This window comes from Planctomycetota bacterium, from assembly GCA_035384565.1.
GTDB lineage: Bacteria > Planctomycetota > PUPC01 > DSUN01 > DSUN01 > DAOOIT01.
Genome location: DAOOIT010000025.1, coordinates 1 through 56,463, shown reverse-complemented (window position 1 = coordinate 56,463; position 56,463 = coordinate 1). Strand labels below are relative to the sequence as shown.

Annotated in this window: 52 protein-coding genes (1 of these 52 only partly in view); 20 read left to right on the top strand and 32 right to left on the bottom strand. The window is 70.0% G+C overall.

The genetic code is table 11. The annotated features are described in order from the left end of the window. The 7 genes from dnaA to PLE19_11140 all read left to right on the top strand — a co-directional run. Positions 1-1,222: the 3' portion of a chromosomal replication initiator protein DnaA gene (gene dnaA, locus PLE19_11170; protein ID HPD15505.1), read on the top strand. 266 nt of this gene lie to the left of the window's left edge; the window shows 1,222 of its 1,488 coding nt (coding positions 267-1,488); the start codon falls outside the window, past its left edge; the stop codon is at positions 1,220-1,222. A gap of 364 nt (positions 1,223-1,586) precedes the next feature. Then, on the top strand, positions 1,587-2,684 hold the full coding sequence (gene dnaN / locus PLE19_11165; protein HPD15504.1) for a DNA polymerase III subunit beta: 1,098 nt from the start codon (positions 1,587-1,589) through the stop codon (positions 2,682-2,684). After that, complete coding sequence (locus PLE19_11160; protein ID HPD15503.1) at positions 2,681-2,998, top strand: DUF721 domain-containing protein; 318 nt, start codon at positions 2,681-2,683, stop codon at positions 2,996-2,998. Before dnaN ends, PLE19_11160 begins: the two co-directional genes overlap by 4 nt. A 1-nt stretch (position 2,999) precedes the next feature. Beyond that, positions 3,000-5,417 (top strand): DNA topoisomerase (ATP-hydrolyzing) subunit B, encoded by a 2,418-nt coding sequence (gyrB, locus tag PLE19_11155; protein HPD15502.1) that lies wholly within the window; start codon positions 3,000-3,002, stop codon positions 5,415-5,417. 114 nt (positions 5,418-5,531) lie between these two features. Next, positions 5,532-6,617, top strand: coding sequence for a Gfo/Idh/MocA family oxidoreductase (locus PLE19_11150; protein ID HPD15501.1), 1,086 nt, complete (start codon positions 5,532-5,534; stop codon positions 6,615-6,617). Between the two features lie 82 nt (positions 6,618-6,699). Then, entirely contained in the window at positions 6,700-7,629 is a 930-nt protein-coding gene (locus tag PLE19_11145; GenBank protein HPD15500.1) for an NAD-dependent epimerase/dehydratase family protein, read from the top strand. 81 nt (positions 7,630-7,710) lie between these two features. Then, entirely contained in the window at positions 7,711-8,769 is a 1,059-nt protein-coding gene (locus tag PLE19_11140; protein ID HPD15499.1) for a uroporphyrinogen decarboxylase family protein, read from the top strand. Positions 8,770-8,835: 66 nt separating this feature from the next. Here the strand turns inward: PLE19_11140 and xerC are convergent, their stop codons facing one another. Genes xerC through PLE19_11115 form a run of 5 tightly spaced genes read right to left on the bottom strand, consistent with a single transcriptional unit; the run spans position 8,836 to position 11,806 of the window. Beyond that, positions 8,836-9,729, bottom strand: a complete 894-nt coding sequence (gene xerC, locus PLE19_11135) for a tyrosine recombinase XerC (protein HPD15498.1) — start codon at positions 9,727-9,729, stop codon at positions 8,836-8,838. A 27-nt stretch (positions 9,730-9,756) separates the two neighbouring features. Then, positions 9,757-10,179 carry a hypothetical protein gene (locus PLE19_11130; protein HPD15497.1) on the bottom strand — a complete coding sequence of 141 codons (423 nt, stop codon included), beginning with the start codon at positions 10,177-10,179 and terminating at the stop codon, positions 9,757-9,759. Beyond that, entirely contained in the window at positions 10,176-11,129 is a 954-nt protein-coding gene (locus PLE19_11125; protein HPD15496.1) for a Gfo/Idh/MocA family oxidoreductase, read from the bottom strand. Before PLE19_11125 ends, PLE19_11130 begins: the two co-directional genes overlap by 4 nt. A gap of 30 nt (positions 11,130-11,159) precedes the next feature. Next, the gene (locus PLE19_11120) at positions 11,160-11,348 is read right to left on the bottom strand and encodes a hypothetical protein (GenBank protein HPD15495.1); all 189 of its coding nucleotides are present in this window, start codon (positions 11,346-11,348) and stop codon (positions 11,160-11,162) included. Further along, positions 11,345-11,806: a hypothetical protein gene (locus PLE19_11115; protein ID HPD15494.1), complete on the bottom strand. Its 462-nt coding sequence runs from the start codon at positions 11,804-11,806 to the stop codon at positions 11,345-11,347. The genes PLE19_11120 and PLE19_11115 overlap by 4 nt, the downstream gene beginning before the upstream one ends. Before the next feature lie 474 nt (positions 11,807-12,280). On the opposite strand from PLE19_11115, the gene PLE19_11110 reads away from it, so the two are divergent. From PLE19_11110 to PLE19_11090, 5 genes are all read left to right on the top strand, one after another. Beyond that, positions 12,281-14,233, top strand: a complete 1,953-nt coding sequence (locus PLE19_11110) for a HEAT repeat domain-containing protein (protein HPD15493.1) — start codon at positions 12,281-12,283, stop codon at positions 14,231-14,233. A gap of 233 nt (positions 14,234-14,466) precedes the next feature. Further along, the gene (locus tag PLE19_11105; protein HPD15492.1) at positions 14,467-14,904 is read left to right on the top strand and encodes a division/cell wall cluster transcriptional repressor MraZ; all 438 of its coding nucleotides are present in this window, start codon (positions 14,467-14,469) and stop codon (positions 14,902-14,904) included. 22 nt (positions 14,905-14,926) lie between these two features. Beyond that, entirely contained in the window at positions 14,927-15,259 is a 333-nt protein-coding gene (locus PLE19_11100) for a hypothetical protein (protein HPD15491.1), read from the top strand. Between the two features lie 38 nt (positions 15,260-15,297). Then, positions 15,298-16,026 (top strand): hypothetical protein, encoded by a 729-nt coding sequence (locus tag PLE19_11095; protein HPD15490.1) that lies wholly within the window; start codon positions 15,298-15,300, stop codon positions 16,024-16,026. Between the two features lie 373 nt (positions 16,027-16,399). Further along, positions 16,400-17,380, top strand: a complete 981-nt coding sequence (locus tag PLE19_11090; GenBank protein HPD15489.1) for a sugar phosphate nucleotidyltransferase — start codon at positions 16,400-16,402, stop codon at positions 17,378-17,380. 10 nt (positions 17,381-17,390) lie between these two features. On the opposite strand, the gene PLE19_11085 is transcribed toward PLE19_11090, so the two are convergent. From PLE19_11085 to PLE19_11035, 11 genes are all read right to left on the bottom strand, one after another. Beyond that, complete coding sequence (locus tag PLE19_11085; GenBank protein ID HPD15488.1) at positions 17,391-18,338, bottom strand: NADH:flavin oxidoreductase; 948 nt, start codon at positions 18,336-18,338, stop codon at positions 17,391-17,393. A 13-nt stretch (positions 18,339-18,351) separates the two neighbouring features. Next, positions 18,352-19,389, bottom strand: a complete 1,038-nt coding sequence (locus tag PLE19_11080) for a hypothetical protein (protein HPD15487.1) — start codon at positions 19,387-19,389, stop codon at positions 18,352-18,354. A gap of 12 nt (positions 19,390-19,401) precedes the next feature. Then, a complete protein-coding gene (locus tag PLE19_11075; GenBank protein ID HPD15486.1) occupies positions 19,402-22,782 on the bottom strand; it encodes an Ig domain-containing protein in 3,381 nt (1,126 codons plus the stop codon). Positions 22,783-22,828: 46 nt separating this feature from the next. Then, complete coding sequence (locus tag PLE19_11070) at positions 22,829-23,821, bottom strand: GHMP kinase (protein ID HPD15485.1); 993 nt, start codon at positions 23,819-23,821, stop codon at positions 22,829-22,831. Between the two features lie 67 nt (positions 23,822-23,888). After that, on the bottom strand, positions 23,889-25,598 hold the full coding sequence (locus PLE19_11065) for a PQQ-binding-like beta-propeller repeat protein (GenBank protein ID HPD15484.1): 1,710 nt from the start codon (positions 25,596-25,598) through the stop codon (positions 23,889-23,891). Between the two features lie 19 nt (positions 25,599-25,617). After that, positions 25,618-26,919 carry a serine hydroxymethyltransferase gene (gene glyA / locus PLE19_11060; protein HPD15483.1) on the bottom strand — a complete coding sequence of 434 codons (1,302 nt, stop codon included), beginning with the start codon at positions 26,917-26,919 and terminating at the stop codon, positions 25,618-25,620. A 16-nt stretch (positions 26,920-26,935) separates the two neighbouring features. Continuing rightward, positions 26,936-28,064 (bottom strand): peptide chain release factor 2 gene (prfB, locus tag PLE19_11055; protein ID HPD15482.1). Its coding sequence is split into 2 segments (ribosomal slippage): positions 26,936-27,994 and positions 27,996-28,064, totalling 1,128 coding nucleotides; the frame shifts between segments, so codons are not numbered across the junction. 147 nt (positions 28,065-28,211) lie between these two features. Beyond that, positions 28,212-28,835, bottom strand: coding sequence for a DUF1080 domain-containing protein (locus PLE19_11050; GenBank protein HPD15481.1), 624 nt, complete (start codon positions 28,833-28,835; stop codon positions 28,212-28,214). A gap of 157 nt (positions 28,836-28,992) precedes the next feature. After that, positions 28,993-29,349 carry a hypothetical protein gene (locus PLE19_11045; protein ID HPD15480.1) on the bottom strand — a complete coding sequence of 119 codons (357 nt, stop codon included), beginning with the start codon at positions 29,347-29,349 and terminating at the stop codon, positions 28,993-28,995. Positions 29,350-29,352: 3 nt separating this feature from the next. Next, complete coding sequence (locus tag PLE19_11040) at positions 29,353-29,682, bottom strand: hypothetical protein (protein ID HPD15479.1); 330 nt, start codon at positions 29,680-29,682, stop codon at positions 29,353-29,355. Between the two features lie 41 nt (positions 29,683-29,723). Further along, the gene (locus tag PLE19_11035; GenBank protein HPD15478.1) at positions 29,724-29,948 is read right to left on the bottom strand and encodes a hypothetical protein; all 225 of its coding nucleotides are present in this window, start codon (positions 29,946-29,948) and stop codon (positions 29,724-29,726) included. An 883-nt stretch (positions 29,949-30,831) separates the two neighbouring features. Between PLE19_11035 and PLE19_11030 the strand changes: the two genes are divergently transcribed. After that, entirely contained in the window at positions 30,832-33,318 is a 2,487-nt protein-coding gene (locus PLE19_11030) for a hypothetical protein (protein HPD15477.1), read from the top strand. 155 nt (positions 33,319-33,473) lie between these two features. On the opposite strand, the gene PLE19_11025 is transcribed toward PLE19_11030, so the two are convergent. Continuing rightward, positions 33,474-34,235, bottom strand: a complete 762-nt coding sequence (locus tag PLE19_11025) for a 3-oxoacyl-ACP reductase family protein (protein HPD15476.1) — start codon at positions 34,233-34,235, stop codon at positions 33,474-33,476. A 150-nt stretch (positions 34,236-34,385) separates the two neighbouring features. Between PLE19_11025 and PLE19_11020 the strand changes: the two genes are divergently transcribed. After that, positions 34,386-35,591 (top strand): hypothetical protein, encoded by a 1,206-nt coding sequence (locus PLE19_11020; GenBank protein HPD15475.1) that lies wholly within the window; start codon positions 34,386-34,388, stop codon positions 35,589-35,591. Between the two features lie 21 nt (positions 35,592-35,612). On the opposite strand, the gene PLE19_11015 is transcribed toward PLE19_11020, so the two are convergent. Both PLE19_11015 and PLE19_11010 read right to left on the bottom strand, forming a co-directional pair. Then, a complete protein-coding gene (locus tag PLE19_11015) occupies positions 35,613-36,764 on the bottom strand; it encodes a 50S ribosome-binding GTPase (protein ID HPD15474.1) in 1,152 nt (383 codons plus the stop codon). Beyond that, entirely contained in the window at positions 36,761-37,486 is a 726-nt protein-coding gene (locus PLE19_11010) for a type III pantothenate kinase (GenBank protein ID HPD15473.1), read from the bottom strand. The genes PLE19_11015 and PLE19_11010 overlap by 4 nt, the downstream gene beginning before the upstream one ends. Positions 37,487-37,664: 178 nt before the next feature. Between PLE19_11010 and PLE19_11005 the strand changes: the two genes are divergently transcribed. Further along, on the top strand, positions 37,665-38,447 hold the full coding sequence (locus PLE19_11005; GenBank protein HPD15472.1) for a TatD family hydrolase: 783 nt from the start codon (positions 37,665-37,667) through the stop codon (positions 38,445-38,447). Here the strand turns inward: PLE19_11005 and ispD are convergent. The 7 genes from ispD to PLE19_10970 all read right to left on the bottom strand — a co-directional run bounded on the left by ispD (position 38,436) and on the right by PLE19_10970 (position 45,484). Next, the gene (ispD, locus tag PLE19_11000; GenBank protein HPD15471.1) at positions 38,436-39,110 is read right to left on the bottom strand and encodes a 2-C-methyl-D-erythritol 4-phosphate cytidylyltransferase; all 675 of its coding nucleotides are present in this window, start codon (positions 39,108-39,110) and stop codon (positions 38,436-38,438) included. The genes PLE19_11005 and ispD overlap by 12 nt on opposite strands. Continuing rightward, positions 39,107-40,117, bottom strand: coding sequence for a PIN/TRAM domain-containing protein (locus tag PLE19_10995; GenBank protein ID HPD15470.1), 1,011 nt, complete (start codon positions 40,115-40,117; stop codon positions 39,107-39,109). The genes ispD and PLE19_10995 overlap by 4 nt, the downstream gene beginning before the upstream one ends. Before the next feature lie 3 nt (positions 40,118-40,120). Next, positions 40,121-41,482, bottom strand: a complete 1,362-nt coding sequence (locus tag PLE19_10990) for a protein kinase (protein ID HPD15469.1) — start codon at positions 41,480-41,482, stop codon at positions 40,121-40,123. 16 nt (positions 41,483-41,498) lie between these two features. Further along, the gene (locus PLE19_10985; GenBank protein ID HPD15468.1) at positions 41,499-43,385 is read right to left on the bottom strand and encodes a sigma 54-interacting transcriptional regulator; all 1,887 of its coding nucleotides are present in this window, start codon (positions 43,383-43,385) and stop codon (positions 41,499-41,501) included. A gap of 126 nt (positions 43,386-43,511) precedes the next feature. Beyond that, positions 43,512-44,663 (bottom strand): deoxyguanosinetriphosphate triphosphohydrolase, encoded by a 1,152-nt coding sequence (locus PLE19_10980; protein HPD15467.1) that lies wholly within the window; start codon positions 44,661-44,663, stop codon positions 43,512-43,514. A 54-nt stretch (positions 44,664-44,717) separates the two neighbouring features. Continuing rightward, positions 44,718-45,245, bottom strand: a complete 528-nt coding sequence (locus PLE19_10975) for an HIT domain-containing protein (GenBank protein HPD15466.1) — start codon at positions 45,243-45,245, stop codon at positions 44,718-44,720. Continuing rightward, positions 45,242-45,484 (bottom strand): zinc ribbon domain-containing protein, encoded by a 243-nt coding sequence (locus tag PLE19_10970; protein HPD15465.1) that lies wholly within the window; start codon positions 45,482-45,484, stop codon positions 45,242-45,244. Before PLE19_10970 ends, PLE19_10975 begins: the two co-directional genes overlap by 4 nt. Before the next feature lie 215 nt (positions 45,485-45,699). Here PLE19_10970 and PLE19_10965 point away from each other — a divergent pair, with 215 nt between their 5' ends. The 3 genes from PLE19_10965 to PLE19_10955 are packed head-to-tail and all read left to right on the top strand — an operon-like array spanning position 45,700 to position 48,505. Then, positions 45,700-46,038: a hypothetical protein gene (locus tag PLE19_10965; protein HPD15464.1), complete on the top strand. Its 339-nt coding sequence runs from the start codon at positions 45,700-45,702 to the stop codon at positions 46,036-46,038. A gap of 30 nt (positions 46,039-46,068) precedes the next feature. Beyond that, entirely contained in the window at positions 46,069-47,457 is a 1,389-nt protein-coding gene (locus tag PLE19_10960) for a hypothetical protein (GenBank protein ID HPD15463.1), read from the top strand. Between the two features lie 16 nt (positions 47,458-47,473). After that, positions 47,474-48,505, top strand: coding sequence for a radical SAM protein (locus PLE19_10955; GenBank protein HPD15462.1), 1,032 nt, complete (start codon positions 47,474-47,476; stop codon positions 48,503-48,505). A gap of 170 nt (positions 48,506-48,675) precedes the next feature. On the opposite strand, the gene PLE19_10950 is transcribed toward PLE19_10955, so the two are convergent. Further along, positions 48,676-49,686 carry a hypothetical protein gene (locus PLE19_10950; protein HPD15461.1) on the bottom strand — a complete coding sequence of 337 codons (1,011 nt, stop codon included), beginning with the start codon at positions 49,684-49,686 and terminating at the stop codon, positions 48,676-48,678. 68 nt (positions 49,687-49,754) lie between these two features. Between PLE19_10950 and PLE19_10945 the strand changes: the two genes are divergently transcribed. Next, positions 49,755-51,446 (top strand): glycerol-3-phosphate dehydrogenase/oxidase, encoded by a 1,692-nt coding sequence (locus tag PLE19_10945; protein ID HPD15460.1) that lies wholly within the window; start codon positions 49,755-49,757, stop codon positions 51,444-51,446. Positions 51,447-51,610: 164 nt separating this feature from the next. Here PLE19_10945 and PLE19_10940 read toward each other — a convergent pair whose 3' ends face one another. Both PLE19_10940 and PLE19_10935 read right to left on the bottom strand, forming a co-directional pair. Beyond that, positions 51,611-51,862, bottom strand: coding sequence for a DNA adenine methylase (locus tag PLE19_10940; protein HPD15459.1), 252 nt, complete (start codon positions 51,860-51,862; stop codon positions 51,611-51,613). Positions 51,863-51,910: 48 nt separating this feature from the next. Beyond that, positions 51,911-52,699 carry a DUF3800 domain-containing protein gene (locus PLE19_10935; protein ID HPD15458.1) on the bottom strand — a complete coding sequence of 263 codons (789 nt, stop codon included), beginning with the start codon at positions 52,697-52,699 and terminating at the stop codon, positions 51,911-51,913. A 158-nt stretch (positions 52,700-52,857) separates the two neighbouring features. On the opposite strand from PLE19_10935, the gene PLE19_10930 reads away from it, so the two are divergent. Further along, entirely contained in the window at positions 52,858-53,781 is a 924-nt protein-coding gene (locus PLE19_10930) for a DNA adenine methylase (protein HPD15457.1), read from the top strand. A gap of 73 nt (positions 53,782-53,854) precedes the next feature. Here PLE19_10930 and PLE19_10925 read toward each other — a convergent pair whose 3' ends face one another. The 3 genes from PLE19_10925 to PLE19_10915 form a co-directional block, all read right to left on the bottom strand. Further along, positions 53,855-54,481 carry a Dam family site-specific DNA-(adenine-N6)-methyltransferase gene (locus PLE19_10925; GenBank protein ID HPD15456.1) on the bottom strand — a complete coding sequence of 209 codons (627 nt, stop codon included), beginning with the start codon at positions 54,479-54,481 and terminating at the stop codon, positions 53,855-53,857. Between the two features lie 93 nt (positions 54,482-54,574). Next, on the bottom strand, positions 54,575-55,144 hold the full coding sequence (locus PLE19_10920; protein HPD15455.1) for a hypothetical protein: 570 nt from the start codon (positions 55,142-55,144) through the stop codon (positions 54,575-54,577). Between the two features lie 10 nt (positions 55,145-55,154). Then, positions 55,155-56,228, bottom strand: a complete 1,074-nt coding sequence (locus PLE19_10915; protein ID HPD15454.1) for a DUF362 domain-containing protein — start codon at positions 56,226-56,228, stop codon at positions 55,155-55,157. Positions 56,229-56,463: the final 235 nt, after the last annotated feature.

The following is a 56,463-nucleotide window of genomic DNA, read 5'->3' as shown; positions in this document are numbered from 1 at the left end:
GCGGCACTACACCGACACGATCCAGCGCGCGGTGCTCACGGTGACAGGCCAGCGCCCGGCGGTGGAGTTCGTCGTCCACGAGACGCCCGCCTCTGCCCAGGTGGAACCTCCGCCCGGGCCAGAGCCGCGTTCCGCGTCCCCGGTTCTCACGTCGCGCCCTGAGCCGCGCCGGTACTACCCTGTTGACTGGGCTGCGCGGCTGAACAAGCAATATGTCTTTGATACCTTTGTGGCCGGCACCTCAAACGCGGTGGCGCACGCAGCGGCTCTGGCGATTGCCGAGAATCCGGGGCAGGCCTACAATCCCTTCTTTCTTCACGGCGGCGTGGGGCTCGGTAAGACCCACCTGATCCAGGCCATCACCCACCACCTGCTCGCACACAGGCCTGAGCTGAACCTGCTGTACCTGTCGTGCGAGAACTTCATGAACCATTTCATCGCCTCCGTGCAGAACAACGAGCGCGAGAAATTCCGGGAGATCTACCGCAACAAGGACGTCCTGCTGATTGACGATATCCACTTCCTGTGCAAGGGCGCGCGCGAGGTGACGCAGGAGGAGTTCTTCCACACGTTCAATGCCCTTTATAACTCAGGCAAGCAGATCGTGCTCTCGAGCGACTGTCCCCCGCAGGAGTTGACGAAACTCGAAGAACGGCTGGTTTCGCGGTTCAAATGGGGCCTCGTCGCCCGTATTGATGCGCCCTCCTATGAGATGCGTCTCGCCATCCTGCGCACGAAGGCCCAGCATCGCGGCCGCGCCCTGCCGGACGACGTCCTCCACTTCATCGCCGAGAATATCGACTCGAGCGTACGCGATCTCGAAGGCGCCGTCACCAAAGTGCTCGCCTTCTCCTCGTTGATGAACAAGCCCATTGATGTCCAGCTTGCCCGCGACGCGCTCCGCGACTCCGTGGACCACATTGCAGCGGCCATCACCATGGACGATGTCATCAAGGCGGTCACCGTACACTTCCAGGTCAAGCTTTCGGAACTCCAGTCGAAGAAACGAACGCAGTCTGTCGCTCAGCCGCGTCAGATCGCCATGTATCTCGCTCGGACCCTCACGCGCCACTCACTCGAGGAGATCGGCGGCTACTTTGGGGGCAGGGACCACACCACTGTCATGCACGCCTGTGACCGGGTGCGCGAACTCATTGAGACGCGGCCATCTGTGGCCGGTTCCATTGAGCATCTGACCACCCAACTCCGCTCCAAACGGTGATGACCACCCGTCCTGAGCAGTGGATAGGTAGGGGGTAGTTTCTGTGTCTTTGGTGAGCCATTTCCTTCCTCTATCCACAAGTCCAGTCGGTTTGTACTTGGCCGTGTGCGCAACCTCACCAGACACAACGACCCACTCGCTACCAGTCAGCCATCTACCCACAGCTATCAACACTGATGCACTTAACATAAGTGTCAGTGCATCAAGCCCTTATAACGCTGCTTCAACGATCTGTTCACATGCTCACAGCCTCATTTAACATTTGCTTTTCTTTGTCAAATGACTACATTAAGAGGAAGAACCTGCCCTCCGCAGCTACCCTGATGCGAGGGAAACCCCAGCCTTAGCAGGAGGCTCAGACCCGATGAAGATCAAGTGCCAGACGGCGCCGCTTCACACGGCATTTCAACTGGTCGGCAGCGTGGTGCAACAGCGGCCTACGAGGCCCATTCTGGCTGATGTATTGCTCTGCGCCAAGGAAGGCCAGATTGAGCTTCAGGCGACAGATCTCGAGATCGGCATTCGCCTTCAGATTCAGGGCGGCGAGGTGATCGAGGAGGGAACCATCGCGGTGCCGCAGGCCCGAGTGGCCTCGATTCTGCGTGAGACCGCAGAGGAGGCTCTTGAGATCAAGAGCGAGGATGGACACTGCCTGATCACGACGACGGACAGCGAATTCCGTCTGCCGACCGAGGTTGTCGAGGAGTTCCCCGAGCTGCCTACCTTTGATGAAGGGAAGGCCTATGAGTTCGACCGTAAGGAATTCGTCGAAATGGTGACCAAGACCTCCTTCTCGGCGCACAAGGGCAAGCACCGCTATGCACTCAATGGCGTGCTCCTGGTGATCAAGCCGAGCAAAGTGGAAATGGTGGCCACTGATGGCCGGCGCCTGGCCCACATCGAAAAGAAGGCCAAGAACCCCGCCGGGACGAATGAGTCGTTGATTGTCCCCACGAAGGCGCTGGACCAGATCATCAAGGTGCTGAACGATGGCGATGAGAAGGTTCGGATCAATGTGAGTGAGACCCAGGTCGTGGCGCGCACCCAGCAGGCGGTTGTCTCCTCGCGTCTCGTCGAGGGCCACTTCCCGCCTTATGAGAGCGTGATCCCAAAGGATCACGACAAGAAGGTGGACCTCGATCGCGAACGACTCCACTCGGCCGTGCGACGCGCGGCGCTGGTTACGAGCCCCGACTCCAGCACCGTGCAACTGTGTTTCTCCAAGAATACCCTTGAGGTCCGCTCTTCCGCGCCGGAGGCTGGCGAGGCGCGCATCAGCCTGCCCATCGAGTATAAAGACGAGAAGGTGGACATCAGCTTCAACCCGGAGTTCCTCACCGAGTTCCTGCGGGTGTTGGAGGAGGAGAGTGTGCGACTCGAGTTCCGGGACGCCGGGAGCGCCGGGCTGTTCCGCGCGGGGAAGGATTTCCTCTACGTGGTCATGCCGGTCAGCCGCGAATGAAGAAGCCAGCGGGACCACAACGGCTGGGGGAGATTCTGAACAGCTTCCTGGAGTGCAAGGGCCTCACCAACCGATTGAAGCACCTTGAACTCTACGGAGCCTGGGAGGAAATCGTCGGCCCGGGTATTCTCCCGCACACGCGGGTGGCAGGGTTCGCCCACCACAAGCTGTACGTGGACGTCGACTCCGCCGCCCACCTGCACGAGTTGCAGACGTTCCACAAGACGGAACTGCTGAGGGAGTTGCGTTCGAGGGTGCCGGGCACACGGGTTCTCGACATCGTGTTTCGCCCCTCGGCGATGCCCAGGAGGTAGTATGACGGACACGCAGGACTCGACCTATGATGCGAGCAAGATCAAGGTGCTTCCCGGAATCGAAGGGGTTCGACGCCGGCCGGCCATGTACATCGGCGACACGGGCATGCGAGGTCTCCACCACCTCATCGAGGAGGTGGTCGCCAACTCGATTGACGAGGCCATGGCCGGCTTCTGCACCGAGATCAACGTCCAGATCAACGCCGATGGCAGTGTGACGATCGCCGACAACGGCCGCGGCATCCCCGTGGACCTGCATCCGACGGAGAAGAAGCCCGCCGTCGAGGTCATCATGACCATGCTCCACGCCGGCGGCAAGTTCGACCACCACACCTACAAGGTCTCGGGCGGCCTCCACGGGGTAGGCGTTACTGTGGTGAACGCCCTGAGCGAGTGGCTCGCCGTCGAGGTGCGGCGCGGCGGCGAAGTCCACCACCAGCGCTACGAGCGCGGCAAGACGGTGACCGAACTCAAGGTGATCGGCAAGAGCAAGAGCAGCGGCACCGCGATCACGTTCAAGCCGGACAGGGAGATCTTCGCCGACACCACCTTCCACTTCGACACGATTGCCAACCGAATGCGCGAACTGGCCTTCCTCAACCGCGGCATCCGCATCACCCTCCGCGACGAGCGCAGCGATAAGCAGCGCGACTATCAGTACGAGGGCGGCATCGCCGCCTTCGTCCAGCACCTCAACGAGGGCAAGGACGCCATCCACAAGGACGTCGTCTTCTTCGAGAAAGAAGAGAGCGGGATCATCGTTGAAGTCGCCATGCAATACAACGACGGCTACAACGAGAACGTCTTCTCCTTCGTGAACAACATCAACACGATCGAAGGCGGCACCCACCTCTACGGCTTCCGCTCGGCCCTCACGCGCACCATCAACGCCTATGCCAAGGCCCACAACCTGCTCAAGGGCGACAACGCGCCCCAGGGCGAGGACGTGCGCGAGGGCCTCACCGCCGTGATCAACGTCAAGGTCCCCGACCCGCAGTTCGAGGGCCAGACCAAGACCAAGCTCGGCAACCGCGAGGTCCAGGGCATTGTCGAGGCGGTCGTCAACGCCAATCTCGGCACCTACTTCGAGGAGAACCCCAAGACCGCGCGGGCCATCGTGGACAAGGCGGTGGTCGCCGCCGAGGCCCGCGAGAGCGCCCGAAAGGCCCGCGACCTCACGCGCCGCAAGAGCGCCCTCTCCAGCGGCAGCCTGCCCACCAAGCTCGCCGACTGCTCGAGCCGCGACGTCGAGACCACCGAGCTCTTCATCGTCGAGGGCCAAAGCGCCGGCGGCAACGCCAAGCAGTGCCGCGACGCCATGTTCCAGGCCATCCTGCCCCTTCAGGGCAAGATCCTCAACGTCGAGAAGGCCCGCATCGCCAAGATGCTCAGCCACGCCGAAATCCAGACCCTCATCCTCGCCCTCGGCACCGGCATCGGAGCCGACGAGTTCGACGTCGCCAAGCGCCGCTACGGCAAGGTCATCATCATGACCGATGCCGACGTGGATGGCGCCCACATCCGCACCCTGCTGCTCACCTTCTTCTTCCGCCACATGCAGGAGCTGATCCGCGACGGCTACGTCTACCTCGCCCAGCCGCCCCTCTACCGGGTGCGCCGCAAGAACCGCGAGCAGTACTACCTCACCGACGAGGACTTCCGCGCCGCGCTGATCGAGCTCGGTCTCGACGGCACCACCCTCACCGCCGTCAGCGACGGCGCCACCTTCAGCGGCAGCGCCCTGCGCGAGCTGGTCGGCCTGCTCCTCGAGATGGAAGACCACGAGCGCACACTCCGCAAGCACGGCATCACCCTCGAGACCCTCCTCGCCAACCGCCGCGAGCAGGACGGCAAGCTCCCCATCTTCCGCGTCCACGTCGCCGGCGAGCACCACTTCGCCCACTCCGAGGAAGAGGCCCGGCTCATCGCCGGCCGCCTCGCCGCCGAGCGCGACGACGAAGAGGTCGAGGATGGCGAAGCCGTCCTCAACGGCTCGCTCACCATCACCGAGCTTCACGAGAGCCGCGATATCGAGAAGACCCTCTCGAGCCTGGAACGCCGCGGCTTCCCCGTGGCCGATTACTTTCCCGACCCCGACCCCGACGCGCCGCCCAAGTACCGCCTCAGCTACGAGAACGACGCCCTCGAGCTCAAGAGCATCAGCGAGATCGCGCCCGGCATCCGCACCGTGGGCGAAAAAGGCATCCAGATTCAGCGCTACAAGGGCCTGGGCGAAATGAACCCCGACCAGCTCGGCGTCACCACCATGAGCCCCGAGAGCCGCACCCTGCTCCGCGTGCGCCTCGAGGACGCCGTGGAGGCCGACCGCCTCTTCAGCCTGCTCATGGGCAACGCCGTCCAGCCCCGCCGCGAATTCATCGAGCACCACGCCCTCGAGGCGACCAATCTGGATGTGTGACCCGGTTCTGGTCCAGGTGGACATGGTGAACGCTGCGGACGTGGCGGACGGCCCGGCGCTACCCTGTCCACGGTGTCCGTTGCGTCCATACTGCCCATACGGAAGGCGCCACCCATGACCCCCGTCGGCGTCGGCCTAGTCGGCTCGCAGTTCGTCTCGACGATCCACGCGGAGGCGCTCAAGCGCGTGCCGCGGGCCCGGCTGGCCGCCGTGGCCTCGCCCACGCCCGGCCACGCCGTCGCCTTCGCCAGAGCCCACGGCATCCCGCACGCATTCACCGATTACCGCCGGATGCTCGAAATGCCCGAGGTGGACCTGGTGGTGATCGGCGCCCCCAACGATGTGCATTGCCAGATCACCTGCCACGCCGCTGCCGCCGGCAAGCACGTGGTGTGCGAGAAGCCCCTGTGTCTGAACCTGGCCGAAGCCGACCGCATGATCGCCGCCTGCCGCAAGGCGGGCGTCAAGCTCATGTACGCCGAGGAGCTCTGCTTCGCACCCAAGTACGTCCGCCTCAAGAAGCTCGCGGACGACGGGGCGCTGGGCAAGCTCACGCTCCTCAAGCAGAGCGAGAAGCACGACGGGCCGCACGCGCCGCACTTCTGGGACGTCGAGCGCTCCGGCGGCGGTGTGGCGATGGACATGGGCTGCCACGCCATCGAGTTCTTCCGCTGGATGCTCGGCAAGCCGCGCGTCCTCGACGTCTATGCCGAGATGGGCACCTACGTGCACGGCAAGAGGACCCGCGGGGACGACAACGCCCTGCTGGTCCTGAACTTCGAGGGCGGCGTCACCTGCGTGGCCGAGGAGAGCTGGACCAAGCCCGGCGGCATGGACGACCGGGCCGAGGTCTACGGCTCGGCTGGCGTGGCCTACGCCAACCTGCTCCAGGGCAACGCCATTCTCACCTACTCGGCCGGCGGCTACGATTACGCCGTCGAGAAGGCCGGGGCCACGAAGGGCTGGTCCTTCACCATCTACGAGGAGGCCTGGAACTACGGCTTTCCGCAGGAGATGGAGCATTTCGTGAACTGCGTGGCCGACGACCTGGAGCCGCTGGAGACGGGCGAGGACGGGCGCGCCGTGCTCGAGGTTCTCTTCGCCGCCTATCGCTCGGCGGCCGCGGGCCGCAAGGTCAAGCTCCCCTTCCGCACCCGCGCCGCCAAGCCCTACGACCTGTGGCGAGGCGGGCGCCCATGACACTTGTTTGTAGTGCGGCCTTCAGGCCGCATCTGCAAGAACGGGCTGAAGCCCGCACTACGAACGATCGGGGGATCCGATGATGACCGGCAAACGCGTGATGGTCGTGGGCGGCACCGGCAAGATCGGCAAACACCTGGTGCCCAAGCTCGTGGGCCTGGGCAACGAGGTGCACGCCCTCGCCCGCTTCGGCAAACCGGGCCAGCGCGAGCGGCTCGAGGCCCTGGGCGTGCGCTGCTTCACCACCGACGTCACCTGCCCCGCCGCCTTCCACGGCATTCCGAACGACTACGACGCGGTGTTCCACGAGGCGGCGCTGAAGTTCGGCTCCGAGGCCGACGCCGAAGCCACCGTCGAGATCAACGTCCGCGCCGTCGGCCGCGCGATGGAGCACTTCGCCGGCACGCGGGCCTTCCTCTTCGCCTCCAGCGGCAACGTCTACGCCGACGCGGCCGAGCCGGCCTCCGAGGCCACGCCGCCCCGCCCGCCCAGCCTCTATGCCATGACCCGCCTCGGCGGCGAGTGGATGGTGGACTACTTCAGCCGCCGCAACCAGACGCCGGCCGTGCTCCAGCGCATCTTCTACGGCTACCACGAGGAGTTCGGCGTGCCCACCGACATCGCCCGCCAGATACGCGACGGCGAGCCGGTGGACCTCACGACCGAACGCGTGAACTGCATCTGGCTCGACGACCTGATGGACGCGATGATCGCCTCGTGGCAGGTGGCCAGCGTGCCGCCGAAGGTGCTGAACCTCACCAGCCCCGAGACCTATGCGGTGCGCGACATCGCCGAGCGCCTCGGCGAGCTCATGGGCCGAAAGCCGACGTTCAAGGGCACCCCGAAGGGGACCAGCCTGCTCGGCGACGCGAGCGAGATGGCCCGCCTCCTCGGCCCGCCCAAGACCAGCCTCGACGAGGGCCTCCGCCGCATCGCACGCTCCGTGCTGGCCCGCGAACACCCCCTCGACCACCCCACCCAATGGGAGAAGCGCGACGGGTTTGGAAAATGAGCGGGAGCGGGAGGGGAACTCTCTCGCAGAGAGTTCCCCTCCCAGCCTCCCCTCAGAGACTCTTGCGACAGGAGACCGGCCTTGACCTCGCGCGAACGAATGCTGTGTGCGATTCGCGGCGGGCGGCCGGACCGCGTGCCCGTGTCGCCCTGGGGCTTCGGCCGCATCGCGCCCGACAGCGCCCTGGGGCGCGAACTGGTGGCGGCCTGCGACCTGTGGATCGAGGCCTGGGGCGGCGGCTTCTCGTTCTGCGGCGCGCGCCTCGTCTCCGAAACGGCCACCGAGACGACCGCCGACGGCACGCTCACCACCACGATCTACCACACGCCGGCCGGCGACCTCCGCTCGCGCCACCAGCGCACGGCCGTCACCTCGGCCACCATCGAGTTCCCCTGCAAATCGGCCGCCGACGTCGAGAAGCTGCTCTCGGTGCCCTACGAGCCGCTGAAGGCCGATTTCGCGGCGTTCCACGCCACAAGGGCCCAGTACGGCGACGAGGCCCTCGTGTGCTCCGGCGTGTGCAACGCCGTCTGCTGGCCGGCCACCGTGCTGTCGCCCGAGGACTTCTGCCTGCTGTGGGCCGACGCGCCCGACCTCTTCGTCGAGATGTGCCGCGTGGCCTCCGCGCGGCTCGACGCCTTCGTGGAGGCCGCCTGCGGAGCGGGCGTGGACGCCTTCCGCATCATCGGCGGCGAGTACGTCACCGTGCAACTCGGGCCGGCGGCCGTCCCCAGGCTCCTCGCCCCTTTCGACACGCAGCAGATCGAGATCATGCACCGCCACGGGGCCGTGGTGCACTACCACAACCACGGGCCGATCATGCGCTTCCTCGAGCCGCTGGCGGACCTGGGGATCGACTCGATGGACCCTTTCGAGGCGCCTCCCTGGGGCGACTGCGACCTGGCCGAGGCCAAACGCCGCCTGGACGGCCGCACCTGCATCGTGGGCAACCTCGACGACATGGAGGTGCTCGACAAGCTGCCCGAGCGCGAGGTGTGCGGCCTCGCCGAGGCGCGGCTCGAGCAGGCCGGGCCCGACGGCTTCATGCTCGGCGGCACCTCGTCCGGCACCTACGGCGAACACGCCGCGCGCAACTTCATGGCGATGGTGCGGGTGGCCGACGCCTATGCCAAGAGATGAAGAGCGGGGGAACCTTCTTGGGGAAGAAGGTTCCCCCGATCCCCCTCCAAGAACTCTCAAGATGGCCTACGCGCGGGGATGGGCCTTGCCGTAGACGCTCTTGAGCTTCTCGGTGGTGACGTGGGTGTAGACCTGGGTGCTGGCGAGGCTGGCGTGGCCGAGCAGCTCCTGCACGGCCCGCAGGTCGGCCCCCCGGTTGAGCATGTGCGTGGCGAAGCTGTGGCGGAGCGTGTGCGGCGTCACCGTGGCGGGCAGGCCGGCGGCGCGCGCGTGCTTCTCGAAGAGGCGGCGAATCCCGCGGTCGGACAGCCGGGTGCCGCCCTTGTTGAGCCAGAGAGCGCGCGCGCTGACGCGACGGCCGCCGGCGAGCGAGGGCCGGACGGCCAGGTAGTCGCGCAGCGCCTGAAGCGCCGGGCCGCCGAGCGGCACCAGACGCTCTTTCTTGCCCTTGCCCCGCGCCTTGAGGACCTCGCCCAGGAGGTCCAGATCCTCGAAGCTGACCGCCGCCAGCTCGCTGATGCGCATCCCGGTGCTGTAGAGGACCTCGAGGATCGCGCGGTCGCGACAGCCGGCCGGATCGGCGGGGTCGGGCGTGGCGAGGAGGCGGGCGACCTCAGCCTCGTCGAGGAACACCGGCAGGCGCTTCTCGCGGCGCGGCAGGCGCAGATCGCTGGCGGGGTTGTGGTTGACGATGCCCTCGCGCAGCAGGTATCTGTAGAAGGAGCGCAGCGAGGCGATCTTCCGCGCGGTGGTGCTGCGCGCCGCCCCCTGGTTCCGCAGGCGGGCCAGGTAGCCGCGGAGCTGCACCGTGGTGACCGCGGCGGGGTCGAAGTCGTCCGCCCCGCGGGCCGCGAAGTCGGCGAAGCCGGCCAGGTCGGCGGCGTAGGCGCGGAGCGTCTGGGGCGAGTAGCCGCGCTCGCCCTCGAGGTAGCCGAGAAACCTGTCCACGAAGAGCGACACGTCGGCCTCCCGGCCGCCCGGGGCGGGTCAGTCCTCGGGCTCTTTGGCGAAGAGGAAGCACTGGCGCGAGCAGCGGATCTCGTTGATGCGCACCTCGGTGAGAATGCTCTCGATGAGGGGCATTTCGCTCAGATGGGTGCGGGCGGCCCAGAAGACGACATCGGTGTTCTCGGCGCCGCGGCGCACCAGGGTGGCGATCTCCTCGAGCAGGGCCTCGTGGCCCGCAAACAGGGTGCGCAGGCGGCCGAAGCGCCAGACCTCCAGTTCCTCCCAGCAGCGCTGGCCGAGCAGGTGTTCGAGCCACCGGTGCCGCAGCCAGAGGGTCCAGTAGCGGCGGTGCCAGTCGTCCACCGCGTCGTGGCCGAGGTCGTAGCCCCGCTTCTCGCTCTCGAGGTACTTGTGGCGGTCCACCTCGGCCTGGGCTTCGCGGAAGAGGCTCTCGGGCTTCACCGCCGGGCCTCCCCGAGGATGCCGAGAAGCATCTCGAGATTGCGCAGGGCGGCCCGGGCGTCCACCAGGGGCGGGCCCTCGCCCCGCGCGGCGCGGCAGAAGCGGGCGAGCGAGGTCCGCATGAAATCGTCGCACACGCGTTCGCGGCCGCCCAGGCTCACCATGCCGCGGTAGACGCCCTGCTCGTCGGCGCGGGTGCCCACCTCGGCGATCTGGTCGTTGAGGCCGAAGCGGCGCGGGAAGGGGGCCTCGGGCAGCTTGGCCACGCGCACCGTGGCGGCCACGGTGCGGCCCGCCGCCGCCACCTGGAACCGGGCCGTCGTGCTCTCGGCCTCGATGGCCGCCCGCACCGAGCCGGGCCGCAGCTCGGCCTCGGGCAGCAGCGCGAGCAGCACGCTCAGCGGATGGGGCAGGAGGTCCACCACGATGTCGCGGCCGCGGGGGCCGTCGGGCTTGAGCTTCGAGGCCATCTCGCCGAAGAAGCGCTCGGGCGCCGCCACGGCGTCGGGCGCGAGCTGGCGGTACTCCTCCGCCGCGGCCGCGTACTGGGTGTTCACCGCCAGCACGAGCCGCTGGCGCTCGGCCACCCGCACCAGCCGCGCCGCCTCGGCCGCCAGCGTGGCGCCGGGCGCGCCCGGCCGCCACACGAACGGCTTCTCGCACAGCACCGCGCAGCCGGCCTCGAGCGCTGCCAGCGCGTGCTCGCCGTGCAGCGGCGGCGGCGTGCACACGCTCACCGCGTCGGGCCGGGCGCTGGCCAGCAACGCGTCGAGCGACGTGTAGCCGCGCCCCTCGAACCCGATCGCCTGGCGCAGGGCCTGCGCCGTGGCCTCCACGCTCCGCGGCGACGAGCCCAGGAAGGCCACCACCTCGCAGCCCAGCTCGGCGTACCACTTGGCATGGTGCCGCCCGAACCCCGACGCGCCCAGCACCGCGACCCGAAGCGACATGGCCCCGAGGACTCCTGGCCCCCAAGGAGACTACTTCAGCGCGCACAGCCCCCACACCACCGCGGCCACCGCGGCCACCACGCCCAGCATGCAGCCGAACACGACCACGCTGTCGCGCGCGATGGCGCGCAGCCCCTGCTTGCGCGTGGCGCTGTAGGCCACCGCGATCACCGCGCACAGCACCAGTCCCGCCACGTAGCGCAACGCCGACTCGCTCACGAGGAGGCCTCCGCCGTCGGTTCCGCGGGCCGGTCGGCCAGATAGTAGGCGTCGGCCAGCACCAGCACGTTGAACGCCGCCGACACCAGCGTGAACGTCATCCCCAGGTCGGCCACGGGCGATGGCCCGGGCGACACCAGGTTTCTCAGCCACGCCGCCGCGCCGGCGCCGGCGAGCGCCTGCCGCGCCGCGTAGTGCCCCACCGCGGCCGCCATCGCCAGCGGCCCGTTGAACATCTGGAGAAGGAACGCCCACTTGTGCCCGTACACCGACGCGGTCACCAGCCCGCCCATTGCGAGGCCCGCCAGGAACAGCCCGATCACCGACGCGCCGTAGAGCAGCGCGCGGCCACGCAGCCCGGCAAACCAGTGCCCGGCCCCCGGCAACAGCCACGCCAACAGCAGCGTCTGGCCCGGGTCCCGACCCGTCGCCACCGCCTCAGGAGTGATCGCCGACATTGCGCTCCCTTCCAATCACACGCAGAATGTACACCAAACCCGCCCGCAAATCAACCGACGCGCGGCGCCCCCGCGGCCCCCGAAGAGGCCCGAACGCCCCACCATCATACTTGCTCACTTCAGGAGGGAGGAGATTGAGCAAGTATGGCCGGAAAGGCCGCCGCGCCGCCCGGATCGCCCAAACGCCATACTTGCTCATCCCAGGGGGGGAGGAAATTGAGCAAGTATGGGTGGAGAGGCCGTAGAGCCGCCCGGATCGCCAAAGCGCCATACCTGCTCATCTCTCGGCGGCAGAAGAGCTGAGCAGGTATGGCGGCGCCGTGTCTGGTTTCCAAGACACGGCAGGCGAACGCGGGCGCCAGGATTGGGGCGATGCCCGTTCCCGGACGCGCGGTTGACTCGCCGCGCGGGGACGTGCTATACTCCGCCTCGCGCCGCAGGACGCACTCACCACTCCGCGCGGAGGCGGTTGCCATGAGACGACGACGGACCCTGCCCCTCCTCGCCCTCGCGCCGCTGGGCCTGCTGCTGGCGGGCTGCTCGGGCGGCGGGGCGCACGACGTGGACAAGCTGCTGGCCGACCTCTCGAACGCGGCGACCCGCTCGCGCGCCGAGCGCACGCTGGCCGAACACGGCCGCTCGGTGATCAAGCCGCTGAGCAACCTCCTGACGCTCAAAGACATCGAGAAGACGGTGAACGACTACGGCATCCGCCGCGACCCGCAGACCCTGCGAGCGGCGGCGGCGGAGGCCCTGGGCGTGATCGCCGCCAGGGCCTCGCTGGCGAAGGCCGAGGCCGAAACGGCGGCCGCGCCGCTGCTCGAGGTGCTGAAGGGCAGCGACCACGCCCTGCGGATCGCCGCCGCGAAGGCTCTGGGCCACTTCACCCAGCTCTCCGCGCCCGCCAACGACCTGGTCCTCGCCTTCCGCGGCGACGACGCCGAGCTGATCGCCGCGGCCACCGAGGCGCTCGCCCGCAACGCGCTGCGCTCGATCCACACCCTCGCCCCGCCCCAGGAGCCGCCGGCCGCCGCCGCCGAGAAGGACTGGGGCCGCCTGCTCGAACGCATCGCGAGCACCGACGACGACATCCGCCTCGACACGGTGCGCGAGCTGGCCGCCTCGCGCGACCCGCGCGCCGCCGACCTGTTGCTTCAGCGCGCGGCCGAGGACAAGGCCCGCGACGTGCGCTATGCCGCCCTGTGCCACTGCCTGGAGATCGCCAAGACGGGCCAGCCCGCGGGCTTTCCCGAGAAGCTCCAGGCCCTGCTCCCCGCCATGTTCGCCAAGGACGACGACAGCCGCGTGGCGCTGCTGGCCGCGCGGCAGCTCCAGCCACACGCGCCCGACCTCGTCGCCGCCTTCCTCGACCGCATCGCCACCGCCACCGCCCGGTGCCGCGACAAGCTGTTTACCGACGCCCTCGACCGCCGGCTCGACGCCGGCGCCCGCGCCGATGCCATCGAAGCCCTGGTGCTCCTGCCCAGCGGCGAGCGCGACGCGAAGCTCGCCGGCCTGCTCGACCCGGCCGCCGGCGAGCGCGCCCGGATCAAGCGGGCCGCCGCCGGCGTGCTCGCCACCTCCGAATCCGACGCCGCGCTCAGCGCGCTCCGCCAGGCGATGGGCGACGACGACAGCATCGTGAAACTGGTCGCCGCCCAGGCCCTCGGCCGCAAAGGCGACCTCGAGGCCGTGAAGTACCTGGTGGACCTCCTCGGCGACGAGGAGGTGAAGATTCGCGCCGACGCTTCCGACGCCCTCGGCACCCTGGGACCCAAGGCCGTGCCCGTGTTGCTCGAGCATCTTCGCGGCGCGCTCGACCGCATCCAGAAGAAAGCAGAGGGCCGCGCAGCGAAGTACACGGCCTGGGGCATCGTGGCGGGGCTCGGGCGCATTGCCGAACAGATCGGCGCCGAGGCCGCCGCCGCGGCCCTCGACCCCATCACGCTCGCGGCCGAGTGCAGCGACCCCGACGTGCGTCGCGTGGCCGCCGTGGCCCTCGCCCAGTTCAAGGACCCCAAGGCCATCGCGGCCCTCGCCCAGCGTCTCAAGGATACCGACGAGAGCGTGCAGTGGCACGCCGCGACGGCACTCGAGGCACAAGGGCCTGCGGCGCAGGACACCTTTGTGGCCGCCCTGCAGGACGACGCGCTCGTGGCGCTGGCCGCCGGCGCGCTGGGGCGCGTGGGCGACGCCGAGGCCCTCAAGCCGCTGCTCGACCGCCTCGGCACCGCGGCCGACGACGCCAAGGCCGAGGTTGTGTGGGGCGTCGGCGAACTCCTGCGTCGCCACCCCGCCTCCCCGCACGCCGCGGCGGCCCGGAAGGCCCTCGAGGCCGCCAGCAGGGCAGACGACGACTCCGAGGCCGCTCGCGCGGCCAGCTACGCCTTGCAGAAGCTCGCTCAGAGCTCCCCGAAACCGCACTGACACCGCGCCGCAACTCCCCGCGCGCTCGCACCGTAGCGTTGGCCCATGCCTGTTCCCTTCGCGGCGCCGGGCATACAACCCTTAGTGTCTCCTGGCTCTCGATCCCCCATTCTGTAGTCTTCTCCCCGAAAAAGCGTGCCAAATCGCCAAAAGGCCCTTGACAAGCGCGGGGCAGGCGATAGACTGTTAGGGGCAAAGTGGGGGAAAGCGGGGAATATTGGAGCACAGCGGCAGTGTTCCTCGGCGAGTTCACCCACAGCCTTGACAAGGAGTTCCGCATCGCCCTTCCCGCCCGACTCCGCGAGGCGGCAGGCGAGGCACTCGCCCAGGGCCTCTGCCTGACATGCGGGGCGGAGCCGTGCATCGTGGCCTACACCCAGGAGCGGCTGGCGAAGCTGCTGGCTGACCTGGAGGCCGATGCCTCGCTCGGGAAGACCGCCGTGCGCGACTTCAAGCGCGCCCTTGGCAGCATCACCACCACCGTGGTGCCCGACAGCCAGGGGCGCATTCGGTTGCCGGACTTCCTGCGCGCCCACGCCGCAATCGAGAAGGACGTGACGATTGTGGGCGTGGTGGATGCGATAGAGTTCTGGGGCGCCGCCGTCTACGAAAGCCGCGAGACGGCTCGGCGCGCGGCGTACCAGCGGCTGGCTCCCCGCGTGTTCGGCTGATCCCCGCCAGGAGACTGGCCCTGTGGCGCGCCTCGTCGCATTCCTTGTCGTCGTGGCCCTCGCGGTCGCCGGCGCCCTCTTCCTCATCTCGGAGCGCGCCGCCGTGACCCACGCCGGCTACCGCGTGGCGCGACTCGAGGGCGAGCACCGCAGGCTGGTCGAGGCCAACCGCAAGCTCGAAGCCCAGGTGGCGCAGCTCAGGACGCCGGCCGCGCTCGCCGGGAAAGTCAGAGACCTCCAGCTCGAGCTCCTCCCTCCCGACCAACTGGTGGACCAGCAGCTTGCGAAGGCCAAGGAGGAGGAGAAGGCGAGAGACAAGGCGCCCACCGTGGCCCGTGCGAAGAAGGGGCACTAGCGCCCGCGCCGCGCGGGCGGGGAGCGAACAGGTGACGCATGACACTGCGTGAAGCCATCCTCATCGGGTGTCTGGCCGCGCTGGGTGTGGTGAGCTTCCGCGAGCAGAGCGCCGCGAACCAGGCGCATCTCGCCGCGCTGCTCTGCCGCGAGCGCCGCGAGACCGCCGCGCTGGCCGCCTTGCGCGAGCGCGGCCGCGCGCTGCGCCGCGAAGCCGAGGCGCTGACGGCGGACCGCTACTACATCGCGCGCTTGGCCCGCGCCGATCTTGGCTGGCGGCCGGCTCCGGCCAGCGACCCCGGCCTGCCGCCCCTGGACGTGCCCGCGATGCCGCCCTCGGCCCTGGTGCAGAGTCTGCCCAGCGTGCCGCCCACGCTGCCGGCAGTGGCTCCGCCCCCGGCGCCCCGGCCTCCTGCTCCGCCCGCGGCGTCGCCGGCGCCGAGCGGGCCGGCGCGGCCGGCCCCCGACCGCTCGGGCGCGCAACGCACCCTCGCCGCGCTCGGCTACAGCTCGGTCGAGCATTTCCAGGCGAAGATGATGGGCACCCGCTCCGACGGCGTGCTCGACGAGACCACCGTCACCCGCGCGCAGCAGCTCTCCGAGCTGCTCCGCCGTCTCGGCTATGACTCGGTGAAGACGTTCCAGCAACGCAACCGGCTCCCGGCCGACGGCGTCATGGGCCGCCGCACCGAGCAGCGCGCGCTGGAGCTTCTGCGGCGCAACACGCCCGCACGGTCGCGCAGCTACGTGGCCGTCAATGGCCGTTGAGCGGCCGGCCGGCGGGCGGCAGGGGCCCTCGCCAGCTTTCTGGTTGGTGAGGGGGGAACAGCTCCGGGCGCCTGACAGGACAGGCGTCCCGGAGCCCCAACACTGCTCTCAGGAAAACGCAGGTTCCCCCCTCACCAACTCTTTCTTGTTGACGGGTCAATGGAAGCCAGGGAGAAGGAGAGGGAGACCTTCTTGAGAGAAGGTCCTCTCCTCGCCCCACCCTTCCAAGAACCTCTACATTGGGCGGCGGCTTCGCCTGGCCTCCCAGGCCAGGCGAAGCCGGCATCCAGCGTGAGAGTTTCTGAAGAGGGGTGCGGGCAGGAACTTCTTGTCAAGAAGCGCCTCCCCGCTCTGCATCTCTTGAGGTTCTCCTATGAAAGCGGTTCTTCTGGCGGCGGGCAAGGGCACGCGGATGCAGGGCTTGTGCGACGTGTTGCCCAAGCCGCTGCTGCCCGTGGCCAATCGCCCGGCACTCGTGCACACCATCGGGCAGTTCGAGGCCGCCGGCGTGCGCGAACTGCTCCTCGTCATCGGCCACCAGGCCGAGCAGGTGCGCGCCGCGCTCGGCGGGCGCTGCGGCGGGGTGCGGCTCTCCTACATCGTCCAACGCGACCCCAAGGGCACCGGCCAGGCCACGGCGCTGGCCGAGGATTTCGCCGCCGGCGAGCCATTCCTGATGATGTTCGGCGACATCGTGACCTCGCGCCGGCACGCGGCCGATATCGTGCGCCTGCATGCCGAGGAGAAGCCCGACGCAGTACTGGCCGTGCGCTACTTCCGCGACCCGGCCTCGGGGGGCGCGGTGTACGTCGAGGGCGGCCGCGTCACCCGCATCGTCGAGCGCCCGAAGCCGGGCGACACCACGACCCATTATATCAATGCCGGCCTCTTCGTCTTCCCGCCGCTCATTTTCGACCGCCTGCGCCGCGTGGGCCTTTCGCCCCGGGGCGAGTACGAGCTCACCGACGCCATCCGCATGCTCCTCGACGAGGGGCTGCACGTGCGCGCCTACGATCTGCCGGGCTTCTGGGTGAATCTCACCGACCCCGCGACGTATCTCGAGGCCCAGCGCGAGCTGTTCGGCGAGCTGGGCCTCGACCCCCCCGTGGCGATCGGCCCAGGCAGCTCGATCGGCCGCTGCCGCCTCGGCCCGCACGCGAGCATCGGCCGCGGATGCACGGTGGGCGACGGCGCGCACATCCGCGACGCCGTGGTGATGGACGGAGCGGCCGTCGGGGCGGAAGCGGTGGTGGATTGCGCCGTCGTCGGCCTCCACGCGGCGGTTCCCCCCGGCGCATGCCTCGTCGGCACGCCGGCCCAGCCCGCGGTGCTCCCCCACGTGCTCCCCAGGTAGACCCCGCCCGCTACGCCCACTGGGTGCAGGCGATGGGGATGCCTTTGCGCAGGTTGCCGAAGCACATCTCGTCGCAGTAGGTGCAGCGGACGATCTCGGCGAGGCGCCCCTCCCTGACCTTGATCGGCCAGTCGGGGTCGGCGATCAGGCCGCGGCCGACGGCCACCAGGTCCGCCCTCCCCTGCTCGAGGGCCTCGACGGCGCGCTCCACGCGGTCCAGCCCATTCACCGTGATGACAGGCACGCCGAACCGGCGGAAGGGCGCGGCCCGGTCGCCCGGCGCCTCGATGCTCGACGGCGAAATGTCCAGAATGTCCACCCCCGCCTTCACAAGCTGCTCGGCCAGAGCCACGCTCTCCTCGATGCCGTAGCCGTCGCCGACGGGCGTGTGGCGGTAGAGGAGCAGGCGGTCGGGTCCGATGCCCTCGCGCGCGGCACGCGAGATTTCCAGGGCCAACCGCATCCGGTTCTCGAGAGAGCCGCCGAACTCATCCTTGCGGATGTTGCGTTCGGGGCTGAAGAAGAGGTTGAGCAGGTAGCCGTGCGCGCCGTGGGGCTCGACGCCATCGAAGCCGGCCTGGGCGCAGATGCCCGCCGCGGCGCGGTAGGCGGCAATGATGGCGTGAATCTCCTCGCGCTTGAGGCGAGCCGGGTGCACCGGCTTGCCGAACGTGACGGGGAAGAGCTGGATGGCGGCGAGCGCGCCGCCCGCGTGAATGGCGTCCACGAGCGGCCGGAGGGTCTCGGGCGTCAGCTCGGTGCCGAAGCGGTTGACCGAGGTGGCCTCGACGATGACGAGGGCCACGCCGCCCCGCGCGTGGCGGCCGTACCATTCGACGCCGTCGGCGCCCGTAAGGCTTCGCAGGACGACCATCGGCGGCATGACGAGGCGGTTGCGGAGCGTCTTGCCCTTGACGGTCAGGGGCTGGAACAGCGCGTGGGTGTCAACAGCGGCCATGTCGTCCTCCTGTTCACTTCTTCGGCGGTGCGATCACGTCGCCCGGCGGCGCCTGGCCGAGGGCGAGGCGCATCGTGGCCTCGGACCACATCTGCCGGGTGACGTGGTCCTCCATGATGTGCTGGTAGAAGCGGATCCAGGTGGTCTCGGAGCGCTTGCGGCCGTACTCGGGGTCGCCGCCGGGGCGGTTCTCGTCCTCGAAGCGGCCCGCGTCGCTCGTCGGCACCAGCTCCTCGGGGTAGTGCAGCACGTGGCGGAACATCCAGTCAATCTGGTGGAGCCACTCGTGCAGCTCCATCTCGCCGTCGGTCTCGCCCCGGAAGGGGTAGTTGGTGTGCCAGGGCACCATGACGAAGCCCGCGCCGCCGACATCCTGGATGCTCGCGAACGTGGCGGCCACGAACGGGGCGGGCACGTTCGGCCCCTCGTCCCTGTCGTACTTCACGTAGGCGAAGACGGTGTCGTACTGCTTGCCTTTGACGAGCGGGTCGGTGAATGGGCGGAGGAGGTGGGGCGCAGGCGAGAACGGCCCCTTGCCCTTGCCGTGGAGCGTCGTGAGCGGCTCGTCCACCACCACGATATCGGGGTCAATGCGCAACCTGCCGCTGGAGAACTGGAAGACGTGCTTCGCGAAGCACTCGAAGCTCGCGCGGATCTTCTTTTCGTCGGCGGGGCTGATGGTCTTGTGCACCTCGATGGTCTTGTCGCCGTCCTTCCAGGCGAACTTCAGGTGGCGGAAGATCACCACCAGCACCCTCCAGGGGTTGGCCTTCGTGGGGTCGGTGTTGCGCGGGACCTTCGGGCGCAGGGTCTTGATGTGCGCGCGGGCCTCGGTGCGCTGCTCCTCCGTCGTGATGCAGCGGTCGAGCACCCGCTCCCAGGCGTCGAGCGCGGCGGCCCATTTCTCGGCTCTCTCCGCCTCGAGCGCCGCCGCGCGGCAGACCGCGGGGTCCTGCGGTTTCGGCGCCTCGGCGCCAACCGCCATGAACGCCACAAGGGCGCTCCAAAGACACACGGCCCAGGGGGCACACAGCCGGTCACGCTTCGTCACAGCGGCCTCCGGTCACTTGGCGCCTTCGATCACGTAAAGGAAGATCGAGCCCGGCGGCATGCCGCCCTGGCCGCCGCCAGTCTCGGCGTTGATCGCCAGGACCCCTTCCTTGAGGGCGGTTGCCGGCACCTCCTGCGACTGCGGGGCGATGTTGAGCTTCTGGCGGTTGTTGGCCCGCGGGTCGCCGGTGAGCTTGTGGACCGTGATCTTCGCTGCCTTGGCGAAGGGCAGCCGCAGCGTCACGGGCGTGTAGCCGTCGCCGAAATCCGCCCCGTCGTGCGCGCCGTCGAGCTTGCGCGAGACGACGAAGACGCTCCAGCGGCCGCCGTCGCGCATCGCGTAGGCGCCGAGCAGGGGATATGTGGCCGTTGCCCGGCCTGTGCGGCGTTCGAGGGCGGGCACGGCGCGCGTCTCGACGGCCACCAGGTCGCCCGAGGCATGGCGGTTCCGCATCGCGAGCAGTTGCCAGCCGGGGCAAGGGCGGAAGCCGTTGGTGAACCAGGTGTGGCTGTTCCAGTAGTTGCCCTGGCCGTAGCCGAGGAAGCACTGGTCGGTCCAGCCGAGCTCATAGCTGCCGAGCCACGCATCGGCGCAGGCGACGGCCATGGCCAGGCTCTTGCCGTAGTTCTCGTTGGCCTCGCGCTGGGCGGCGTTGTCGCGGCCGGGCAGCGCGTAGCCGCTGGGGCCGCCCTCGTAGGCGGCGATGTCGTAGGGGTGATGGGTCCGGGCGAGCTGCTCGCGGGCGTCGCGCATCCGCTCCTGGCCCGCCCGCACGCCGGTGAGGAAGCCCAGGAGGGTCTCCTGTACGCCGTGGTCGTCGAAGACGCCGGAGGACTTGTCGCCGGTCTCCCACTTCGGCCCCACGTAGTTGGCGTGGCCCAGGATGTCGGCGTGGGGACAGGTCTGCATCGCCTCCTCGCCATAGCCGCGCACCTGGCCGTCCTTGTCAATCCGCCCGTCGTAGTTGGCGCCGAGGCAGAAGCGGATTTTCTTGTCGAGGCCCTGCGGCTTCCAGTGCGGGCTCTTCTTCATGTTCTCGATGAGGTAGCGGCAGAAGAGGCCGTATTCGGGGCCGCCGGCGTGCACCCAGTTGCGGGTGCGGAAGCCGAGCCAGTCGTCGAAGACGCCGTTGTGCCAGGTCTCGTTGCCGAACTCGACGATGATCTCGGCGAACTCATCGGTCCAGGGCGTGCCGAGGCCGCGCTGCTGGAAGCGGCGGAAGGCCCAGGGCTTGGCCTCGGGGGTGTCGGCCTTCGGGTCGTAGGGCGCCGCGAGGTACTCGACGAGGGCCAGCCAGTCGGCCTCGTCGTGGCAGAGGTGCTGGAGGACGAGCCAGGGGCGCATGCGCGAGGCGGCGTCGGGGCCGGTGCAGCGGTCGAACTCGAGCGCCATGGGCAGCGTCATGGCCATCGTGCCGCTGACGGCGGTGCGCCAGTCGGGCCGCACTTGCGAGGTGGCGTGCCACGAGAGGATCGAGGCCATCGTGGCGTCGCGGTCGAGGAACCAGATGCGATGGGCGCCCTTGCGTCCCGCCGCGGGCTGCGAGGCGAGCAGCTCGTCGAGCACCACGGGATGCGGCACGTAGGGCTTCTCGAGCGCCCCGGGGATGTCGGTGCGGAAGATGCGGCAGTTGTCCAGCCACAGCGTGCCCGGGCCGCTGAAGGTGAACGTGTGGCCGAAGTGCCAGAGCTTGGCCGGCCGCTCGGGTCCGACGAAGTCGAAGGTGAACAGCTTCCACTCGTCGCCCACCGCGAAGGCGTGTTTGATCTCGGGGTAGCCCTTGCCATAGGAGAAGGCCACGGCGCCGCCGTTGGCGAGGCCCTGCTGGCGGAGCCAGACCTCGAGGCGGTACTTGCACCCCGGCTCGAGCTGGCCGTACCACACCGACTCGCCGCCCATGTCGGTGCCGATGAACACGGTCTGGCTGATCGAGTGCTCGCCCTCGGGCGCCCGGACCTGGAGGCAGGCCTCCCCTGCGTCGCGCATCGCGGCCGGCACAGGCTTCGGGTGCGGCACGAGCGAAAGCGACACCCTTGAGAGGTCGGCGTTCCAGTGCCACGCGGGCGAGTGTGCGGGGTTGCCGATGCCCCGCACGCGCGGGTGGACGGCCCGCATGTCGAAGGGGTCGAACTTCTTCTCGACGACCACGTAGTCGAGCGGCTCGAGCGCGGGCGCGCCCTCGGCGAGGTACACGCGCTTCTCCTGCTTCGCGAGGGGCGCCGTGGCGCGCTTGAGGCGATAGGCTACGACGCCGGGCGCGGGGCTGGGCTTCCAGGTGATCGTCACAAAGCCGTCGCCGGCGGTCGCCTTGACGTCCGTGGGCGGCTCGGGCTTCTCCGCGGCGTTGCCCTTCTTCGCCGGGGGCCTCGCCTTGCTCTTCGGGGCCGGGGCCTCGTCCCAACCCTTGGGGTTGAGCACGTAGGCCCGCGTGTCGTGACGGCCCCGGGCGTCGGTGACCCGGAGCCAGAGCCGCACGTTCTCCAGCACGCCCGCTGGTGTGCCCGTGAGGCGGCCTGTCGTGGGGTCGAGCTTCAGGCCGTCGGGCAGGGGGGCCGGCTTGCCCTGGGCATCCACGGCCTGCCAGGCGAAGGGCGGCTGGCCGCCGAAGACGGCGGGCGGGGCGAAGTCGAACGCCTTGCCGGGCAGGAGGAGCGGCACTTTGTCCTCGTTGGCGATGACGATGCGGGGCGGGGTGCCGAGGCCGGCCTGCGGCGTGGCGCTGGCCTCGCTCGCCACGTCGGATTCCTGGTTGTCCTTGTCCACCGCCACGACGGTGTACCAGTAGGTTCTGCCGTTTTCGACGGCGGAGAAGTCGGTAACAGAGGTGTTGCCGTGGCGGATCCAGGCGTTGGGGAACACGTCGCCGTAGGCCGAGACGACCCAGCCGCCATCGGGGAACCCGGGGCTGCCGGCGGGGATGACCTTGGCCCTGCCAAGGAACTTCACATGGTCGGCGAGGCTCAGGTCCAGGTAGCCGTCCTTGGGCGGCAGGCCCTTGCCCTCCTTGTCCGCGAGGCGGTAGATGCGCACGTCGGCGCCGCTGAGGAAGCCGCTGGCCCACAGGTCGTACCACGAGACCCCGCCGCCGTCAATCTCGAACCAGTTGGGGCCGACCCTGATGGCGCGGTGGAGGTTCTGCCAGTGGATCGGCTCATTGCCGGGGTTATGGACGAAGTTGTTGGCGGCCCACTCGATGGCGCCGCAGCGGCCCCAGCCGTTGGCGCCCAGGGGCGGCACCTGGGCGGCCGAGCGCAGCACCCGGTCCGTGACGGCGAACTCGGCGGGCGCTCGCGGGTCGGGCTTCAAGGGCGGCGTGGCCTCCCCGGCGACGGCCAGGCAGGAGGCGGCCAGAACCAAGGAGGGTAGCAGGCGGCGGGCGTGTTCCAGGGGCATGAGGCTCTCCCGAAAGAGGGGGTCGCGTCGTCCTCGGGACACGGCATCACGTCTTGGGCTTGAGGATGCGGCAGCCGAGCGCGCGATAGGTGTCGCGGAGGGCGGCATATTGCTTCTCGGAGGAGTAGAGCCCGACGACGGCGCCGCCCGAGCCGGCGAACTTGCAGGGGGCGCCCAGCTTGCGCGCGGCCTCGACCATCGCGATCTGGCCCGGCTTGAGGGTCATGATGCTGCGGCGGAGGTCGAAGTTGGCGTTCATCAGCTCGCCGAGCCGCGCAGTGTCGCCGGCGACGATGGCGTCGCGGCCCTGCTCCGCGAAGCTTGCGAACTTCTTCATGGCCGCCACGACGACGCGATCGCCGCGGTCGAAGCGGCTGCGCAGGTCGCTGTGGGTCACCTCGGTGCCCTCGGCGTGCTCCTCGCTGTAGGCCACAAAGAGGTTGGGCAGGCAGTCCTTCGGCAGGGGCTCGTAGGCGCCGTAGCCCTGCGTCTCGAGGAGGTGGCGGGCGAAGTCCATGTAGACCACGCCCTCGTAGGTCTGGATCACGCGGTCCTGGAGGCCGGCGGGGATCTTGAGCTCCTCGGTCTCGGCGTGCAGGGCGAGCGTGGGGAGAATGGTCTTGGGGATCTCGAGGTCGTAGAAGCGCATCAGGGCGCGCATCACGGCGACCACGATGGCGCTGGAGCCGCCCAGGCCGACGAGGCGCGGGATGGTGCTGTGATAGCGCAGGGTGAAGTTGCGGTGCGGGAGCACGATGTTGCGGGCGGCGAAGTGCTCGGCGAACTTCTTGATGGCGGCCTTGATGAGCCGCACGCCGCCGTAGTAGCCGTAGAGGCGGGTCTGGTGCACCAGGTCGTCGAGGCTGCGGAAGCGCGAGCGGTCCTCGTCGCTGTCGAGGATCTCCAGCTCGGGGCTCTCCCAGAGGGTGACCTCGGCGGTGAAGTTGCGGATGATGAAGGCGATGGTCTTGCCGTAGTAGCCGTCGGACGGGTTGCCGAGGAGCGCCGCGCGTGCGTGGGCTTGGGTGCGAATGATCACGGGGTGCTCTCTCGCGCGGACGTTTCCGAGGTGCCGTTGCTTCGCCGCCGGGCGCGGCCGGGCCGCGCTACTCTTTCTTCTTCTTCGCGGCCTCCTCTTCTTCTTCGAGCTCGGCGGGGGTCTTCTCGCCCGCGGGCGTGTTGGCTTTCGCGCGGGGCGCCTCCTTGGCCGCGGGCGGCTCTTCCTCGGCCTTCGGTTCCGCCTTGGGTTCCTCGGCGGCCGGCGGCTCGGCCTTCTTGGCGGGCGGCCCGAGGCGCTTCGGCGCCGGCGTCTTGGGCTTGGGCGCGGCGTGTTCGGTGTCTTCCTTGGCGCCCGGCTCGTGCGGCTCGACGCCGCCGGGGGCCTCGTGCTCTTTGCCCTTCTCGAGCGCGGGCGGGGCCTTCTTCTCGAGGTGGTCGCCCCGGAGATAGAAGGCGTAGATCTGGCCGTCATCGGTGCCGAGGAAGATGTGGTCGCTCACGGTGTTTCGGACGAAGTAGGTGAAGGGCTCGGCGGAGACGGCCCACTTCTTCTCGCCCGTCTTGCGGTCGATGCACCAGATCTCCTTGCCGGCGCCCTGGATATAGAGGTTCTCCTGCCCGACGGCGACGGGCCAGCCGCCCTTGGGCACGCGCCAGATCAGCTTGCCTTCCTTGGGCTCCACCGCGTAGAAGGCGTCGCCGTCGGCGGCGAAGTAGACGGCGCGTTCCTCCAGCCAGACGGGCTGGGTGACCAGGCCCTGGACGGGGTACTTCCAGTGGGCGAGGCCGCTGAAGCGGTTGACGCAGTGGACGAAGAAGTCGTCGGCCGGGAGGATCATGTTGGTGAGGCCGAGGACGGGGGTGACGCGGAAGGCGTCGTGCGCCTTGTAGGTCCAACGGGCCTGCCGCCCATTGGTGGAGTAGGCGAAGAGGTTGCCGGCGAGGTCGGGCACGTAGACCAGCTCGTTCTGGGCCTTGACGGCGGCGACGACGTTGTCGTCGGGCACGAAGGCCCATTCGCGGACCCGCGTCTCGCGGTTCAGGGCGATGACGCGGCGCTCCCAGGAGTTGATGATCACCTCGTTGCCATGCACGGACGGGGGATTGGAGGCGGGGAACGTGAGGGCGAAGCGGCGACGCGGCCGGCCCACCATCCGGTCGATCTCGTAGTAGATATCCTTCGCGATGAGGAAGATCGCGTCCTCGTCGCTGTCGTAGGCGCCGTTGCTGGGGCCGGGCAGGCTGTAGAGCCAGTGGAGGACGCCGGTCCTGGGCTCGAACGAGAAGAGGTCGAGGCCCTCGGTCTCAAGGATCAGGCGGTCGCTGAGGACGGCGCTGCGGCGGAAGGGGTGGTCGCCCGTGTCGAGGTGCCAGGCGAGGATGATGTCGTTGCCGCGAAGGAAGTGGGGAGCGAGCATGGGGGAGTCAACCAGGCGGTCGGTTGCGACCGGGGTCTTCGCCTTGGGCTGGCTGGCCACGCCGGGCACGAGCGTGCGGCCGGCGCTCAGAAAGGTGTCGTGGGTGTCGCGGAAGGCGCGCGCGGTGGTGGCCGAGACGGCGCGGCTGGCGTGCTCGAGGCCGCGGCGGCCCTCGGTCGTGACGCTGGCCAGCCCCTGCGTCACGTCGTTCTTGAGCCCGGTGGCGTTGCTGCGCACGGCGACGACGGCCGCGTCGAGCTCCCGGCCCAGGCTCCGCAGGGTGCTCAGGGTGTGGAAGCGGACGTGCTCGATCCACGTCTTGGGGCGTTCCTCGGCCGCGAAGGCGGCTGCTGCGATGAGGAGCAGAGCGGACGGGAAAGCCAGCGTTCTGTTCTGCATGGTCGGGCGTCCTTCTCACTCAAGCGCCGACGCGTTCGGCAATCTCCGGCAGAAAGGTGCCGGACAACCCTGTGTAGATGGGGAACTGGAGGCAGAGCTCTTCGACCTGGGCCCGGAGGCGCGCGCGCAGGGCCTCGTCGTCGGGGCGCCGCAGCACCTGGTCAATCCAGTCGGCGATGAGGGCCATCTCCGGCTCCTTCATGCCGCGGGTGGTGACGGCGGGGGTGCCGATGCGGATGCCGCTGGTCTCGCGCGCGCTGCGGGGGTCGAAGGGGATGAGGTTCTGGTTGAGCGTGATGCCGGCCTCGTCGAGGAGCTGGCAGGCGAGGCGGCCGGTCATGCCCACGTTGCGCAGGTCCACGAGGAACAGGTGGTTGTCGCTGCCGCCGGTGACGATGCGGTAGCCGCGCTCCTGGAGCGCGCGCAGCATGGCCTGGCAGTTGGCGAGGATCTGGGCCTGGTAGTCCTTGAAGTCGGGGCTCAGGGCCTCTTTGAGGGCGACGGCCTTGCCGGCGACCGTGTGCATCATGGGGCCGCCCTGGATGCCGGGGAAGACCTGGGCGTCAATTTTCGCGGCGTGCTGGTGCTTGCACAGGATGATGCCGCCGCGCGGGCCGCGCATGGTCTTGTGGGTCGTGGCGGTCACGAAGTCGGCGTAGGGCACGGGCGAGGGGTGCAGCCCCGCCGCCACCAGGCCCGCGGGGTGCGCGATGTCGGCCATGAGCAGCGCGCCCACTTCCTGGGCGATGGCGTGGAACTGGTCGAAGTAGATGAAGCGCGGGTACGAGCTGGCGCCGGTGACGATGAGCCGGGGGCGGTGCTTGAGGGCCAGGTCGCGCACCTGGTCGAGGTCGATCATCTCGGTCTCGCGGCTGACGCTGTAGGGCACCACGTGGTAGAGGGCGCCGCAGAAGCTCTTGGGCGCGCCGTGCGAGAGGTGGCCGCCGTGCGCCAGGTCCATCGCGAGAATCGTGTCGCCCGGTTTCAGGAAGGCGAAGTAGACGGCCATGTTGGCCTGGGTGCCGCAGTGGGGCTGCACGTTGGCGTGCTCGGCGCCGAAGATCTGCTTCGCGCGCTCGATGGCGAGGCGCTCGGCGACATCAATCCACTCGCATCCGGCATAGTAGCGGGCGCCGGGATAGCCTTCGGCGTACTTGTTGGTCATGACCGAGCCGGTGGCCATGAGCACCGCCGCGCTCGTGTAGTTTTCGGCGGCGATCAGGTCAATCCGGGTGAGCTGGCGGTGCAGGTCGCGGCACACGGCCTCGTGGATTTCGGGGTCCACCAGGTGCAGCGGGTTGTCCATCGCTTCGGCGCCCATCAGGTCCTGATTCCTCTCATGTGCCGGCGGCCTGCAAGGCCCCTTCGCTGAGCTTCTTCTTGAGGTACGCCTCCATGAACTGGTCCAGGTCGCCGTCGAGCACGCCGTCCACGTCGCTGGTCTCCACGTCGGCGACGAGGTCCTTGGCCAGCTTGTAGGGCTGGAGGACGTAGTTGCGCCGCTGGCTGCCGAAGGCGATCTCCATCTTGGTGCCGCTCAGGGCGGCGAGCTCGGCGGCGCGCTCCTCTTGGCGGCGGGCATAGAGGCGCGCCTTGAGGATGCGCATCGCCACCGCGCGGTTCTGGTGCTGCGAGCGCTCGGTCTGCGCGGCCACCACGATGCCCGTGGGCAGGTGGGTGATCCGCACGGCCGTCTCCACCTTGTTCACGTTCTGGCCGCCCGGGCCGCCCGAGCGGAAGCGGTCAATCTTCAGGTCCTTCTCGTCAATCTCGATGTCCACCTCGGCCTCGTCGAGCTGCGGCGCCACGTCCACCGACGCGAACGACGTGTGCCGTCGGGCCTGCGCATCGAAGGGCGAAATCCGCACGAGGCGATGCACGCCCACCTCGGTGCGCAGGTAGCCGTAGGCGAAGGGGCCGCGGACGTCGAGTGTCACGCTCCGCAGCCCGGCGGCATCGCCCTCCATCGAGTCGACGATCGTCGCGTCGTAGCCCTTGCGCTCGATCCAGCGGCTGTACATGCGGAGCAGCATGCTCACCCAGTCGCAGGCCTCGGTGCCGCCGGCGCCGGCCTGAATGGTCAGGAAGGCGTCCTGGCTGTCGTAGCGGCCGCTGAGCATGGCCTTGAGCTGGAAGCGCCCGAGCTCGTTCTCGAAGGCCGCGAGGTCCCGCTCCACGTCGGCCAGGGCCGCCTGGTCCCCTTCGTCGGCGGCCAGGGTGAGGAACTCGTCGAGGTCCTTCGCACGCTTCTGGAATCCGCGCAGGGGGTCAACGATGGCCCGCAGGCGTTTGAGCTCCTTCACGGTGCGCTGGGCGGCCTCCTGGTCGGCCCAGAAGTTGGGCTGGCCCATGCGGGCCTCGACCTTGGCCAGCTCGGCCTCTTTCGACGCGATGTCAAAGAGACACCAGGAGTTCTTCCAGGGGCCGCCGGGCTTCGGCCAGGCGCTCCCGCAAGTCGGTTTCCATGCACACCCTCGCTGCCCGCACTGGGCGCAATTCGACACAGGGGCTATATTGTACGGGTAAATGCAGCGCTGTCAAGGCTTTTTGCCCAGCGAAGCCCGGGCAGGATGCCCCGCCCGCAGCGGCTCGGACGGCCCGCGGACGCGCGCTCTACGGCAGTTCCTTGAGTTCGATGTCCTTGAACCACACCTTCATCTTCGCCCCCACGTGGAGCTGGAGGGCGATGATCCCCTCTGCCGCGCCCTTCGCCGGGTCCTTCTCGGTGTAATCCACCGTCGTCGTGCCGTTCAGCTCGATCTTGATCCGGGGGCCGTCGCAGGTGATGACGTAGTCGTTCCAGTCGCCCTTCTTGACGACCTTGGCCACCTCGTCGGGCTTGACGTCGGCCAGGATGCCGCGGCCCCCCTCCTCGTAGAGAATGCCTGTGTAGCGGGATTCGGCGATGTCGGGCTGGTAGCCGCGCACCACATAGTCGGGGAACTGCTTGCTGCGCACCTGCACGCCTGAGTTGCCGTTGCGCAGCTTGAACTTGAGGCGCAGGACGAAGTTCTTGTAGCTCTTCGTTGTCGCGAGGAAGGTGTTGTGCTTGATCGGCTTCTCGTCGGTCGAGCCGGCGATGGCCCCGTCCTCGACCTTCCACAGCTCGGGGTCGCCGCTCCAGCCCTCGAGCGTCTTGCCGTCGAAGAGCGGCTTGAAGCCTTCGTCGGCCGCCCGCGCCGCCAGGCCGCCCAGCGCCAACGCCGCCAACGCCACACAGCCCACGTTGCGTACCATCTCTCGCTCCGATGTCCAGGGTGGCTGCTGCCTCGACACTCGCACACGCGGGCCACATTCTAGCCCTGCCCCCTCCTGAGTGTCAAATGGGGAAGTTCTTGAAGAGGGGTGCGGGGGGAAACCTCTTCCCAAGAAGGTTCCCCCCGCGTTTTTGGGTCTATGTCTCTCCCTCTCGGTGCCGCGCTTGGACGGCATCGAGGAGGCGTGGCAGCAGACGGCTGGCGGCGGCGCCGGCGAGGCCCAGCACGGCGCCCTTGAGGCCACCTCGTGCTTCGGAGGCGGGGGCGGGCGCGGCCTTGCGGCGAACCGCCCGCGCGAGCAGCAGCCCAGCGGTCGCGGCCGCCGCCGCCGTCGCCAGCGGGTGCTTGCGGGCCACCTGGGCGGGCGCATAGTGCTCGCGCACGTGGGCCCACGCGCCCTTCAACTCGGCGAACAGGGCCTCCGTGTGCGCTCGGGCCAACCGCCGGAGCTCCTCTGGCGACACGCGCGAGAGATCGGCTGGTTCATCGCTCATCCGTCACTTCTTTCCGCCGCGGAACGCCATCAGCGCGGCCACGAACACGGCCGCCAGGATGAGGCCGCCGAGGACGACATGGCCCACCCCGGCCCCCAGCCACGCATCCAGCACCCTGGCCACGCCCACCAGCAGGAAGGACGCACCGATCAGGCCCACCACAGCCAGCACCACGAGCAGCACGGCCCGCCGCAGGGCGTTCTGGACGCGCCGCTCCACATCGCCCACGAGCAGCGACACGTAGCAGCGCATCACGCCCGCGGCGTGCTCCGTCGCCCGCCTCAGGTGGCCCAGCAGGCCATCGCTCTCGCCGTTCGGGTCCGGCTCAGCCAATCGAGAGCCCCTTCCCTCTCGCGCCGCATCGCGGCTGCCGCTCAGCCCCTGTTGCGGCCGACGAGCAGGCCCACAAGGAAGCCGATGGCGCCGGCCAGCGCGGCCACCACGCCCACCGCCGCCACGGGATGCTCCTTGGCCCATTCCTTCGTGCCCGTGACGGCCCGATCCTTCAGCTCCTTGGTCACCTCGGCCAGGTCTCTCTTCAGCGCACCGAACTTGTCCCGCAGCTCCTGCGCCTCAGCCTTCGTTACGGTTTCTTCCATCGTGTACTCCTCCTCTACAGTGGTCGTTGCGAATCCGCGAACTCCCCCGACGGTCCAACCACAACACATGGACTATACCACAGGCAGTCGCGCAGTGCAATGGGCAGATCGAAATTGCGGGGCGGTTGCGATGTCTGAGGGTGTTGAACGCGGGTCGCGTGCGCCAGGAATGGCGGGCGCTGGGGGCCTTACCAACCTCCCGCGGGTTGCGAACCCGCGGGAGGTCCCTGACTCCCATGCTGTATCAACCCTGTGAGGGGGAGAGTGATACAGCATGGGTAGATGGGCGAGAATGGGCGATTCTCGCGGCTCCGGCCATACTCGCTCATCGGCGGGATGAGCAAGGATGGGAACGGGAATGGCCGGAGGGTGTAAAGCATTGGGGCATAGATCGTTATGGAATGGCCCTCACTGGCGCCCCGGCACCCGTCCCACGCTCCCCAACGGCGGCCACGTCAGGATCGCCAGACCCAGGTGAGCCGAAACTGCCTGCGGCCTCTCGCTCTGGCGCGCCAGGGGCGGGCCACCCTCCCGAAGGCTCCAATACCTTCGGGAGGGTAAGATGAGGCCTCCAACCTCCCGCGGGTTCGCAACCCGCGGGAGGAAGAAGAGGCCGCGGAGCGGCCAAGAAGCCGTCCCCACGCAGAGCGTAGGGACGAGGAATAAGGAGCCGAGCGTGGGGACGAGGGAAACGTATTGGAAACGTCGGGGGAGCTTGCTGGTCGGTTGCAGGCGCAGTGAGTGTTCCTGGCGAAGGCCAGAGTTCATATCGCAACCGCCCCACGCGATCGTCATGGGCTTTGATCTCCCGCCCGGGGCGCGCTATAATCCCGCCGCGCCCACGCGGAGCCGCTCCCCTGCCTCCTGCGCCAGGAGTTGCGCCATGCGCTGCCCTGCGAGCCAGTGCCTCATCCTGCCCCGTCGGTTCGCGGCCTGCGTTGCAGCCTTATGGCTGGCCGCCACAAGCGTCGTGGCCGCCGAGGCGGAGGCGCCCCCCAAGCCGCCGGCCGAGGCCGCAGCCAAGGCCGAGCTGCCGCTGCCGCCGGTGCCGCCCCTGGCGCCCCCCGGCCCGCCGCCCGCGGACCCCGAGCCCTCGCTCTATGGGGCTCCCGCGGCGATGGCCCACGGCGCCCTGCTCGTGATGGTGGCCGAGCCGCAGGCCCCCGCGCTCAAGAGCGGCAACCTCACCACCCTGAAGGCCCGGCCCCACGACATCGTGCAGGGGCCCGCCGACCCCAAGCCGCTCGAGGGCACGATCACCGACGAGCGCGACGGGATGATCTGGTTCCGCGACACCCGCGGCATCGCCCACCCCAGGAACCCGCTCCGCATCGCCGACCTCGTGACTTTCCAGCGCCAGGCCAACACCGTGCAGCTCGTGGTCCGCGAGCGGTCGCAGCAGGCGGGCGCCAGCGCCGAGGCCCACCTGGCGCTCGCGCAGGATTGCCTGGACGGCGACCTGTTGCCCGAGGCCGAAGCCGAGCTGAAGCGCGCCCTCGAACTCGACCCGCGCCATCTCGCCGCCCGCCTGAAGCTGGCCGATCTCTATCTCGCGCAGGGCCAGCGCGATGCCGAGGCGGCGCTGCTGCTGGCCGCCGCGGCGGGCGGCGCCGACACGCCCGAGGTGCGCGAGCGACTCGGCCAGCGCTGCCTCGAGATGGGCCTGTTCTATCAGGCCGCCGACCACTTCACCCGCGGCTTCCTGCTCGCGGTCAAGGCGGCCCCGGACGCCGCCCCCGAACGGGTCCCCGTGCCGGCCGCCGCCGCGGCGCGGCGGCTCCTGCGCCTGGCGGCCGAGGCCCGCCTGCTTGGCGGGCGCGCCGCCGAGGCCGAGGCCCTGCTCCAGCGTCTGCTCGAGGCCGCCCCCGACGACCCCGCGGCCCGCAATGCCCAGGCCCTCGCCGACCTTCTCGCCGGCCGCTCCGAGGCGGCCCTGGCCGCGCTCCGCAAGGTCGTCGAGAGTCCCGCGCCGCCGGCCAGCGCCCGCAACAACCTCGGCGCACTCCTCTTCAACGCCGGCGAGCACGAGGCGGCGCTGGCGCAGTTCGAGGCCTGCCGCGCCGCGGCCCCGCACCATACGATTGCCGCGGCCAACGCGGCTCTCGCCTGCGCCGCCCTCGGCCGCGGCGACGAGGCGCGCAAGCTCCTCGACGCCATTGCGCCGCCGCCGGAGCGCTCGGTGGGTTACTGGCTGGCCGCAGGCTACGTCCGCGAGCGCCTGGGCGAGGCCCAGGCCGCCGTCGCCGCCTATCGTCGGGCGCGCGCCCTCGACCCCGCCTGCCGCTACGCGGCCGGCGGCCTGGGGCGCGGCCTGCTCGCGGCGGGCAACGCGCAGGGCGCCGCCGAGGCCTTCGGCGACGCCCGCCTGCTCGCGCCCGGCGACCCGCAGCCGCTTCGCGGCCTTGCGGCCTGCCACGCGGCCGCCGGCAGGCTGCCGGCCGCCGCCGCGACCTTCCGCGAGCTGGCCCGCCTGCCCCGCCCCGACCCCCTCGACCTCGTGTGCCTGGCCGTGCTGCTGATGCGGGCGCCCGAGGGCCTCCGGGAGGCCGGCGGGCTGCTCGACAGGGCCGTTGCCGCCGGAGGCGCGCCCAGCGCCTACGCGCTCGCCGCCTCCGCCTACGTGGCCCACGCGGAGGGCGACGCGACGCTGGCCGAGGAGCGCCTGCGCCGCGCCGAGCGCGCGACCGACGCGCCCGATGCCGCGCGGTACGCCGCCGCCGCCCTCGAGCGGCTGGCCGCCGCGCGCGGCGAGGCCGTCACCCGCGTGGCCCTGGGCGCGGCCGGCGCGGCCCGGCTGCCCGAAGGCTGGACCGCCACGGGCCAGGGCAGCCCGGCGCCCGAGGTCCGCGCGGGCGAGTTGCGCTTCGAGGGCGCCGCCGCGGCCGCCAACGAGCGGGCCGTCGTGTGCACCGTGCCGCTCGCCGCGCCGGCCAACGAGGGGCCGGCCCGCCACTTCGCGCGCCTCGAGATCGGCGCCGTGGCGCCGCTGACCAACGACGCCGCCGTGGGCCTTCAGCTCGGCGTCGGGCAGAGCATCCTCCAGGTGGCGCTCCGCACCACGCGGCAGCCGCAGGTGACCCGCGGCCTGGCCTACCGCATCCTCCGGGGCGGCCAGCCGCCCACGCCCTGGGCCGACCTGCCCGGCACCGTGGCCGTCGAGCGGCTGCGGCTGGGCCTGGGCCTGAGCGCCCGCGCGCCAGATGCCCTCGACGTGTTCCTCAATGGCCGAGCCGTGGGCCAGCCGATCCCCTTCGACGCCCTCAACCCGGCGCCGCAGGAGGTGGTCCTGGGCATCTTCGCCGCCGCCGAGCCGCAGCAGCAGTGCCTCTTCATCGTCCACGAAATCGAGCTGGTGTGGCGAAAGCCTTAGGAGCCTGTCCGAGAATCCCCGTGGGCTGCGTTGCCGGCGCCAGCGGGGCGGATGCAAGGCGCGGCTCCGCAGGCGATGCTACGGAGCGCATCGCTGAGGAGACGCAACGCGGCAGGCGCTCCGCTGCCGCCGCAACCCGAAGGGACGCCGCCCCGTCAGTCCATCAGCATGCCGCCGTTGACCTCGATCATCTCGCCCGTGACGAAGCTGGCCTCGGGCGACACGAGGAAGAGGGCCGCGCCCACGCAGTCCTCGGCCACGCCGTTGTGCCCCAGCGGCGTGTTGGCGGCGAAACGCTGCATCAGCTCGGGCGTGGAGTACTTCTCGTGGAACGGCGTAGCCAGGACGCCGGGCGCGATGCCGTTGGCCGTGATGCCGCGCGGGGCCAGCTCCTTGGCCAGGTTCTTGGTGAAGCAGCTCACGGCGGCCTTGCTGGCGGCGTAGACGCTCGCCCCCGGCCCGCCCCCGTTGCGCGCGGCCACGCTCGAAATGTTGATCACGCGTCCCGTGCCGTCCGCCAGCCGCGGCATGGCCGCCTGCGAGCACAGGAACACGCTCTTGAAGTTCACCGCGACCACGCGGTCGAACGTCTCTTCCCTCATCACCGCGATCAACTCGCGGCTGATGAGGCCGCCGGCGTTGTTGATCAGAATATCGAGCTTGGGGCCGAAGGCGGCCTCGACCTCGGCGAAAAGACGCGCCACCTCGGCCCTCGACGCCACGTCGGCCTGGATGACGGGGCACCGGCGCCCCAGGGCGCGGATCTCGCGGCCCGCCTCCTCGGCCGCCGCGCGGCTCGAGCAGTAGTTCACCGCCACGTCGGCCCCGTTGCGCGCGAGGGCCACGGCAATCGCCCGCCCGATGCCCGTGCTCGCGCCCGTCACCAGCGCCTTCTTCCCCGCAAGATCCACCGTCAGCATGGCCGAAACCCCCGAGCAGGAAACCATGGGCCTCCCGCTCCCACCTTAGGGTTTTCGAGGGGGCGAGTCAAGGACGTTGACAAGCCGCCGCGCGGCGCTAGAATGGGGCGCGTTCGGGGGAGACCGAAGCTGAGGAGGCACGGACGCATGGACGCATCGGGCAAGCCCTCGGCGCCGCGCCCGCGGCGCATCGAGATCGAGCGCGAAACCTACTCGGCCGGCGCCAAGCTCGCCATCTGGCTCTCCATTCTCGCCGTCGTCGGGATGTTCGCGCTCGTGTACCTGCTTGTCGCCCGCAGCGCGCGCCACGCCGTGCGGCCGCCCACCAGGTTCAGCACCGCCGCCCCCGTGCGGCCCAAGGCGGCCGCCAAGCCCACCTCGGCCGTGCTCAGCGAGGCCGAGATCGAGCAGATCCGCAAAGAGTACGAGCGGCCCGACACCCCCGACACGCCCAGCCGCGGCACGCTGCGCGAGCGCATAGACAAGGAGTACGAGGCCGCGAAACGCCGCGTGGAGCTCTACCTCGGCCAGAACCGCTGGGGCGACGCCATCGGCGCCCTCGAGCACGTGCTCGACCGCTACGACGACGAGGAGCTGCGCCTGCGGGCCGACCCCGAGCTGGTCGAGCTGCGCCGCCGCGCCAACCGCGCCTTCAAGGCCAAGATGGCCGAAGCCAGCGACCACGCCGCCGCCGGCCGCTTCCCCGAGGCCCGCAAAGCCCTCGAGAGCATCATCGCCAGCTTCGGCCGCGACGAGTTCACCGCGCCCGCGAAGGAGGAGCTCAAGCTTCTGGCCGAGCGTGAAGACGCCGAGGCCGCGGCCCACTACGCCCGCTCGATCGCCGCGGTGAACGCGATCCTGCCGAGCTGGCGCTTCGACGACGCGCTGGCCGAGGCCCGGAAGCTGAAGTTCGACCGCGCCCAGTACCAGGAGGCGCTCGCGCGGCGGATCGAGCGCATCCAGGCCCTGCTCGCCCTGAAAAAGAAGATCATCGAGCGGATCATCAACGCCTCGCCGCGCCTGAGCAAACGCTCGATGGGCGTGCCCGGCCTGCCCGGCGAGCTCACCATCGCCGACCAGGAGAACCTCCACGCCATCACCGACAAGGGCGAGGAGAAGATCCCCTGGGAACGTCTCGGCCCCACCGGCGCCGCCCGCCTGGCCCTCGCCGCCGGCAGCAAGGACGACGCGAAGCACCGCCTGGCCGTGGCGCGGCTGCTCATGGAAGTCGGCCACTTCGAGGCGGCGAAAGAGCAACTGGAAGCCGCGAAGGCGCTCGGCGCCCAGGTGGCCGCCGACGAGGCCGAACTCACCGCCTGCCAGCAAACGCCGCCCGAGCCGAAGAAAGAGTAGCCGCGGCCCGCGGCGGGGCACCTACCCCCTGGAGCACACCCGCTCGGCCGCGCGCCGTGCAGCATCCATCTCGCCCGCCTCGGCCCGGGCCAGGGCCTCGCCCAGCAGACGGCCCTGGCGCCCGGTGAACACGACGGCCCGGCCCGGCTCATGGGCCGCCTCGCCAACCAGCGTTCCCACGATACGGCCGGCCAACGCATCGAGTCCATCCCCTCTCATCGCCGAGACGGCCAGAGCGTCGGGCAGCGCCCTGGTCCAGGGCGCGAGGCCCAGGTCGCACTTGTTGAGCGCCACCAGACCCGCCGCATCCACCAGCGGGCGCGGCGGCTCCTGCGCCGCGGAGCCGTCGAGCACGAGCACCGCGAGGTCGGCCTCGGCCGCGGCGGCGCGGGCGCGGGCGATCGCCTCGCGCTCGATGGCGCAGGCCGGCTCGCGCTCGCCCGCCGTGTCGGTGAGCCGCACGGGCAGCCCGCCGACGGCGACCAGGGCGCTCACGGCGTCGCGAGTAGTGCCCGGCGTGGGCGACACGATCATCCGGTCCTCGCGGGCCAGCGCATTGAAGAGCGAGGACTTGCCGGCGTTGACCGGGCCCACGAGAGCCACGCCGAGCGGCTGCCAGAGCGCGCGCCCGAGGCGCTCGGTGGCCAGGAGCGCGCGGAGGGCCGCCGCCGCGTCGGCCGGCCGCTCCCAGGGCAGCGCGCGCACGGCGCGCTCCAGTGCCCCGCCGAGCTGGTCGAGCAGCACCTCGACGCCCAGCGGCGTGGCCGCCTGCTCGAGCGCCTCGGCCGCCTCGGCCTCGAGGGGGCCGCGCGCGGTCCGCCGCACAAGGGCCTGCGGCTCCACGGCCCGGGCCCCGCGCCGTGTGAAGCACTCGAGCACCCGCTGCACGGCCACCAGGCCGCCGTGACAGTTCACCTCCACGCGGTCCTCGCCGGCCGCAGCCCCGGGCACCAGCCGCACGAGCACCTCGTCCACCACCTCGCCGTCGTCCACCACATGGCCGTAGAACAGCCGGCGGGCGTCGGGAGCCGCGGCCCCGCCGCTCTTCGGGCGGAAAAGGGCGGCAGCCAGCTCGAAGGCCCGCGGCCCGGCGACGTGGAGAATCGCGATGCCGCCCTGGCCGAGCGGCGTGAGAATGGCGGCGACGGTGGGCGTAGGGCGTGGGGCGCTCATCGGGGTCGCTGAAGGTAGGCGTGGCGCAGACCCTCGAGGGTCAGGTGCGGCGCAAGGGCGTGCACGCGGCGGCAAAGGGGCACCAGGGCCGGCGCATCGCCGCCCGTGGCGAGCACCGGGCAGTCGGGCCACCGCTCGCCCAGGCGCTCGATCAGGCGGTCCGCCATTCCCGCCAGGCCCCAGAGCAGGCCGGCGGCGATGGCGTCCTCGGTGCGGCAGCTCAGCGACGGCGCGGCGGCGGAAGGGTCCACCAGCGGCAGGAGCGCCGTGTCGCCGTGGAGCGCGCGGGCCGACATGGCGAGGCCGGGCGCAATCGCGCCGCCCACGAACTCCCCGTCGGGCGACACCACGGCCAGGTTCAGCGCCGTGCCGAAGTCCACCGCGATGCCGCCGCGGCCCGTGCGGCGGTGCAGCGCGAGGGCATTCGCCACGCGGTCGGCCCCGATGTGGCTCGGGTCCGCGCACGCGAAGCGCATCGGCACGGGCAGCTCGGCTCGGAGCTCGAGGACAGGGCAGCCGAGGCGCTCGCGCGCCCACTCGCGCAGCCGGGCCGCCGCCGCGGGGTTCACCGAGCCGATCACCAGCGCCTCCGCGGGGCCGTCGAGCGGGCCGAGGCGGTCCGGGCGGTCCGCCGGCGCCACGCGCACGAGGCCCGGCTCGTCGCCGGCCTCGAACACGCCGAGGCGGAGGTTGGTGTTTCCCACGCTGGCCACGAGCAGCACGGGCCATCTCCTGAGAGGCACGGAGTTCGCCCTCATTCTAGCGCCTTGCCCGCGCCCTGTCACGCGCGGATGGCGCCGTCAACCTCCCGCGGGTTTGGAGCCCGCGGGAGGTCCGGCGGCCCCCGCGGTTGACGGCGGCGGGCAAACGTGATACGGGAGAAGCGTGAGAGGGAAGCCAATGACCGACACACCCATGCTGATTGACTCCCACGCCCACCTCGACGCGTGGCAGACGCGCGGCGAGGCCGAGGCGGTGCTGGCCCGCGCCTGCGAGGCGGGAGTGGCAGCCGTGGTGGACGTGGGCGCCGATGAGGCGACGAGCCGCCTCGCCATCGAGCTGGCGGGGCGGCACCCGAGGGTCTTCGCCACAGTGGGCGGCCACCCGCACGACGCGGCGGCCTACACCGAGGCCACATGGGCCGAGTGGCGGCGCCTGGCCGCCAGCCCCCGCGTCGTGGCCGTCGGCGAGTGCGGGCTCGACTACTTCCGCGACCTGAGCCCGCGCGACGTGCAGCGCCGCGTGTTCGCCCGCCATCTCGCGCTGGCGAAGGAGCTGGCCCTGCCCGTGGTCATCCACTGCCGCGACGCCTATGCCAACTGCCTCGACATCGTGTCGGCCGAGCTGGGCGCGCCGGCCCGAGGCGTGATGCACTGCTTTCTGGGCGACGCGGCGACGGCCCGGCGGGCCCTCGACCTGGGGCTGCACCTGGGCCTCGGCGGCAGCCTCACGTTTCCCCGCGAGGAGGCCCTCCGGCAGGTCGTGGCCGGGCTGCCGCTCGACCGGCTGGTCGTGGAGACCGACTCGCCCTACCTCACGCCCCGCCCGCTGCGGGGCCGCAACGAGCCGGCCCACGTGCGTCTCGTGGCGGAGCGCCTCGCAGCGGTGCTCGGGAGGCCGCTGGACGCAGTGGCGGCGGCCACGACGGCCAACGCCCGCGCCCTCTTCGCCCTACCCGGGTAACAGCCCGCGCGCGAGAATCGCCTCGGCCAGCGCGAGGTCCTCGGGCGTGGTGATCTTCAGGTTGAGGTCGGAGCCGGGCACGACGGCCACGGGATGGCCGAGACGCTCGACGAGCTGCGCGTCGTCGGTGACCTCGGCGCCCTCGCGCTGCGCGGCGGCGCACGCCTCGAGGAGAAGCGGGCGGCGGAAGACCTGCGGCGTCTGCGCGCACCACAAGCCGTGGCGGTCCACCGTCGCGGCGATGAGGCCCTCCGCCACGCGTTTGACGGTGGGCTTCATGGGTGTGGCGACGATGGCCGCTCCGACCCTCTCGGCGGCCTCGAGGGCGGCGGCAATGGCGGCAGAGGCGACGAAGGGGCGTACAGCGTCGTGGATCGCCACCAGGTCGGCCTCGGGCGCCACGCGGGCGAGGCCCGCGGCCACCGAATCCTGCCGCCGGGCGCCGCCGGCCACCACGCAGGCGCCGGGGCACTCCCGCTCGATGGCCGAGAGGTCGGCGGGATGGGCCACGACGATCGTCTGGCAGATCTGCCCGCGGAAGGGCGCGAAGCGCTCGAGCGTGTGGCGCAGGATCGGCCGGCCGGCCAGGGCGAGCAGCGTCTTGCGGCCGCCCATCCGCGCGCCGAGACCTGCCGCGGGAAGAAGCAGGGCGAAGCGGGTCACGACACGAGCCTTCCGAAGATGATACGGCCCGAGCTGCGCTGGAGGTAGCGCACGACCTCGATGGTCACCTCGCGGCCGATCCGGTCCGCCGCGTCCTCCACGACGATCATGGTGCCGTCGTCGAGGAAGCCGACGGCCTGTTTCGGCTCCTCGCCGCGGCGCACGAGCGGCACCGAGAGCACCTCGCCGCGCGTGACCGAGGGGCGCAACGCCGTGGCCAGCTCGTGGAGGTTGAGCACCTTGACGCCCTGGGCCCGGGCCACGCGGCTCAGGTTGGCGTCGGTGGTGCAGATCTGCGCGTCCAGCTCGCGCGCGAGCTGGATGAGGCGGCTGTCCACCGGCTCGTCCGAGCCGTCGGGCGTCTCGTAGATCGAGATGTCGGCCTCGCGGGCGCGTTGGAGCTGGTTCACGAGGTTGAGGCCCCGCTGGCCGCGCGCGCGCTTGAGGCGGTCGCCCGAGTCGGCCACCTTCTGGAGCTCCTCGAGCACGAAGCCGGGAATGTAGAGCGGGCTCTCGAAAACGCCGGTGCGCGAGAGCTCGATCACCCGCCCGTCAATGAGGGTGCTCGTGTCGAGCAGCAGGGCGCGCGGGCCCTTGCGCTGCATCTTGAACTCGACGTAGGGGATGACGAAGCGGAAGCGGTCGCGGGTGCGGAAGATGATCATGGTGCACAGGTAGCAGAGCATGGCGGTGAGGATGATGCGGATGGCGGCGGTCTTCTGCGCGGCCTGCGGGTCGTCGGCCACCTGGGGCGGCAGCATGAGCGTGGTGATATTAATAGCCAGGATGGCGAGCAGGATGCCCACGGTGATGCCGAACACCACGGCCAGCAGGTCGGCCAGCGCCTCCTTGCCGGTGAAGAGGGCCTCGAGCACCAGGATGATGATGAACATGGTGACGCCGAGCAGGATGCCCCAGTAGGTGTCGAACTCGGCCAGGCGGGCCGCCTGCCAACCCGCCCCGGCGCACACGAGCAGGAAGAACGCGCGGAGAGCCCAGAAGGCCATCGGCTATCTCCCGACCAGGGGTTCGAGCTTCAACACGTCGCGGTAGGGGATCTCGACCACGCCCTCGGCGGTCTTCACCGCCACGAGGCCCGCCTCGCCCTCGACCCTCAGCAGGCGGCCGGTCACGGGCGCGCGCCCGCGCGCGGTGACGAGGAACACGGTCTGTGAGGCCCGGGGCGCGGGCGGCCCGCCGGCCCGGTGATAGAGACGCAGCGCGAGCATCGCGAGGGCCGCGCCCAGCAGCACGCCGGCGCCCACAGCGGCCAGCCGCTGCCAGGCCCGCGGGCGGCGCACCCGCAGGGTGGCATCGGTCGGCGGCTCCGAGGCGTCGCTCGCCACGGTGGCGGTCGAGGGCGCGTCGCTCGCGACGGCGGCCGCCGAGGGTGCCGTCTCCGGCAGAGGCACCGTGGGGGCGCCGGGCAGCAGATGCGCGGCGACCGTGGGCGTCGTGGGCGAGGCCAGGGCGGCCGTGGCGCCCGGCGGTGCGGTGGCGGCGCCCCCGCGCGCGCGGCCGGCGAGCTCGGCCAGCTCGTAGGTGGCCACGGTGCCCACCAGGTCGGCGGCGAAGGCGCGCACGTGCGGGTAGCGCGCCTCGGGCCGCTTGGCCATGGCGCGGGCGATGGCGGCGTTGAGCGCCGGCGGCAGCCCGGGCACAAGCTCGGCGGCGGACGGCGTGGGCCTCTCGACGTGCTGGCGCAGCGTGGCGATGGCCGAGGGGCCGCGATAGGGCACACGGCCCGTGACCAGCTCGAAGAGGATCACGCCCAGGGCGTAGACGTCGGTCCGGAAGTCGGCCTCGGCCCCTTCGGCCAGCTCGGGGGCCATGTACTCGGGGGTGCCGAGCAGGGTGTTGCCCGTGGTCACCGTGTGGTCGTGGCGCGACTTGGCCAGGCCGAAGTCGGTGAGGATCGCGCGCTGATCCTCGTCCACGATGATGTTGGCGGGCTTGAGGTCGCGGTGCACGATGCCGGCGGCGTGCACCTTGTCGAGGGCCGCGAGCACCTGGCCCAGGAGGCGCACGGCTTCGGGCGGCGCGAGGGGGCCGCGCTGGCGCACGAGGTCGGCCACGGTGAGGCCCCGGAGGTACTCCATGGCGATGAAGTGGCGTCCCGCGTCGTGGCCCACGGCGTAGATGTGCACGAGGTTGGGGTGGCGGATGCGCGCGAGCGAGGTGGCCTCGCGGTGGAAGCGGGCGACGAACTCGGGGTCGGCGGCCAGCTCGGGGGCGAGCACCTTGAGGGCCACGGGGCGCTGGAGCGTGGGGTCCAGGGCCAGGTACACGGTGCCCATGCCGCCACGCCCGAGCAGGCGCTGCACGAGGTAGATGCCGAGCTGGTGCGGTTGCGGGGCGGCCTGGGGTTCCATGTCCGTGCCGTTGCGCCTAGAGGTTGAGGTCGTAGGCCTTGAGCTTGGCGTAGAGGGTCGAGCGGTCTATGTTGAGGATGCGCGCAGCCTCCTTCTTGTTGCCGCCGGTGTGGCGGAGCACGCGCTCGATGTGCTCGCGCTCGACCTGTTCGAGAGAGGCCCGCGGGTCGGGCGCGGCGGGCGCGGCGGGGGGGACGGCCGGCCCGAGGAGCAGGTCGGCGGCGTCCACCACCGGCTTGTCGCAGAGGGCGACGACGCGCTCGAGGACGTTGCGCAGCTCGCGCACGTTGCCGGGCCAGGGATGCGCGCGCAGGGCCTGGCGTGCCGCGTCGGTGAACTCGGGCCGCCGGCGGCCGCACTTGCGGCAGAACTGGTCGAGAAAGTGCGCGCACAGGGCGTCCAGGTCCTCGCGTCGCTCGCGCAGCGGCGGCAGCGCGCAGGTGAGGACGTTGAGGCGGTAGAAGAGGTCCTGGCGGAACCGCCCCTCGGCCACGCGGCGCTCGAGGTCCTGGTTGGTGGCGGCGATCACTCGGGCGTTGGAGGCGCGGTCGCGCACGTCGCCCACGCGGCGGAACTCGCCGGCCTCGAGCACCCGCAGGAGCTTGGCCTGGCTGGCGGGGGGCAGCTCGGCGACTTCGTCGAGGAAGAGCGTGCCGTCGCGGGCCAGCTCGAAGCGCCCGGGGCGCTCCTCGAGGGCGCCGGTGAAGGCGCCCTTCACGTGGCCGAACAGCTCGCTCTCGAGCAGCGTGTCGGGGAGGGCGGCGCAATTGACGGCCTCGAAGGGCCCCTTGGCGCGGGGGCCGGAGTAGTGGATGGCGCGGGCCACCAGTTCCTTGCCCGTGCCGCTCTCGCCGAGGAGCAGCACGCCGGAGTCGAGCGGCGCCGCCTTCTCGATGAAGTCGAGGACCCCGCGCACGCCCGGGCTGTCGCCGATGATCTGGCACTCGGCGCGCGCCGCGCGCTCGAGGGCCTGGCACTCGCGGCGCAGGGCCTCGGCGCTGCGGAGGTTCTGGAGGGCCACCACCGTGGGCAGGGCCAGGGCCGTGAGCAGCTCGAGGTCGGTGCGGGTGAACGGTGCGGCGTCGCCGAGGCGGTCGGCATAGACGGCCCCGAGCAGGTCGTCGCCGCTGCGCAGCGGCACGCACATGGCTGTGGCGATGCGGTTGAGCTGGATGCTGGGGCTGTGGCGGAAGCGCTCGTCGTCGGCCGGCGCGTGGCTGAGGACCGAAAGGCGCTCTCGGAAGGCGAATTCGATGATCGAGCGGCTCACGGGCACCTCGGCGAGGCGGCGGTCGAAGGCCGACGCCTTGCGCAGCCACGGGCGCCGCTCGCCGCTGGCCGGGTCCGCCAGGATCGGCACGACGCGGTCGGGTGCGAGGGCCTCCTGCGCGGCGTCCACCAGGGCGTTGAGGAGCTGCGCGACGGCCTGCGCCTGCGCGGCGGCGGTCGAGTAGCGGAAGAGCGTGATCAGCCCGTCGTTGACGCGCGCCAGCTCGTCCCGCGCGTGGGCCACCTGGCCGCGCGTGAGGAGCTTCAGGCGGTCGCCCAGCACCGTGTCGGCGATGGTGGGGCGGACCCACGAGGGGTCCTCGGGCGGCAGCTCGGCGCGGCCCTCGTCGTCGGCCACGAAGAGCAGCGCGGTGTCGCCCACCCGGACCTCGTCGAGCGGCATCAGGGTGCGCGTGTCCACCCTCGCGCCGTTCACCAGCGTGCCGTTGCGGCTGCCCAGGTCGGCCAGGGTCCAGTGGTCGCCCTCGCGGGCGAGGCGCGCGTGGCGGCGCGAGACCTTTTCGTCGGGCACCTGGATGTCGCAGGCGAGGTCGCGCCCGAGGGTCATCGGCTCGCTGCCCAGCTCGTAGACGGCGCCGCGGTGGGGCCCCGACTGGACGATCAGCTTGGCCATGCTCGGACCTCAGAGCGGATGCCTGGATGAGTGGATGGGTGGATGGATGGCAGAGCAGAGCAGGGCATCCCCATTCGTTCTGTCATCCATCCATTCATCCAAGTCTCCGTTCATCCCCGCTTGCTCTCACACCCGCTCGTAGGGGTGGAAGAGCTTCTTGTATTCGTCCTGCGCGTAGCGGTCGGTCATGCCGGCGATGTAGTCGCAGATGGCGCGGTGCAGGCCCTCGGCCTCGGCGGTGGCGCGGAACTCGTCGGGGAGCTGGCGCTCGTCGGCCAGGAAGGCCTGGAAGAGCTCGCGCACGAAGCGCTTGGCCTTGGTGGTCATGCGCACCACGCGGTAGTGGCGGTAGAGCCGCTCGTTGAGGAAGGCCTCGAGGGCGGCCTTGCGGCGCTCGACGGCGGGGCTGAAGGCGAAGAGGCGCCCGCCGGCGCGCCGCACGTCGTCGGCGCTGGCGATGCCCAGGCCCGCGATGCGCGCGAGGGTGGTCTCCACGAGGTCGGTGACCTGGGTGTTGATGAGGCGGATGATGGTCTGGCGGTCGCGGATACGCTCGGGCAGGCCGGGCAGGCGGCGCTCGACCTCTTCGGCGGCCAGCGCCCAGGCTTCCACCTCGGCCAGCTCGCTGCGGCGGAGGAGGTGGGCGGTGAGGCCGTCGTCTATGTCGTGGTTGTTGTAGGCGATCTCGTCGGCCACCTCCACCGCCTGGGCCTCGAGCACGGGCTGGAGCCCGTCGTCGAACTCGGCCACGCCGGGGCGGTCGTGGCGCGTGGTGTGCTTGGCCATGGCCTCGCGCACCTCCCACGAGAGGTTGAGGCCGGGGAAGGCGGGGTAGCGGCGCTCGAGGGTGTCTACCACGCGCAGGCCGTGGCGGTTGTGCTCGAAGCCGCCGTGGGCGCGCATCTGCTCGCGCAGCTCCTCCTCGCCCGAGTGGCCGAAGGGGGTGTGGCCCAGGTCGTGGGCCAGCGCGATGGCCTCGGCCAGGTCCTCGTTGAGGCCCAGGATGCGCGCGATCGTGCGCGCGATCTGCGCCACCTCCAGCGTGTGGGTGAGGCGGGTGCGGTAGTAGTCGCCCTCGTGGTTCACGAAGACCTGGGTCTTGTACTCCAGGCGGCGGAAGGCGGTGGAGTGGATGATGCGGTCGCGGTCGCGCTGGTAGACGGTGCGCAGCGGGTGCTCGGGCTCAGGATGGCGGCGGCCGCGGCTCTGGCGGCTGCGGGCCGCGTAGGGCGCCAGCAGGGCCTCCTCGCGCGCCTCGATCGCCTCGCGGCTCACCAGGCCCTCGGGAGCGGCGGCCGGCGTCGGGTTGAGGCTGCCCGGCGGGCTCACGGCCTAGCCTCCTGCCTGCGCGGCCAACTGCTCGCGCAGCACCCGATAGAGGGCCTCGAGCGACTGCACGATCACCTTGGTGCCCCCGAGCACGGGCATGAAGTTTGTGTCGCCGTTCCAGCGCGGCACGACGTGCACGTGCAGGTGGCCGGGCAGGCCGGCCCCCGCGCAGGCGCCGAGGTTGACCCCGATGTTGAAGCCGTGCGGCGCCATCGCGCGGGCCAGGAGCTGCTGCGTGTCGCGCGTCAGGCGCACCACGTCCACCAGCTCCTCGTCGCTCAGCGCCGCCAGGTCGCCCTTGTGGGCCGTGGGCGCCACCAGCAGGTGCCCGTTGTTGTAGGGGTAGCGGTTGAAGATCGAAAAGCAGCGCGCGCGGCGCTCGAGCACCAGGTCGCGTTCGTCCTCGCCCGAGGCCGCCGCCGCGCACAGGAAGCAGCCATCGGTCCGCGGCCCCAGAATATAGTCCATCCGCCACGGCGCCCAGATGAGGTCGAAGGGCGGACGCGACGGCTGGCCGCTGGCGTGGCTCATCGGCGGCACCCCGCGCAAGAGCTGCGGACGCACGACGAGCAGCCCGAGCGCCCGCTCGGGCGGGCCTCGGGGGCCGACTCGCGGCGGCCGCCGGTGGACATCCCGAAGAGCGACAGCTTGCGATGCGTCCTCGAGCCCCCGCAGCTCGGGCACGTGGCCCGCGGCGCCGACTCCATCGAGCGGAAGAGCTGCTCGAACTCCGCATCGCACCGGTCGCAATGGAACTCGTAGATCGGCATGGGTCTCACCTGGGCGCAATACCCCCTCGCCGTGTTGCGTAACGCGACACGCCGGGATTATAGCAGCCCCCACCCGCACTGTCAACGCCGCCGGCAGGGCCTCGGTCAGGCGCCTCTTTCATTGCCGAAGGGGCTGTGGTAGAATCGAAGCCGACGCAAGAGGGCCAACGGGGCGCCTCTCGCCGCGGGGGTCGGACCAATCAGGAGGCACGACGATGCGCAAGACGCGGTGGATGGGGCTGGCAGCGCTGGCCCTGCTGGCGCCAGGCGTGGCATTCGGCGAGGGCAAGGAGGAGCAGATCCCCGTCAAGGACCTTCCCAAGGTCATTGTTACCATCCTCAACGCCATGTTCCCCGACGGCCAGATTGTCGAGGCCGAGCGAGAGACCGAAACCAAGGGCGGCAAGACCGTGGTCGAGATCGAAGTCACCGTGAAGCCTAAGGAGGGCAAGGCGGTTGAGGTCGAATTCACCCTGGACGAGAAGGGCCAGATCAAGAACATCACCGTCGAGGATGACGATGACGATGAGGACGACGACAAGGACGACAAGTAGGCCGCGCAGGCGGCCTCAGGAGGCGGGTGGATGAAGCCGCCCTGCCTCCTGGTGGGTCCGGTCATTCTGCTGCTGAGCGCAGCGGCCGGCGGCGCGGAAGTGGCGCCGTCGGCCGCTCCACTTCGCATCCGGGCCTGGCGCGGCCAGGGCCAGGCCGCCGAGTACGACACCCGCACCCTGCGCCACCTGGCCGGCTTCGCGCCGGCGGAGCCCATACCGCTGGGCAGGTTCGGCGGCTGGCTCGGCGAACGCCACCAGGCCACCGGCTTCTTCCGCGTCGAGAAACTCGGCGAGCGCTGGTGGCTCATTGACCCCGAGGGCTACCGCTACCTCCACATCGCCGTCAACGCCGTGCGGCCGGGCAAGTCGCCCAAGAACCTCCGCACGCTGCCCGAGAAGTTCGGCTCGGCCGAGAAGTGGCGCGACGCCACGGTCGCGCTGCTGCACGACCTGGGCTTCAACGGCACGGGCTCGTGGTCCGACGACGCGCTGCTCCGCGGCGCTGCCCAGCCCCTGGCCTACACGCCCAACTGGAACTTCATGAGCAGCTACGGCAAGAAGCGCGGCGGCACCTACCAGCTCCCCGGCCACACCGGCTACCCGAACAATTGCATCTTCGCCTTCGACCCCGAATTCGAGTCCTTCGCCGACGAGCATGCGAAGCAACTCGCCGCCACCAGGGACGACCCCTGGCTCCTCGGCCACTTCTCTGACAACGAGATGCCTTTCCCCAAGGACAGCCTGGACCGCTACCTCGCGCTCAAGCCCGACGACCCCGGCCGCCGCGCCGCCGAGGCCTGGCTCGCCGAGCGGGGGCTCGACCGCGCAAAGCTCACGGCGAAGGACCGCGACGAGTGGCTCGGCCACCTGGCCGACCGCTACTTCTCCGTCGTCGCCCGGGCCATCCGCAAGCACGACCCCAACCACCTCTACCTCGGCTCGCGCTTCTACGGCTCCGAGAAGGGCTGCCAGCCCGTCTTCGCCGCCGCAGGGCGACACCTGGACGCCGTCGCGGTCAACGTCTACGGCGTGTGGACCCCGCCCCTCGACCTGCTCCGCCGCTGGGCCGCCTGGGCCGGCAAGCCTGCCCTCATCACCGAATGGTACGCCAAGGGCGCCGACAGCGGCATGCCCAACCTCACCGGCGCCGGCTGGACCGTGCCCACCCAGCAGGACCGCGGCTGGTTCTACCAGAACTTCACCCTCGCGCTCCTCGAATCGCGGGCCTGCGTGGGCTGGCATTGGTTCAAGTACATGGATAACGACCCCGAGGACACGACGACCGACCCGTCGAACCGCGACTCGAACAAGGGCCTCGTCACGGCGGCCTACGAGCCGCACGTGCCGCTGATGGACGCCATGCGCGAGCTGAACCGCGCCGCCTACCCGCTCACCGAGTACTTCGACCGGCGGCGATAGCGCCCAGGGACACGAAATGCCGAATGCTCGCGAGGCGGTGGATCGCCTCATCGCGGAAGTCGGCGTGGCCGCCGCCGGCAGCCAGCTCGGCGTGGCCGCGCTGCTCTACACCTATCGTTGCACCATCGCCTGCCGCCACTGCTGCTTCGCCTGCGCCGGCGAACGGCCCCCCGTGCACATGACCACGGAGCAAGCGGTCTATCATCTGCGCCAGCTCCACGAGCTGGGCCGCGTGATCCACATCGCCGGCGGCGAGGCGATGCTGTTCTGGGACGACCTGCTCGCCGCGCTCGAAGCCGCCTTTGCCGAGGGCGTGCAGCCCCACTTCATCGAATCCAACGCCTCGTTCGCCACCGACGATGCACTGGTCCGCGAGCGCTACGCAGCGCTCCAGGCCAATGGCGTGGCGGGCGTGCTCCTGAGCGCCGACCCCTATCACCAGGCCTTCGTGCCGCCCGAGCGATTCCTGCGCGCCCGCCGCATCGCCCGCGAAGTGTTCGGGCCGCAGAACGTGTGGACGACCGAGGCGCCCGACGATAGGGTGACGGACTTCGCCGCCATCGCGCGCGACGAGAGCCGGCTGCGGAACCACGTGCGCGCGCACCCGCCCGTGCTCGTGGGCACGGCCCATCGCAGCCTCCGCCCTTTCCTCGACCCCGTGCCGCTCGGCCAGCTCCCGCCCGGCCGCGCCTGGCGCGTGCCTCACGCCGACCCCGGCTGCCTCGCCGAGTTCGCCCGCGAGACCATCTGGGAACTGCACATTGACCCCTACGACAACATCCAGACCAACTGCGGGGTGGTCCTGGGCAATGCGCGCGAGACCCGCCCGTTCGAGCTGCTCGAGCGCGGGCCGGAGAACGCCAACTTCATCGCCAGGCTGCTGTGCGACGCCGGGCCAATCGGCCTCGCCGACTTCGCCCGCCGCGAGCACGGCTTCGCGCCGCCCGACCACGCCGTGACCAAGTGCGATCTGTGCACCACCACCCGCCGCTTCCTCCGCCCCCACTACCCCCACATCCTCGGCCCCGCCGAAGTGTATGGAGAGTGAGGGAACCTTCTTCGCAAGAAGGTTCCCCCACGCCCCCTCCAAGAACTCTCACGCCGGGCAGAGGCATTCGAGCCTCGCTCGAATGCCCCTGCCCACTGTGGAAGTTCCCGGGAAGGAGGAGACGTGGGAGGGAACCTCTCTTTCAAGAGGGGATCCCTCCCCCGAGCCGCTCAGTACTCATACTTGTAGGTGGGGTGGCCCATGCGGGCGGCGTAGCAGGCTTTGCCCAGGGGGTCCCAGGCCACGTTGAGGAACCAGCCGCGGGGGTTGAACTCCTTGAGGGGCGGGAACGGGGCGATCTGGGTCCAGGTCTTGCCGCCGTCGGTAGTCTCGTGGAAGCCCGCCTGGTCCACCACCACGAAGTGGGTCTCGTCCTTGCCGAAGTAGGGGCCCCACACGGCGCCCGTGCGGTCGCCCACCTGTTCCCAGGTCTTGCCCTGGTCGGTGCTCTTGAGGAGGCCCTTGTCGGAGAGCCAGTAGCCCACGCCTTTGAAGACGGTCATCACGCCGATGGGCGAGGCCTTGCTCACCTGCTCCCAGTCGTGCCCTCCGTTGGTGGAGCGGTGGATGCCGGCCCAGGCGGGCTCCTTGCCGCGGCTGGCCACGAGGATATCGGCCGAGAAGACGCCCACGGCGCCGAAGCCCTGGTCGAGGCCGCGCCACGACGCGCCGCCGTCCTGGCTCACCACGCCGATGTCGCGGTTCTCGTGCAGGCGCTCGAAGAGGGTCTTGGGCTCGGGGTCGGCCCAGTGCACGGCGCCCCAGTCGGGGCCGCGGCCCATGTTCTTGATGGGGCGCCACGTCTTCCCGCCGTCGAGGGTCATGGCCGACTTGCCGTCGAGCATGAAGCAGGCCAGGCGTTTGCCGGCGGGGTCGAGGTGCAGCGAGTAGCCGGTCTCGCAGCGTCCGCCCACGGCGCCGCCGTCCACGCGGGCGAAGGTGGCGCCCTTGTCGGCGCTGCGCCACACGCCCAGGCCGGGCACCACCACAAACACCTCGCCCGTCGTGCGGTCCACCGCCACCCCCGTCGTCTTGCCCGGCCAGGCGGGCTGGAGGCCCTCCTTCTCGATCTGCGCGAGCAGCCCGTCCGAGATGCACACCCACTGGCCGGCGGACGCCGTCGCCGAAGCGCCCAGAGCGAGGCCGAGCCAAGCGGCCAACCGCAGAATGACCCTTCGCATGCCTTGTCCCCCTTGGTGCCGATTGCCCCTTGATCCCACCGCAGGATTCTAGCACAATAGCCCCCGAGATGAACAGCCTCAACCGTCGGGCCGCCCTCGAACAGATCAGGCAAGACCCTGCCGTGCCGGTCCTTATCCTCGGCGGCGGGGTGAACGGCGCTGGCCTCTTCCGCGAGCTGGCGCTTCAGGGGGTGGACTGCCTGCTGGTGGACAAGGCGGACTTCGTCTCGGGGGCCAGCTCGAAGTCGTCGCGGATGATCCACGGGGGGCTGCGCTACCTCGAGAACCGCGAGTTCCGCCTCGTGCGCGAGTCGCTCCTCGAGCGCAACCGCCTGCTCGACAACGCCCCGCACTACGTCACGCCGCTGAAGACCACGATTCCGCTCTTCTCGCGGTTCGGCGGCCTGCTGCGCTCGGCGCTCATCTTCCTGGGGTTCGATGTGCGGCCCGGCGACCGCGGGGCGCTCCTCGTCAAGCTGGGCCTGACGTTCTACGACTTCGTGACCCGCAAGCACCGGCGCACGCCGCGCCACTTCTTCACCTCGCGGGCCGCCACGCTGCGCGAGCTGCCCGGCCTCATCCCCAGCCTGGTGTGCGCGGCCCACTACTGGGACGCGCAAGTCTCGGAGGCCGAGCGCCTGTGCATCGAGCTGCTCCGCGACGCGGGGGCCGCCCACCCGCGCTGCCACGCGCTCAACTACGTGCGGCCCGAGCGGGCCGAAGGCGGCGCCGTGGTGCTCCGCGACGAGGTGGGCGGCGGCACGTTCGCCGTGCGCCCACAAGTCGTCGTCAACGCCACGGGCGCGTGGGTGGACCTCACCAACGCGGCCCTCGGCGCGCCCACGCGCTTCATGGGCGGCACCAAGGGCTCGCACCTGGTCGTCGCCAACCGCCCGCTCTACGACGCCCTGGGCGACCGCATGGTCTACTACGAGCACACCGACGGCCGCGTGTGCATCGTCTTCCGCTTCCTGGACAAGGTGCTGATGGGCTCGACGGACATTCGGGTGGACGACCCCGACGCGGCCCGCTGCGAGGAGGGCGAGATCGCCTACATGCTCGGCACGCTGCGGCGCGTGTTCCCCGGCATCGAGATCCGCCGCGACGAGATCGCCTACGTCTTCTGCGGCGTGCGGCCGCTGCCGGCCAGCGGCAAGGGCGTCACCGCCATCATCTCGCGCGGCCACAGCCTCCGGGTGCTGGAGCCCGATGCCGCGCGGCCCTTCCCTCTCTACTGCCTCATCGGCGGCAAGTGGACAACGTTCCGCGCCTTCGCCGAGCAGGTGGCCGACCGCCTGCTCGCCCACCTCGGCCGTCCGCGCCAATGCGCCACCGACCGCACGCCCATCGGCGGCGGCCGAGGCTTCCCCGCCACCGACGCCGAGCGCGAGGCGTGGGTCCGCCGTGTCTCAGCGGAACGGAGCGTGTGCCCCGCCCGCGTGGCGATGCTGCTCCACCGCTACGGCACCGACGCCGAGGCCTATCTCGCGGGGGCCGACGCCCGCGCCGAAACTCCGCTGGAGACGCTGCCCGACTACTCGGTGGGCGAGATCGAGCGCATCGCGCGCGACGAGGCGGTGGTGCACCTCACCGACCTCGTGGTGCGCCGCAGCACCATCGCCCTCCGCGGCCGCGCCACGCCCGACGTCCTGCACGAACTCGCCGGAATCCTCGCCCCCGTGCTCGGCTGGGACGTGGCCCGCCAGACCCAGGAAATCCGCCTCGCGCGCGACGAAGTCGCCGTGCCGGATGAGGAATGAGGCGCGTGGGGAGGAACTTCCTGCAAGAAGTTCCTCCCCACACCCCTCCTCAAGAACTCCTGTGCAGCGTCCCGAAAGCCCTGCCCAACACGGGAGTTCTTTGGAGGACGGGTTGCGGGGAAGGCACCTTCCTCGCAAGAAAGGTGCCTTCCCCGACGTGTGCTTCAATAGTTCCGAATGGCGAGTTCTTCAATCCTGCCGCGGCCGGTGGCTTTCGAGCTGATGGCGCGGGCGGCAAGGAGGGTGGTCATCGGGTAGCCGCGATAGAGGCGGCGGATGAGCGGCGTGGCCGAATTGCTCAGGAGCAGGCGGCAGCCCCGGGCATCGAGCGCGCGGAACGCCTCGGCCAGCCGCTCCTGGTCGCGCGCGCGGAACTCGGCGCCCGTGTAGGTCGTGAACGAGGAGGTGGCGCTCAACGGGTCGTAGGGAGCTTGGCCGCTCCGGAAGGGAGGTGCTGGCCGTGATCACTCCTCTGTCAGATCCTGTGGCCGGATGTACGGGACATCCCGGCCAAAGCGGACAGCCCGGGTGTCCGGAGTCCCCCTGAACTCTGTTGGGAAGTGCCAGATATTGAAGCGCGCGTTGGGCATCGTATCGTACCAGAGCGCATCCCACCCGAGCATCATGGCGAGTCGATTGACAAGAAGCCGCTTGCCCTTGCCAAGTAGAGCGGATTCCGTCAGGAACTCGCGATGGCTCGCATTGATGGCTCCAGTCAGCACATCGGCAATCTGGATGCCCGGCATGAGGCGTGAGTCAGATTTCATGACCTGCATGATCTTGGCGCGAGCTCTGACCTTGGCCAACATGTAGTTCGTGACCTTCTCCACCACCTCGTCGTGTTTGGCGTACCTATCGGCGCGCTGGTCGATGTAAACCTCAAACTCGCCCCGGCGCCTCCGCGCCAAGTCCTTCATCAGCAGGGTGTACGTCTTGTAGAACGCCTCCTCCCTGTCCGCCCCAGGGCGGCTCCATAGTCGGTAGTGGCCTTTATGAACCACAATCATGCCGAAGGTCAGATCCGTCTGCTGGATAATGCCCATCCAATCGAGGACGAAGTTGATCGCCCCGTGGCTTGACCCGACTCGAGTCCACTTGAGCTCATGAGCAACTCCGTGTCGCTGTCGGAGGACCTCGAAGGCCAGCACAAAGGCGTTCTGGACTTCCCATGGGACGATGAGCGCACCGATCGCGTAGCATGGGCTTCCCGCTGATGTCCCACTTTCGTCTGCAAATACAAGGAACTTGCTCATGGCTCCTTCCCGCTCGGAGTCCCACTCAGCTGACGCAGATAGCACACGCGCTGTCGGTGCGCCCCCTAGTGACGAGGTAACAAGATGGTAGCGCCAGACTGCCAGAGAATCAAGGAGAGGTGCGCGCTCGCTTGACGGTCCAAGGCGGGGAGGTTAGAATGCCCGCCGTCACGAGGCCAACGACTGCACTGCCCCGAAACGGAGGCCCATCGATCTCTCTTCTCGCAGACAAGGCGATAGCCACGCCATTTCTCAAGTGGGCGGGGGGCAAAGGTAGGCTTATCGAGAAGCTTGAGCCGCTCTTTCCCGGACGCATAGGGCGGTACTTCGAGCCGTTTGTCGGAAGCGGGGCCGTCTTCTTCCATCTCAGGAATCTGGGTCGACTCAAGCGGAACGTGGTTCTCAATGACCTCAACCCCGAGTTGATGAACTGTTACCGGGTGCTCCAGAGCCAGCAAGACGTTGGGGAGTTGGTCGCCCTGTTGCGGGAGTACTCTAGCCGAGCGATGGAGCCCGAATTCTACTACAGACTACGCGCCTTGGACCGCTGTCCTGCCTTCCTGCGAGAGAACACCCCCGTACAGCGCGCCGCGAGAACAATCTTCCTGAATCACACCTGCTACAACGGCCTCTACAGAGTAAACAGCAGTGGGTGGTTCAATGTACCGTATAGCAGGCCGACCCGGCTACCGCATGTGTTCCGTGAGGATAATCTCTGGGCGTGCCATAGCGCCCTACAGTGTGCCAACCTCATGGAGGGCAGCTTCGATGCTTGCCTTGCTGCTGCTCGGCCAGGCGATTTCGTCTACCTGGATCCCCCCTATGATCCCCCGAGCCCAACGTCCTCCTTCACGACCTACAACGGTGGGGGATTTCACGAGAGTGATCAGAGGCACTTAGCAAGTGTTTTCCGGGAGCTTGATAAAATAGGTTGCCAGTTGATGTTGAGCAACTCGGCAACAGCGTTCATAGAGATGCTCTACAAAGGCTTTCGCAAGGAACGAATCGCCGCCTTCCGGGCCATCGGCAGCAGAGCCCACACTAGGAGAATAGTTGAGGAACTGGTGGTCACAAACTACTGACTGGCCACTTCTTCTTGCCGAGCTTGCGCGGTGGGGTTGCCGGTGGGTTCACCGATGGGGTCAGATCTACATTCTACACTTCAATGGGACCGGGAGTTGGCATGCGCCGCAAGAGAGTAGAATGTAGATCTGAACCCATTCTTGCGCCCTGGAGCGCGCGGTGGCAGGCCCACAGGTTCGCCTCGTCGAAGACGTGGGGCGGGCGGCTCCACTTGCCGTGGGGCACGTTGAACTGCCCGCGGCGGTTCAGCCGGTAGAGCCCGTTGTAGCAGGCGTGGTTGAGGAAGATCGTGCGGGCCGCCCGCTCGACCGGGCCGCGCCGCTCGGCGAAGCCCGGCTCGCGGTCCCACGCGCGGAGGCGATAGTAGTAGTCGGCCTCGGAGACGCGGGCGGCGTGTCGGCGGAGCGTCTCGATCAGCTCGGGCAACAGAGCGGCGTCCTGGACCACGCGATAGCAGTTCATCAGCTCGGCGTTGGCGTCGTTGAGGAGGGCGCCGCTCGCGAGCCGGCCGAGGCTGTGCAGGTGGAAGAACATTGCCCCGCCGCCGACGAAGGGCTCGAGGTAGCGCGCGAAGCGCTCGGGCAGCAGCGGCGTCAGTTGGCCCAGAAGCTGCCCCTTTCCGCCCGCCCACTTCAGGAAGGGCGTGGCGGGGGCCGCCGTTCTGGCGGGTTCGAAGAGGCCCTTTGGGGGTCTTCCCATCACGGAAGCTTTCGGACGGTGGAGGTCTGGGGGCGGAGGCCCTTCCGCGAAAGGGCCTCCGCCCCCGATGTCCCGCGTGCGAGTAGGCACGTCCTACTCGAGGCTCTTGTCAATGGCGGCGGCGAGGGTGGTGAGAAGCTTGTGGGCCTCGGGGCTGGAGCCGTAGATGATGAGGCGGCACAAGTAGGGGCCGCGGTGGAAGAGGGCCTCCATCTCGCGCCCCTCCCAGAACGTGCCGGCCAGCCCCGCGCCCAGCGGGTGGCCCTTGCCGTCGTTGCTCTCGTCGAAGAGCGCCCGGGCGTTGGCGGCGGACTTGAATTGGAATAGCTCCACCCGCGCGTCGGTCTTGCCGAGCCTGGTCTCGGCGGAGCCGAGAGTGACGAAGGCGTGTTTGAAGTAGGCCTCGGCCGCGCCGTTCATGTAGTCGAAGAGGCGCGCGCCCGGCCAGTCGGCCACGTTGGCGAAGGCCATGTCGGGCAGCGCGGCGTCGGCGCTCTTGAGAATGGTCACAGGGCTCGCAGGCGGCTTGCCCGTCCAGGGGAGGCAGCCGAGGGCCACGAGCGGCAGGAGAACTAGGAGGGGATGGATGGAGGATTGGATGGGTGGATGGGTGGCAGAGGAAGCCGCCTGTCCATTCATCCATTCACCCACCCATCCATTCATCCCTCGTCGCCTAGTCAATCTTCACCTCGTCAATCTTGATCTTCGCGAGGTCGCCCTGGCCGGCGCCGAGCTTCTGGCATTCGGCCAGGTAGTTGCCCTTGGTGGCGTTGGACTTCACGTAGATGCTGTCGCCCTGCGTCCAGTCGGCGAGCGCGGTGGGGATGAGCTTGGGCTCCTGCTCGTGGAGGAGTTGGCAGCCATAGGCGTCCACGGCCAGGGCATCGGTGCCCACGATGACGGCGTTGGCGGCGACGGGGCGGATGCGCTCGGGCTTGGGGCCGCCCCAGCCGTAGACCATCTCGCCCGCGTCGAGGATGTTGAGCTTCACGGCCTTGCGGTAGACCTCGTGGTAGGCGCCCGCGAGCTTGCCGGGGAACATTTCCCAGCCCTTGATGCGCGCGGGGTGCTGGTCGCTGGCGCCCGCCTTGGGGTCGCGGTCGTTGGTGCAGTGGTGGGCATACATGTGCCACGTGAGGCCGATGCAGTTCTTCACGCAGCCCGTGTAGATGGTGAAGGCGTGGGTCTTGAGGCGGGGGATGTTGAGGAGCACGGCGTCGGGCTCGAAGATTTCCTTGGCCACCCACAGCTCCTTCCAGCCGCCCGTGGTGGGCACCTTGTTCTCGTATTGCTTGGTGGGGAGCCACCAATGGATGAGTTCCTCGAGTTCGGCGCCCGCGGCCTTGATCACCTCGCGCAGCGTCGGGCCGTCGGCGCGCTTGCAGTCGTAGCCGTCCCACTCCTGGCCGATGACCTTCACCGTCTTCGCGCCGTTCTCCTTGCAGGCGCGGATGACGGCGGCGGTCATGGCGGCGGAGGTGTTGGCGTCCTGGAAGCTCTTGTCGGTGCCGTTGATCTTGAGGAGGGCCTTCTTGCCGCTCACCAGCTCCTTGAAGCCGCCGAGCTTGTCGAGGGCGGCTTTGAGGCGGGTGTAGGCCCCTTCGTCGGCGGGCATCTTGGCCGCGCCGCGGGCGACCACGATGCGGGGGTCGGGCGCGGCCAGGCCCGGCCGCGCGGCCAGCGCGGCCACGGCCCCTGCCCCGACTGCCAGGAACTCGCGCCGATTCAGTCCATGGTGCTCGTCCATCGCCGATCTCCTCATCTCTGGACGGTGGGCGAGGCGTCCGTGCCCCGCCACACACGGCGTGGGGACGCGCCGCCCACGAGGGGCCGCCGGCCCCGGGCAGTCTAGCAATCGAGCGGGCGGGTGTCAAGCAATCGGTGTGGCGGGGGGTGCGGGCCGGAATTGTAGGTGGCTGCGGGAGCTCCGAAGGAGCGAAATAGGATAGGAACAAGACCGCCCCGCGGCAGCCCTGACAGGG

Coding starts and splice junctions, on each gene's coding strand:
- dnaN (HPD15504.1), top strand. CDS start 1,587: ATGAAGATCAAGTGCCAGACGGCGCCGCTTCACACGGCATTTCAACTG.
- PLE19_11160 (HPD15503.1), top strand. CDS start 2,681: ATGAAGAAGCCAGCGGGACCACAACGGCTGGGGGAGATTCTGAACAGC.
- gyrB (HPD15502.1), top strand. CDS start 3,000: ATGACGGACACGCAGGACTCGACCTATGATGCGAGCAAGATCAAGGTG.
- PLE19_11150 (HPD15501.1), top strand. CDS start 5,532: ATGACCCCCGTCGGCGTCGGCCTAGTCGGCTCGCAGTTCGTCTCGACG.
- PLE19_11145 (HPD15500.1), top strand. CDS start 6,700: ATGACCGGCAAACGCGTGATGGTCGTGGGCGGCACCGGCAAGATCGGC.
- PLE19_11125 (HPD15496.1), bottom strand. CDS start 11,129: ATGTCGCTTCGGGTCGCGGTGCTGGGCGCGTCGGGGTTCGGGCGGCAC.
- PLE19_11115 (HPD15494.1), bottom strand. CDS start 11,806: ATGTCGGCGATCACTCCTGAGGCGGTGGCGACGGGTCGGGACCCGGGC.
- PLE19_11110 (HPD15493.1), top strand. CDS start 12,281: ATGAGACGACGACGGACCCTGCCCCTCCTCGCCCTCGCGCCGCTGGGC.
- PLE19_11095 (HPD15490.1), top strand. CDS start 15,298: ATGACACTGCGTGAAGCCATCCTCATCGGGTGTCTGGCCGCGCTGGGT.
- PLE19_11090 (HPD15489.1), top strand. CDS start 16,400: ATGAAAGCGGTTCTTCTGGCGGCGGGCAAGGGCACGCGGATGCAGGGC.
- PLE19_11085 (HPD15488.1), bottom strand. CDS start 18,338: ATGGCCGCTGTTGACACCCACGCGCTGTTCCAGCCCCTGACCGTCAAG.
- PLE19_11075 (HPD15486.1), bottom strand. CDS start 22,782: ATGCCCCTGGAACACGCCCGCCGCCTGCTACCCTCCTTGGTTCTGGCC.
- PLE19_11065 (HPD15484.1), bottom strand. CDS start 25,598: ATGCAGAACAGAACGCTGGCTTTCCCGTCCGCTCTGCTCCTCATCGCA.
- glyA (HPD15483.1), bottom strand. CDS start 26,919: ATGGGCGCCGAAGCGATGGACAACCCGCTGCACCTGGTGGACCCCGAA.
- PLE19_11050 (HPD15481.1), bottom strand. CDS start 28,835: ATGGTACGCAACGTGGGCTGTGTGGCGTTGGCGGCGTTGGCGCTGGGC.
- PLE19_11045 (HPD15480.1), bottom strand. CDS start 29,349: ATGAGCGATGAACCAGCCGATCTCTCGCGCGTGTCGCCAGAGGAGCTC.
- PLE19_11035 (HPD15478.1), bottom strand. CDS start 29,948: ATGGAAGAAACCGTAACGAAGGCTGAGGCGCAGGAGCTGCGGGACAAG.
- PLE19_11030 (HPD15477.1), top strand. CDS start 30,832: ATGCGCTGCCCTGCGAGCCAGTGCCTCATCCTGCCCCGTCGGTTCGCG.
- PLE19_11020 (HPD15475.1), top strand. CDS start 34,386: ATGGACGCATCGGGCAAGCCCTCGGCGCCGCGCCCGCGGCGCATCGAG.
- PLE19_11015 (HPD15474.1), bottom strand. CDS start 36,764: ATGAGCGCCCCACGCCCTACGCCCACCGTCGCCGCCATTCTCACGCCG.
- PLE19_11005 (HPD15472.1), top strand. CDS start 37,665: ATGACCGACACACCCATGCTGATTGACTCCCACGCCCACCTCGACGCG.
- PLE19_10995 (HPD15470.1), bottom strand. CDS start 40,117: ATGGCCTTCTGGGCTCTCCGCGCGTTCTTCCTGCTCGTGTGCGCCGGG.
- PLE19_10990 (HPD15469.1), bottom strand. CDS start 41,482: ATGGAACCCCAGGCCGCCCCGCAACCGCACCAGCTCGGCATCTACCTC.
- PLE19_10985 (HPD15468.1), bottom strand. CDS start 43,385: ATGGCCAAGCTGATCGTCCAGTCGGGGCCCCACCGCGGCGCCGTCTAC.
- PLE19_10975 (HPD15466.1), bottom strand. CDS start 45,245: ATGAGCCACGCCAGCGGCCAGCCGTCGCGTCCGCCCTTCGACCTCATC.
- PLE19_10970 (HPD15465.1), bottom strand. CDS start 45,484: ATGCCGATCTACGAGTTCCATTGCGACCGGTGCGATGCGGAGTTCGAG.
- PLE19_10965 (HPD15464.1), top strand. CDS start 45,700: ATGCGCAAGACGCGGTGGATGGGGCTGGCAGCGCTGGCCCTGCTGGCG.
- PLE19_10960 (HPD15463.1), top strand. CDS start 46,069: ATGAAGCCGCCCTGCCTCCTGGTGGGTCCGGTCATTCTGCTGCTGAGC.
- PLE19_10955 (HPD15462.1), top strand. CDS start 47,474: ATGCCGAATGCTCGCGAGGCGGTGGATCGCCTCATCGCGGAAGTCGGC.
- PLE19_10950 (HPD15461.1), bottom strand. CDS start 49,686: ATGCGAAGGGTCATTCTGCGGTTGGCCGCTTGGCTCGGCCTCGCTCTG.
- PLE19_10945 (HPD15460.1), top strand. CDS start 49,755: ATGAACAGCCTCAACCGTCGGGCCGCCCTCGAACAGATCAGGCAAGAC.
- PLE19_10935 (HPD15458.1), bottom strand. CDS start 52,699: ATGAGCAAGTTCCTTGTATTTGCAGACGAAAGTGGGACATCAGCGGGA.
- PLE19_10930 (HPD15457.1), top strand. CDS start 52,858: ATGCCCGCCGTCACGAGGCCAACGACTGCACTGCCCCGAAACGGAGGC.
- PLE19_10925 (HPD15456.1), bottom strand. CDS start 54,481: ATGGGAAGACCCCCAAAGGGCCTCTTCGAACCCGCCAGAACGGCGGCC.
- PLE19_10920 (HPD15455.1), bottom strand. CDS start 55,144: ATGAATGGATGGGTGGGTGAATGGATGAATGGACAGGCGGCTTCCTCT.
- PLE19_10915 (HPD15454.1), bottom strand. CDS start 56,228: ATGGACGAGCACCATGGACTGAATCGGCGCGAGTTCCTGGCAGTCGGG.